54 protein-coding genes, 1 tRNA gene and 1 pseudogene (1 of these 56 cut by a window edge) are annotated in these 55,961 nt (G+C 70.1%); 35 read left to right on the forward strand and 21 right to left on the reverse strand.

What is annotated here, in order from left to right:
- Positions 1–98: 98 nt before the first annotated feature.
- Complete coding sequence (locus ACFY0D_RS01100) at positions 99–1,193, reverse strand: DUF4238 domain-containing protein (protein WP_390796353.1); 1,095 nt, start codon at positions 1,191–1,193, stop codon at positions 99–101.
- Positions 1,194–1,537: 344 nt separating this feature from the next.
- Here ACFY0D_RS01100 and cutA point away from each other — a divergent pair, with 344 nt between their 5' ends.
- Positions 1,538–1,855 carry a divalent-cation tolerance protein CutA gene (cutA, locus tag ACFY0D_RS01105; protein ID WP_390796354.1) on the forward strand — a complete coding sequence of 106 codons (318 nt, stop codon included), beginning with the start codon at positions 1,538–1,540 and terminating at the stop codon, positions 1,853–1,855.
- Here the strand turns inward: cutA and ACFY0D_RS01110 are convergent.
- Positions 1,852–3,126: a helix-turn-helix domain-containing protein gene (locus tag ACFY0D_RS01110; RefSeq protein ID WP_390796355.1), complete on the reverse strand. Its 1,275-nt coding sequence runs from the start codon at positions 3,124–3,126 to the stop codon at positions 1,852–1,854. The two genes, cutA and ACFY0D_RS01110, sit on opposite strands and share 4 nt — an antisense overlap.
- A gap of 246 nt (positions 3,127–3,372) precedes the next feature.
- On the opposite strand from ACFY0D_RS01110, the gene ACFY0D_RS01115 reads away from it, so the two are divergent.
- The 6 genes from ACFY0D_RS01115 to ACFY0D_RS01140 all read left to right on the forward strand — a co-directional run bounded on the left by ACFY0D_RS01115 (position 3,373) and on the right by ACFY0D_RS01140 (position 7,304).
- Positions 3,373–3,600 (forward strand): hypothetical protein, encoded by a 228-nt coding sequence (locus tag ACFY0D_RS01115; RefSeq protein WP_390796356.1) that lies wholly within the window; start codon positions 3,373–3,375, stop codon positions 3,598–3,600.
- 201 nt (positions 3,601–3,801) lie between these two features.
- Positions 3,802–3,933 carry a hypothetical protein gene (locus ACFY0D_RS01120; protein ID WP_258054030.1) on the forward strand — a complete coding sequence of 44 codons (132 nt, stop codon included), beginning with the start codon at positions 3,802–3,804 and terminating at the stop codon, positions 3,931–3,933.
- A 19-nt stretch (positions 3,934–3,952) separates the two neighbouring features.
- The gene (locus ACFY0D_RS01125; protein ID WP_390796357.1) at positions 3,953–5,137 is read left to right on the forward strand and encodes a cupin domain-containing protein; all 1,185 of its coding nucleotides are present in this window, start codon (positions 3,953–3,955) and stop codon (positions 5,135–5,137) included.
- Positions 5,134–6,027: an aldo/keto reductase gene (locus tag ACFY0D_RS01130; protein WP_390796358.1), complete on the forward strand. Its 894-nt coding sequence runs from the start codon at positions 5,134–5,136 to the stop codon at positions 6,025–6,027. The genes ACFY0D_RS01125 and ACFY0D_RS01130 overlap by 4 nt, the downstream gene beginning before the upstream one ends.
- Positions 6,008–6,838 (forward strand): hypothetical protein, encoded by an 831-nt coding sequence (locus ACFY0D_RS01135; protein WP_390796359.1) that lies wholly within the window; start codon positions 6,008–6,010, stop codon positions 6,836–6,838. Before ACFY0D_RS01130 ends, ACFY0D_RS01135 begins: the two co-directional genes overlap by 20 nt.
- A gap of 28 nt (positions 6,839–6,866) precedes the next feature.
- Positions 6,867–7,304: an NUDIX domain-containing protein gene (locus ACFY0D_RS01140; RefSeq protein WP_390796360.1), complete on the forward strand. Its 438-nt coding sequence runs from the start codon at positions 6,867–6,869 to the stop codon at positions 7,302–7,304.
- A gap of 68 nt (positions 7,305–7,372) precedes the next feature.
- Here the strand turns inward: ACFY0D_RS01140 and ACFY0D_RS01145 are convergent, their stop codons facing one another.
- From ACFY0D_RS01145 to ACFY0D_RS01165, 5 genes are all read right to left on the reverse strand, one after another.
- A complete protein-coding gene (locus ACFY0D_RS01145) occupies positions 7,373–7,504 on the reverse strand; it encodes a hypothetical protein (protein WP_390796361.1) in 132 nt (43 codons plus the stop codon).
- Between the two features lie 606 nt (positions 7,505–8,110).
- Complete coding sequence (locus tag ACFY0D_RS01150) at positions 8,111–9,811, reverse strand: relaxase/mobilization nuclease domain-containing protein (protein WP_390796362.1); 1,701 nt, start codon at positions 9,809–9,811, stop codon at positions 8,111–8,113.
- Positions 9,808–10,404 (reverse strand): plasmid mobilization relaxosome protein MobC, encoded by a 597-nt coding sequence (locus tag ACFY0D_RS01155; protein WP_390796363.1) that lies wholly within the window; start codon positions 10,402–10,404, stop codon positions 9,808–9,810. Before ACFY0D_RS01155 ends, ACFY0D_RS01150 begins: the two co-directional genes overlap by 4 nt.
- 57 nt (positions 10,405–10,461) lie before the next feature.
- Positions 10,462–11,415, reverse strand: a complete 954-nt coding sequence (locus ACFY0D_RS01160) for a DUF2637 domain-containing protein (protein ID WP_390796364.1) — start codon at positions 11,413–11,415, stop codon at positions 10,462–10,464.
- Between the two features lie 188 nt (positions 11,416–11,603).
- Positions 11,604–13,112 (reverse strand): DnaB-like helicase N-terminal domain-containing protein, encoded by a 1,509-nt coding sequence (locus ACFY0D_RS01165; RefSeq protein WP_390796365.1) that lies wholly within the window; start codon positions 13,110–13,112, stop codon positions 11,604–11,606.
- 308 nt (positions 13,113–13,420) lie between these two features.
- Between ACFY0D_RS01165 and ACFY0D_RS01170 the strand changes: the two genes are divergently transcribed.
- The 7 genes and pseudogenes from ACFY0D_RS01170 to ACFY0D_RS01200 all read left to right on the forward strand — a co-directional run bounded on the left by ACFY0D_RS01170 (position 13,421) and on the right by ACFY0D_RS01200 (position 19,180).
- Positions 13,421–13,912 (forward strand): helix-turn-helix domain-containing protein, encoded by a 492-nt coding sequence (locus ACFY0D_RS01170; protein WP_385257912.1) that lies wholly within the window; start codon positions 13,421–13,423, stop codon positions 13,910–13,912.
- Positions 13,913–14,055: 143 nt separating this feature from the next.
- Positions 14,056–14,331, forward strand: coding sequence for an excisionase family DNA-binding protein (locus tag ACFY0D_RS01175; protein ID WP_390796366.1), 276 nt, complete (start codon positions 14,056–14,058; stop codon positions 14,329–14,331).
- The gene (locus ACFY0D_RS01180) at positions 14,331–15,482 is read left to right on the forward strand and encodes a tyrosine-type recombinase/integrase (RefSeq protein ID WP_390796367.1); all 1,152 of its coding nucleotides are present in this window, start codon (positions 14,331–14,333) and stop codon (positions 15,480–15,482) included. Before ACFY0D_RS01175 ends, ACFY0D_RS01180 begins: the two co-directional genes overlap by 1 nt.
- Before the next feature lie 22 nt (positions 15,483–15,504).
- A pseudogene (locus ACFY0D_RS01185) lies at positions 15,505–15,681 on the forward strand (IS5/IS1182 family transposase); the annotation flags it as partial.
- 85 nt (positions 15,682–15,766) lie between these two features.
- Positions 15,767–16,867, forward strand: coding sequence for an ABC-three component system protein (locus ACFY0D_RS01190; RefSeq protein ID WP_390796368.1), 1,101 nt, complete (start codon positions 15,767–15,769; stop codon positions 16,865–16,867).
- Between the two features lie 29 nt (positions 16,868–16,896).
- Positions 16,897–17,325, forward strand: coding sequence for an ABC-three component system middle component 2 (locus ACFY0D_RS01195; protein WP_390796569.1), 429 nt, complete (start codon positions 16,897–16,899; stop codon positions 17,323–17,325).
- Positions 17,318–19,180 (forward strand): hypothetical protein, encoded by a 1,863-nt coding sequence (locus ACFY0D_RS01200; protein ID WP_390796369.1) that lies wholly within the window; start codon positions 17,318–17,320, stop codon positions 19,178–19,180. The genes ACFY0D_RS01195 and ACFY0D_RS01200 overlap by 8 nt, the downstream gene beginning before the upstream one ends.
- A 347-nt stretch (positions 19,181–19,527) precedes the next feature.
- Here ACFY0D_RS01200 and ACFY0D_RS01205 read toward each other — a convergent pair whose 3' ends face one another.
- The 4 genes from ACFY0D_RS01205 to ACFY0D_RS01220 form a co-directional block, all read right to left on the reverse strand.
- Entirely contained in the window at positions 19,528–20,433 is a 906-nt protein-coding gene (locus ACFY0D_RS01205; protein WP_388890899.1) for a hypothetical protein, read from the reverse strand.
- Positions 20,434–20,868: 435 nt separating this feature from the next.
- On the reverse strand, positions 20,869–21,366 hold the full coding sequence (locus tag ACFY0D_RS01210; protein WP_376009221.1) for a restriction endonuclease: 498 nt from the start codon (positions 21,364–21,366) through the stop codon (positions 20,869–20,871).
- 203 nt (positions 21,367–21,569) lie between these two features.
- Positions 21,570–21,872, reverse strand: a complete 303-nt coding sequence (locus tag ACFY0D_RS01215; RefSeq protein WP_388890896.1) for a hypothetical protein — start codon at positions 21,870–21,872, stop codon at positions 21,570–21,572.
- 450 nt (positions 21,873–22,322) lie between these two features.
- Positions 22,323–22,396: transfer RNA gene (locus ACFY0D_RS01220), tRNA-Gly, on the reverse strand.
- A 460-nt stretch (positions 22,397–22,856) separates the two neighbouring features.
- Here ACFY0D_RS01220 and dcd point away from each other — a divergent pair.
- Both dcd and ACFY0D_RS01230 read left to right on the forward strand, forming a co-directional pair.
- Positions 22,857–23,444: a dCTP deaminase gene (gene dcd, locus ACFY0D_RS01225; RefSeq protein ID WP_030009868.1), complete on the forward strand. Its 588-nt coding sequence runs from the start codon at positions 22,857–22,859 to the stop codon at positions 23,442–23,444.
- Entirely contained in the window at positions 23,441–23,938 is a 498-nt protein-coding gene (locus tag ACFY0D_RS01230; RefSeq protein ID WP_030009869.1) for a phosphoribosyltransferase, read from the forward strand. The genes dcd and ACFY0D_RS01230 overlap by 4 nt, the downstream gene beginning before the upstream one ends.
- 81 nt (positions 23,939–24,019) lie before the next feature.
- On the opposite strand, the gene ACFY0D_RS01235 is transcribed toward ACFY0D_RS01230, so the two are convergent.
- Positions 24,020–24,937, reverse strand: a complete 918-nt coding sequence (locus ACFY0D_RS01235; RefSeq protein ID WP_390796370.1) for a Yip1 family protein — start codon at positions 24,935–24,937, stop codon at positions 24,020–24,022.
- A gap of 291 nt (positions 24,938–25,228) precedes the next feature.
- On the opposite strand from ACFY0D_RS01235, the gene ACFY0D_RS01240 reads away from it, so the two are divergent.
- Complete coding sequence (locus ACFY0D_RS01240; RefSeq protein ID WP_390796371.1) at positions 25,229–26,029, forward strand: hypothetical protein; 801 nt, start codon at positions 25,229–25,231, stop codon at positions 26,027–26,029.
- Between the two features lie 82 nt (positions 26,030–26,111).
- Here the strand turns inward: ACFY0D_RS01240 and ACFY0D_RS01245 are convergent, their stop codons facing one another.
- On the reverse strand, positions 26,112–28,676 hold the full coding sequence (locus ACFY0D_RS01245; protein ID WP_390796372.1) for a heterodisulfide reductase-related iron-sulfur binding cluster: 2,565 nt from the start codon (positions 28,674–28,676) through the stop codon (positions 26,112–26,114).
- Positions 28,677–28,786: 110 nt separating this feature from the next.
- Positions 28,787–29,320: a sugar transferase gene (locus ACFY0D_RS01250; protein WP_390796373.1), complete on the reverse strand. Its 534-nt coding sequence runs from the start codon at positions 29,318–29,320 to the stop codon at positions 28,787–28,789.
- Positions 29,321–29,594: 274 nt separating this feature from the next.
- Here ACFY0D_RS01250 and dnaK point away from each other — a divergent pair, with 274 nt between their 5' ends.
- From dnaK to ACFY0D_RS01270, 4 genes are read left to right on the forward strand one after another with little or no spacing between them, the layout of a single operon-like run.
- Positions 29,595–31,439: a molecular chaperone DnaK gene (gene dnaK, locus ACFY0D_RS01255; protein ID WP_390796374.1), complete on the forward strand. Its 1,845-nt coding sequence runs from the start codon at positions 29,595–29,597 to the stop codon at positions 31,437–31,439.
- Complete coding sequence (grpE, locus tag ACFY0D_RS01260) at positions 31,439–32,089, forward strand: nucleotide exchange factor GrpE (RefSeq protein WP_301368620.1); 651 nt, start codon at positions 31,439–31,441, stop codon at positions 32,087–32,089. The genes dnaK and grpE overlap by 1 nt, the downstream gene beginning before the upstream one ends.
- A gap of 39 nt (positions 32,090–32,128) precedes the next feature.
- Positions 32,129–33,310: a molecular chaperone DnaJ gene (gene dnaJ / locus ACFY0D_RS01265; protein ID WP_301368618.1), complete on the forward strand. Its 1,182-nt coding sequence runs from the start codon at positions 32,129–32,131 to the stop codon at positions 33,308–33,310.
- 1 nt (position 33,311) lies between these two features.
- Complete coding sequence (locus ACFY0D_RS01270) at positions 33,312–33,785, forward strand: heat shock protein transcriptional repressor HspR (protein ID WP_327263604.1); 474 nt, start codon at positions 33,312–33,314, stop codon at positions 33,783–33,785.
- A gap of 101 nt (positions 33,786–33,886) precedes the next feature.
- Here ACFY0D_RS01270 and ACFY0D_RS01275 read toward each other — a convergent pair whose 3' ends face one another.
- Complete coding sequence (locus ACFY0D_RS01275) at positions 33,887–34,963, reverse strand: helix-turn-helix transcriptional regulator (protein ID WP_390796375.1); 1,077 nt, start codon at positions 34,961–34,963, stop codon at positions 33,887–33,889.
- Positions 34,964–35,319: 356 nt separating this feature from the next.
- Between ACFY0D_RS01275 and ACFY0D_RS01280 the strand changes: the two genes are divergently transcribed.
- Positions 35,320–35,634: a hypothetical protein gene (locus tag ACFY0D_RS01280; RefSeq protein WP_030383724.1), complete on the forward strand. Its 315-nt coding sequence runs from the start codon at positions 35,320–35,322 to the stop codon at positions 35,632–35,634.
- Positions 35,635–35,768: 134 nt separating this feature from the next.
- On the opposite strand, the gene ACFY0D_RS01285 is transcribed toward ACFY0D_RS01280, so the two are convergent.
- Positions 35,769–36,221 (reverse strand): pyridoxamine 5'-phosphate oxidase family protein, encoded by a 453-nt coding sequence (locus ACFY0D_RS01285; RefSeq protein ID WP_390796376.1) that lies wholly within the window; start codon positions 36,219–36,221, stop codon positions 35,769–35,771.
- 123 nt (positions 36,222–36,344) lie between these two features.
- Here ACFY0D_RS01285 and clpB point away from each other — a divergent pair, with 123 nt between their 5' ends.
- Positions 36,345–38,945: an ATP-dependent chaperone ClpB gene (gene clpB, locus ACFY0D_RS01290; RefSeq protein ID WP_390796377.1), complete on the forward strand. Its 2,601-nt coding sequence runs from the start codon at positions 36,345–36,347 to the stop codon at positions 38,943–38,945.
- 422 nt (positions 38,946–39,367) lie between these two features.
- Entirely contained in the window at positions 39,368–39,919 is a 552-nt protein-coding gene (locus tag ACFY0D_RS01295; protein WP_390796378.1) for a YbjN domain-containing protein, read from the forward strand.
- Positions 39,920–39,922: 3 nt separating this feature from the next.
- On the opposite strand, the gene ACFY0D_RS01300 is transcribed toward ACFY0D_RS01295, so the two are convergent.
- On the reverse strand, positions 39,923–41,113 hold the full coding sequence (locus ACFY0D_RS01300; protein WP_390796379.1) for a glycosyltransferase family 39 protein: 1,191 nt from the start codon (positions 41,111–41,113) through the stop codon (positions 39,923–39,925).
- A gap of 160 nt (positions 41,114–41,273) precedes the next feature.
- The gene (locus tag ACFY0D_RS01305; RefSeq protein ID WP_390796380.1) at positions 41,274–42,464 is read right to left on the reverse strand and encodes a pyridoxal phosphate-dependent aminotransferase; all 1,191 of its coding nucleotides are present in this window, start codon (positions 42,462–42,464) and stop codon (positions 41,274–41,276) included.
- Positions 42,465–43,144: 680 nt separating this feature from the next.
- On the opposite strand from ACFY0D_RS01305, the gene ACFY0D_RS01310 reads away from it, so the two are divergent.
- The 11 genes from ACFY0D_RS01310 (at position 43,145) to ACFY0D_RS01360 (ending at position 54,029) form a co-directional block, all read left to right on the forward strand.
- A complete protein-coding gene (locus ACFY0D_RS01310) occupies positions 43,145–43,693 on the forward strand; it encodes a DUF2617 family protein (protein WP_390796381.1) in 549 nt (182 codons plus the stop codon).
- A gap of 115 nt (positions 43,694–43,808) precedes the next feature.
- A complete protein-coding gene (locus tag ACFY0D_RS01315) occupies positions 43,809–45,452 on the forward strand; it encodes a polyamine aminopropyltransferase (RefSeq protein WP_390796382.1) in 1,644 nt (547 codons plus the stop codon).
- A gap of 33 nt (positions 45,453–45,485) precedes the next feature.
- Positions 45,486–46,322, forward strand: a complete 837-nt coding sequence (locus ACFY0D_RS01320; protein WP_390796383.1) for an SRPBCC family protein — start codon at positions 45,486–45,488, stop codon at positions 46,320–46,322.
- A gap of 33 nt (positions 46,323–46,355) precedes the next feature.
- Positions 46,356–47,144 carry an aldose 1-epimerase gene (locus ACFY0D_RS01325; RefSeq protein WP_390796384.1) on the forward strand — a complete coding sequence of 263 codons (789 nt, stop codon included), beginning with the start codon at positions 46,356–46,358 and terminating at the stop codon, positions 47,142–47,144.
- 33 nt (positions 47,145–47,177) lie between these two features.
- Positions 47,178–47,717: an orotate phosphoribosyltransferase gene (gene pyrE / locus ACFY0D_RS01330; RefSeq protein ID WP_390796385.1), complete on the forward strand. Its 540-nt coding sequence runs from the start codon at positions 47,178–47,180 to the stop codon at positions 47,715–47,717.
- A 410-nt stretch (positions 47,718–48,127) separates the two neighbouring features.
- Positions 48,128–49,150 (forward strand): class II fructose-bisphosphate aldolase, encoded by a 1,023-nt coding sequence (fbaA, locus tag ACFY0D_RS01335; protein WP_030012792.1) that lies wholly within the window; start codon positions 48,128–48,130, stop codon positions 49,148–49,150.
- A 192-nt stretch (positions 49,151–49,342) separates the two neighbouring features.
- Entirely contained in the window at positions 49,343–50,086 is a 744-nt protein-coding gene (locus tag ACFY0D_RS01340) for a ScbR family autoregulator-binding transcription factor (protein ID WP_390796386.1), read from the forward strand.
- 243 nt (positions 50,087–50,329) lie between these two features.
- Entirely contained in the window at positions 50,330–50,743 is a 414-nt protein-coding gene (locus tag ACFY0D_RS01345) for a DUF3151 domain-containing protein (RefSeq protein ID WP_390796387.1), read from the forward strand.
- 165 nt (positions 50,744–50,908) lie between these two features.
- Positions 50,909–51,763, forward strand: coding sequence for a tryptophan 2,3-dioxygenase family protein (locus ACFY0D_RS01350; protein WP_189743794.1), 855 nt, complete (start codon positions 50,909–50,911; stop codon positions 51,761–51,763).
- On the forward strand, positions 51,756–52,979 hold the full coding sequence (gene kynU, locus ACFY0D_RS01355; RefSeq protein WP_390796388.1) for a kynureninase: 1,224 nt from the start codon (positions 51,756–51,758) through the stop codon (positions 52,977–52,979). The genes ACFY0D_RS01350 and kynU overlap by 8 nt, the downstream gene beginning before the upstream one ends.
- Before the next feature lie 171 nt (positions 52,980–53,150).
- Positions 53,151–54,029 (forward strand): alpha/beta hydrolase, encoded by an 879-nt coding sequence (locus ACFY0D_RS01360; RefSeq protein WP_390796389.1) that lies wholly within the window; start codon positions 53,151–53,153, stop codon positions 54,027–54,029.
- Between the two features lie 38 nt (positions 54,030–54,067).
- On the opposite strand, the gene ACFY0D_RS01365 is transcribed toward ACFY0D_RS01360, so the two are convergent.
- The 3 genes in view from ACFY0D_RS01365 to ACFY0D_RS01375 are tightly spaced (at most 44 nt apart) and all read right to left on the reverse strand, a layout consistent with a single transcriptional unit that may run on beyond the window.
- Positions 54,068–54,361, reverse strand: a complete 294-nt coding sequence (locus ACFY0D_RS01365; RefSeq protein ID WP_390796390.1) for a hypothetical protein — start codon at positions 54,359–54,361, stop codon at positions 54,068–54,070.
- 4 nt (positions 54,362–54,365) lie between these two features.
- The gene (locus ACFY0D_RS01370; RefSeq protein ID WP_390796570.1) at positions 54,366–55,328 is read right to left on the reverse strand and encodes an MASE1 domain-containing protein; all 963 of its coding nucleotides are present in this window, start codon (positions 55,326–55,328) and stop codon (positions 54,366–54,368) included.
- Positions 55,329–55,372: 44 nt separating this feature from the next.
- Positions 55,373–55,961, reverse strand: the 3' portion of a protein-coding gene (locus ACFY0D_RS01375) for a PP2C family protein-serine/threonine phosphatase (protein WP_390796391.1). 248 nt of this gene lie beyond the right edge of the window; the window shows 589 of its 837 coding nt (coding positions 249–837); its start codon lies off the right edge, out of view; its stop codon occupies positions 55,373–55,375.

The following is a 55,961-nucleotide window of genomic DNA, read 5'->3' on the forward strand; positions in this document are numbered from 1 at the left end:
TGCGCGGAAGTGCCCGCCCGGCGGCTGGTACGAGGGCCGAGCTCTGGAGACGAGCGTTGGCCGGACGGTTGCTGATGCAGTAGCTGATGCAGTGGTTCTCAGTTGCGACCGAACAACTCGGGTCGGAGATGGGTCGGAGCCGCGCCGGCAACACGTGCATGCTCGGGGTGGACACCGCCGACGCGATGGAGCGGGCCGACCTCGGGGAGAGGATCGGCGAGGAGGTGCCGATCATCGGGGTGTGCGAAGGCCATGAAGTACGCCTGGGCCAGAATGCTTTTGTTGACCTCGTTCGCCGCCTCGTGGCTCTCCTCCGGAGATATCCGCAGGTGTGAGGGTCTGGCAGCGGCAGGGTGACCAAAGACCAGCAGGGTGCGTCGCCCCACAGGCATGACCACCTCATCGGCTCTGGCCAGTCCACGGTTCCGGGTGCTCTGGACCTGGATGAGGGACATGGGCTGCTGGATTTTTCGTTGTCCCCGGCGCCGGCGGCTGCGGGTCCGCCGTCGCGCCTGCGGGATCACAGGGCTAGGGGTATCTTCCTCGTCGTCGAAGGTGACGATGGGCTCGTCGCAGGTAAGCAGCGACCCGTGGGTCAACTCGATCACGGTCAGCGGCCTGCAGAGCAGGTGATCGGAGAGAGGTTCCGCCAACTTGCCCAGAAGTCTCACGTGGTCGTTGGGGTGACTGGTCACCTCAAGGGTCCTGAAGTCCCGGAGCATGTTCCGGTACGCGGCGATCTTTCGGCGTCCGGCGCCGACGGGGTCGTTCAGTTGCATGATGCGGACGTAGAAGTCCGACATCAGCTCGATCTCGCGGCGCGTGCGGAGCCCTCGGACGTACTGGAAGGCCACGAAGATGCAGAGGTCTGTCCTGTCCTCGGGCGTGATCGGTCGCCCCCAGGTAACGGACGAGGTCACGCGGCGCAGCGCACTCGCCGCGCGGTCTTCGACTTTTTGCAACATCAGCTCCATACGCCCGTCAGGCTCACCGTGGACGTTCTGGAACGTATAGAAATCTCGGATGGCCAGATCGCTCTCCTTGCGTAGCCCCGGAACAGGAGACCGGCGGTCTCGGACCCACAGTTGGTTCTGGGAGTTGGCGAACCTCCTGAGATAGAAAGCGGGCACTGTGTGGTGCCGCGCACCTACCTGCTGGCTCGGATCGGCGTTCTCCGGATCCCACGCGTCCATGCCATGAGCGTCGCATGGGGCACTGACATTGGGATGACGCACCTGGCGGCGGCAATCGTGTCAGGCCGTCGCGGAGGTGGCGGACGGCCGTCGAGGGCTTGGGTCGCCTTCAAGACGGGCTGGCGGCGATGGGGAGTGAACAGTTGCGAACCGGCAAGGGATCCCTACCCCGCCTTCGCCGACACGGAGGGCGCCGGGGACGCGGTCTTGGTCGTGCAGATAGTGCTACCCAAGTCAGACAGGCCGGGTGCGGACCGCGCGTATCCGCTGACCGTGACGTTGAAGTTCAGGCGGTCCACATCGTTCCTTCCCAGGCGCGTGGCGACGGCGGGTACGTTGCCCCCATGGCTGACTTCTTGATCGTGATCACGACCGTGGACAATCAGGACGCCGCGCGGAAGCTGTCGCGCTCTGCGGTGGAGGCGAATCTGGCCGCTTCCGGGCAGGTGACCGGACCCATCGAGACGACGTACCGGCACCTCGGAGAGGTTTCCGAGGGGACCGAGTTCCAGGTGACCTTCCGTACGGCCGGCGATCGGCGCGAAGCGCTGGAGAAGCACTTGGTGGACAACCACCCCTACGACTCGCCCGAGGTCATCGCCTTCACCATCGACGCCGGCCGAGCCGAGTACCTGGACTGGATCACGCGGGCCACCCGCTAGCCCTTGGCCCGTTCCAGCAGTGCACCGACCGGGGCGATGGACCGGTGGGGCTCCAGTCGCTTGACCATCAGGCGGGCCCGCACCATCGGCCGGATCGACGCGAGTCCCTCGGAGAGGTCGAACACCCGGGTCGTGATCGCGGTCGCGTGCTCGATCTCGCCGGCGTCCAGGTAGGCCGCCGCGAGCCACGACAAGTAGAGCGCCTTGTCGCGGGACCGGGAGTCGTCGTACCGGCCCAAGGCGTCCTCCAGCGCTGGGATCGCCCGCAGGGGCCGGTGCAGCTCCGACCAGCACCTGCCCGTCATGATCGCGATCTCGTCGCGGTCCACCCAGTACGCCCAGTCGGGGCCCGGCTCGTCGCCGGGCTCGTGGATCGCCTCCTCGGCGAGGCCCAGGGCGTAGTCCGCTTCCCGGGCGTTCCCCGAGGTCGCGTGCTGCCAGGCCAGTCGGTCGGCCAGCAGCGCACGCACGACGGGCGCCGTCCCCGAACCCAGCGCCTCGTACGCGGCCGTAGCGAACCGGATCCCGGAGTCGCCGCCCACGGTCCATTCCAGGTAGGCCAGGAAGGCCAGTGAGTTGCCTTCCAGGGAGCTGTCCTCGGCCGTGCGTGAGGCGGCCAAGGCGGTCATGTAGTGCCCGCGGGCCTCCTCGTACTGGCCCGCGTCGTACGCTGCCCAGCCTGCGAGTTGGGCCTGTTCGGCGATGATCCCGCGCAGGCCCCTGCCGGTCGCCTCGCTGTAGACCCCCTCGTCGGCCAGACGGGTCGTGGTCGCCAGCTCGCGGACGTACATCTGGTACGTGTCGCCACCGCCCACGAAGTCGTCGAGGCGCCGGAGCCGGGCGGTGCGCTGGCTCAACTGCCGTGGAACGTCTGCCCCGATCCTCCGTCCTGACGAGAGCAGGGAAGAGGGCTGTATGACGGCGATCCCGGCGCCGGCCGAAGCCGTCATGAATCCGCGGCGGTCGAACACTTCGTTCTCCTGGTCAGTCTGGTCCTTCTGCTCCTGTCGGCGAAGGCGCCGTGCGAGAGCCACGGCCCGGCGGAGCTCCTCCTCCGGTACGCCGAACTCCGCGGCCAGCAGCGCCCGTGAAGCCGGGTCCGGCAGCCGCTCGTGGGTCTCCCACCTGGAGACCGCGCCCTGCTCCAGTGGATACCCCCGCCGCGCGGAGAGATCGGCCGCCAGACCCTCCTGTGTGCGTCCGCCGGCCATGCGCAGGCGCCGCAGCAGCGGCCCGATCGGCTCCACACCGTCGCCCTCGTTCGTGGTCATCATCGCCATCCCCCGACCGTCGGCAGAGCCCTGATCCCAGCCTGGCCATAAAACCTGGCCATGTCCCCGGAATGGCCATGCCTTCTGGCCCATCCATCCAAACGCGTACGGCAGTTGACTGGTCACAGCCGCCCGGGAAGGGCGGCCTCCCCCTCGCAGCGGGCCGCAGGGCCGTACCCCATGTCGCACCTGCGGCCCGCTGCGTCCCCCGGAGCGAAGAGCCAGCCCGAGCCCAAGGAGAGAGCCGTGGCCCCTCAGATCCGTCCGCGCCAGCGTCAGACCGTGCCCGGCTGGGTCAGCGAAGGAACGCCCGTCTTCGACCCGCTGGAAAACCGGCGGGGCATCGTCCAGTTCATCGGCGAGCACGAAGACCCGGCCACCCGTGTCTCGTACGCGAACGCGGTCTTCGCCCGGCCCGAGGGCGGCGGCTCGGAGTGGATCGTCAAGGACCCCTCCAGCCTGGAGCGGGGCTGAACCGCAGGGCCCTGCGGGGATGGCGCCAGCAGCTCGCGGTCCTGATCTACATCGCAGCCACCTGCGTCCTGGTGGTCACTCTCGCCCTCGCCGGCGATACGGGGCGCTGACCCCACGGGTGCACGCGCAGCACCATCCCCGCCCCCAGATTTCCCGCAGGAACCCCTGCGGGCGACATCAAGGATCAGGAAGGAGTACGGGATGAACGAGAACGCTCCCACCGAGCAGGCCAGTGGTCTGCTGATCGGTGTCCGCCGGATCAACGCGGCGCGGTCGCGCGCCGAAGAGGCTTCGGACAACACCGGTGGCAAGTCGGACATGAACGACACCTGATCGACCGAGGAGACCCACGGTGATTGATTCCGCATCGTGGGCGCAGCGTCTGGGCGGGGACACGTTCCTCGCCCAGACGTGTTTCCGCGCCCACGCAGTGATCCGTTCAGCCAGCACCGCCGTTCCCACCCTGCTGACCTGGGACGACATCAACGAGATCGTCGCCGCGCACCGGCTGGAGCCGCCCCGCATGCGACTCTCCCGCGCGGGGGAGGCCGTCCCCGCAACGGCGTACTCCGTCCTGCGCACGAACCGGCGCGGGGTGTCCTGGTACCAGCCGCAGCCGACGGAGTTCCACGCGCGCCTGGCCGCGGGTGCGTCCCTCGTCATCGACGCGATCGACCAGATCCACCCGCCCGTCCGCGAGGCCGCCGCCGGCCTCGAACGGTTCTTCCGGACCCCCGTCCAGGCCAACGCGTACGCTTCCTGGACGGCCGAAGAGGGCTTCGGTACTCACTGGGACGACCACGACGTCGTGGTCCTCCAACTCGAAGGCTCCAAGCGCTGGAAGATCTACGGCCCCACCCGGCAGGCCCCCGCCTGGCGCGACGTCGAAGCTCCCGAGGCCCCGACGGGCGAGCCGATCGCGGACATCGTCCTGACGGCCGGCGACCTGCTCTACCTGCCGCGCGGCTGGTGGCACGCGGTGAGCGCCGACCAGGGCACCGCCTCGCTCCACCTCACCTTCGGGCTGGCCACGCAGACCGGTGCCGAGTTCCTCGGATGGCTGTGCGACGACCTCCGGACCAGCGCAACCGTCCGCTCCGACGTCCCTCGCTTCAGCAGGCTCGAAGAGCGGGCGGACTACCTGGGCACCGTACGCAAGGAGGTGCTGGCCGCTCTGGAGGACCCGGCGATTCTGGACCGGTGGGAGAGGTCGCTGGACACCACACACCCGGGCCATCCGCGCCTTTCCCTGCCGCACCTGGCGACCGTGCCGCCCGAGCCCGGGATCACCGTCCAGGTCACCGTGCCCCGCGCCCGGGTGGACCAGGACGCCGAGGCGGTGACCTTCTCCGGCGCCGGGCGCGAGTGGACCTTCGCACTGCCCGCCGCACCGTTGCTGCACCGTCTGGCCGGCGGGCAGCCGGTCACGCTCGGGGACCTCGCCACCACCTCCGGCCTCACCGTCGCCCAGAGTGCCGAGATCGTCTCGGCCCTGGTCGGCGGACAGGCAGCCGCCGTGATCGGGGCGACCAGGTGACCGCCGCCCTCGGACTCGGGACGTACCGGGTGCGCGCTGTCGAGGAGCCAGCGCGCACCGCTTGCTCCGACGGGCTGGTGTGGCTGGACACCGCGCCCAACTACGCCACTGCCCACCAGACACTCGGCCCGGTCATCACCGACCACCCCCGCGCCATGATCGCGACGAAGACCGGGTTCTTCACGCGGCAGGAAGGCGAGGCCGCGGTGGCGGCCGGAGTCCTCACGCCCGAGGAAGCCGCCGTCGGCCACAACCTCCACCCAGGCTTCACCCGCTGGCAGACCGGTCGCTCCCTCGCGGCCCTGGGCCGCGCCGACATCGTGTTCGTCCACAACCCCGAGCACGCCGACCAGGACCGTGCGGTGCTGCACGCGCGGCTGCGCGGTGCGTTCGCCGTGCTGGAGGAGTACGCCACCGAAGGCCGCATAGCCGGGTACGGAGTGGCCACCTGGTCAGGCTTCCAGCACGAGGCATTCACCGTCCCCGAACTCCTCGCCCTGGCCAAGGAAGCTGCCGGATCGGGTGAACACCACCTCGGCGCGATCCAGCAGCCGGTCAGCCTCGTCATGGTCCGCCCGATCGCGCTCGCCCTCGGTGGGCGGGGTCCGCTCGTCCAGGCTCGCGCCGCCGGCCTGCTCACCTTCGGCTCCTCACCCCTGCACGGCGGTGAACTCCTCGACTTGGCCACACCCGAACTCGCCGAGTTCATCCGACCCGGCACCAGCACGGCCGCCGCCTGTCTCCTGGCTGCGGCGTCCTGCCCGAGCCTGGACGTGGTACTGCTGTCCGCCAGTACGCCGCAGCACTGGAAGGCCGCCAAGGAGGCCATTGCCTCGCCGCTCGAACCGGACCAGCTCAGGAGGGTCACCGATGTACTCGCCAAAGGATGAGACCACCAGGGCCCGCATGGAGGACGCCCTCGCCACCGCATCCTCACATCTGGCCACCGCTCCGACGGGTCCGCTGTCCTGGGGATGGCTCGGCCGGACCGTCGGCTCCCGCACAGAGAACGGCCACTGGCTCCGCGTCCACTGCGGTGAAGCTGCCAAGACCCCCATCACCCGGAACGAGGGCATCGCGCTCGCCGAGGAACGGGTCTCGGACAAGGTGTCCCGCCCCCACCTCCACGACCTGTACCGGTGGGGGCGCGGGGAGTACGTCTTCGAGGCCGAGCTGATCGACTACGTCGCCCAGCCCGTCATCTCCCCGGAAACTCCCGACCTCACCGAGGACCCAGGTCTCCCGGACTCCTGGTGGGCGACGCTGCGGGAGAGCCTGGACGCCCTCAGCGCTGCCGAGCCGCCCCGCGAGACCATCCGGCAGTCCTGGGCGGACCGCGTGTTCCCCGAGTTCCTCGGCATCCCCGCGCCGACCATCACCGAACGCGTCACCGGCCACGCCGATCTCCAGTGGGCCAACCTCACCCACGACCCCCTCGTCATCCTCGACTGGGAACGCTGGGGCGCCGTCCCTGTCGGCTACGACCCGGCCATGCTCTACGTCAACAGCCTCCGCGTCCCCGCCGTCGCCACACGCATCCGCACCGAGTTCGCCGACGTCCTGGACACACCCGCCGGCCGGATCGGCGAACAGATCGCCCTCGCCGAAATGCTCCAGGCCGTCGGCCGCGGCTGGTACAGGGAGCTGGCTCCACTGTTGCGCCAGCGCGCGGAGGAAGTGACGGGCATCCTTCCTCGCTGAGCGTCAACAGCCAAGGAGACAGACCGACATGATTGAACGAGTCCGAGCCGTCCTCGTCACCGCCGACGACACGATGCTGGTCATCCGCCGCACCAAGCCCGTAACCCCCGTGTACTGGGTGCTGCCCGGCGGCGGGGTCGAGGAGAGCGACGAGTCCCGGGAGGCCGCTCTCCACCGGGAGATCCACGAGGAGATCGCGGGGAAAGCCGACATCGTCCGCCTCCTGCACACGATGGAGTCCGACACCGAGCGTCAGCTCTTCTACCTCGCCCGCATCACGACGTGGTCCTTCGAGGACCGCACCGGCCCCGAGTTCAGCGCAGAGGGCCGTGGCGAGTACGCGCTGGAGGAGATCCCGCTGACCGTGCAGGGGCTCGACGGCATCGACCTCAAGCCTGAGGAGATCGCCCGCGTCCTGCGGGGCGCCATCGACGCCGGCACGCTCGGAGCTGGGGTCGTGGCCTAGCCGTACGCCATGCGGACATGCCACCGGGGCCAACGCGGAATCGCGTTGGCCCCGGTGGGTGGTGTTGGTCAGAAGGTGTACGCGGTGAAGCGGCGAGGGGGCTCGGTCATGCGGCCAAGCAGCTGGTCCAGCTGGGCCCTTTCGGCCTCATCCATGAGCTCGACGGCATTGCCGAGGGTCTTCTTCGTGAGTTGATCCATGAACGGCACGAGGACCGCTGGAGGGCTTCCGGGGCGTCCTCCGTCGTCCGCAGGTACTCCATGTAGCGAGTGTGCTGCGCGGCGAACTCTTCGAACTCGTCGCGGGTGGCGTGCAAGGCGGTGGTCTGCTCCTCCTTGGTGAAGGGGCGGCCGTCTATGTGGGACCAGGTTTTGGTGTCGCGCCGGTATTTGAAGTCCGAGTCGCAGAGGAGGGCGACGACGGCGGGTTGGATATCGGTTTCAGGCATGCGAGTGCTCCTCGAAAGTGTGCGGGAAGGGCGTTGTTTCAAGTGTCTGGAGATTCCCCGGTTTGGCTGACCGGGGATCGTCGGCTATGTTGCGCCGCGCGCTCCGGTCAGCGGTGACGGAAGCGGTGTGCAGCCTGGGCGGTCGGGCGCCCTGTGCCGAGAGGTCAGGTGGGAGCAGCGGGGTGAGCCTGGGTGCTCGTGCCGCGCTTCGGGCACGATGATTCCGGGTCGGAATTTGGTTTGGGCATACGGGGATTCCTTGCGGGGCGATTGCTGGTGGTGCCTTCACTGCTCCGCAGGATCCGGGAATTCGATAATCCTGGATCGTCGGATATAAGCGGCGCCGCGATGGGTCGGCTCAGCGACGGCGGGCGTTGTCGCTGGCGGCCTTGACGGTCGTCCGCGTGGTGGACGGCGGGGCCTGGACGCTGCGGGTGCGCGCGATGCCGGAAGGCGCGCTGCTGGGGTCGGCGGGAAGCTGCGCAAGGTGCCGGAGCCGCCAGACGAGGACGTCGCTGATAGAGGTGGCACTGCCCAACTCCCGCCGCTGGGTGGCTTCGGAGAGCAGGTCGGCGGGGCTGTGGCCTGCGGCCTGGGCGTCGGCGAGGGTGGCCGCCAGGGCGGGCCACCCGGGTTCGGCCAGGATCTGTTCCGCCAGGTCGGGGACGGCGTGGCGCAGGGCCGCTGCTTGCCGGTCTTGCAGGGGCCGGGACATGCGTCGACCCCGCTGCTGGAGGAGGGCCATGGGCTGGGACGCGGCGGCTTCGTAGGCGGCCCGGAGGCGGTCGGCTGCCTGGAGGGCGGCGACGGCCTGCTGGGCGTGGTTCTTCTTGGCGTGCCAGGCGGACGCCGCTACGGCGAGGAAGAACGCCATCTCGATCAGCATCGCGCCCGTGGCACCGTCCTCGCCCCGCCCCAGGGCCGGACCGCTGTGCACGAGATCGCGGGCAGCTTGGCGCAGGGCCTGGTCCTGGCCGCGTTCGGCGCGCACGTGGGAGCGGGCCGCCCGCTCGAAGGCCGTGGCCGCTTGCCGCAGCTGGGTGCGGGTGTGGGCGGCGGAAGTCTTGGCGAGGGCGTCGAGGACTTCGCCGGCGGCGGCGAGCTGGGCGGCCACGATCCCGTCGGCACCGTGATCGATGAGGAGCACGGCCTGCCAGACGGCTCCCGTGGCGCGGCGGCGGGCGGATGCGGGGCGGCTTGGCTGGGCGGGCGTCGGCTGGGTCGGTGCACCGGTCCAGCGTTCGCGGAGGCGGGGCAGGGAGAGGTCGGGCGCGAGCTTGGACCCCGAGTAGTGGACGGGCGCCCCGCCCTTGTTGCGGTCCTCGGGCAGGGCGACGGTGTAGCCGAGGGTGTCACCGGAGGGGGCGATCCGGCGCTTGACGAGGAGGCCGGCGGAGGCGAGGCGGTCGAAGAACTCCGGCTCCGAGCCGGTACCCGCGGCGGCGCGGCGGACGGTCTCGCGCAGTTCCTCGCGGGCGGTACGGTCCCGGCCCTGTCGCTGGGCTTTGTGGCGTTCGGCGCTGGTGGGGCGCTTGGCTGCGGTCCCGTCCCCGGGCGCCACGCGGTGCAGGTCATAGGCGACCTCGATGCGACGGCATTCCGACTGGGCGCGCTTGCCGGAGCGGTGGTGGTCGGGCTTGCGGCCGTCTTCGCGTACGAGGGTGGCGATGAGGTGGATGTGGTCGTCGGCGTGGCGGATGGCCGCCCAGCGGCAGCCCGCACCGTCGCCAGGGTCGATGCCGGTGGCGGCGATGACGCGGCGGGCGATGTCCGCCCACTCGGCGTCGGTGAGCGTGCGGTCGCCGGGGGCGCTTCTGACGGAGGCGTGCCAGACGTGCTTGTCCGGTCGGGTGCTCGCAGGGAGCAGGTGGAGGGGTTCGTCGAGGAGCTGCTGGAGATCCTCCTCGGTGGCGCCGAGGTCGCGGCCGGGGTCAGGGGCGAGGCCGTCGAAGGAGGCGACCAGGTGAGGGTCGACGTGCTCTTCGGTCCGGCCGGCGCCAAAGAGGTAGGCGAGCAGACCGGCGGTGTCGCCGCCCTGCTTGTGGATGGAGGGGATCAAGCGGTCTGGGTTCCTTCGGGGTTGATCATGCGGGTCGTCACCTGGCGGATGTCCTGGACGGCGCGGCGGACGGCGGCGATGGTGTCGTCGAGTCCTTGGGGGGCGCTGCCCAGGTGCAGGGCTTTGGCCGTCTGGTTGAGGTTGTTGTTCGCGATGCCGAGCTGGCGGCGCAGTGCGAACAGGGTGGTGAGGACGTCCTGCTCGGTGGCGATGACGGCAGCGGTGCGGTTCAGGTCGCGGGCAGCGGCGAGTGTGCTGTGCGCGAGGAAGCCGGCCAGGGTCATGCCGACGGTCGCTGCGCCGGCGGAGGCGAGCGCGAGCTCTGGCTCGCTGAGGCGGACGCTTCGTGCGAGGCGCTGCTCGCTGGCTCGGGGCCGGGGCTTGCCCCGGCGCTTGGGAGGCTGCGGTCCGCCCTCGGCCGCCGCCTTTCCGTCCCGTGCCCCCTGGCGCGGGACGGAGCCCGCCACCCCCGGGGCGGGCTCCGGTTCGGACGCGCCCCCGACGGGGGAGTGTCCGAACCTCCAACTTGCTGCGCCTGAAGCTGCGATGGTCTCCTCCGGATTGTGGGGCGAAGGATCCTGCTGGTCATGCATGTGGTGCTCCTGTGTGGGGTGAGTCGGTGCGGGGCGGGGTGTCGCGAATACGGCTGATCAGGACGTGGTCTCGCTGGTCCCGTCGAGTTCGGCCTGCAGAATGCGCTGGGCGTCCTGCGCTCGGACCCGGCTGATGGAGAAGCCCTTGGTCCGGACGGCCGCCTCGATGTGGCGGCGGGAGGCTCGGCCCTTCGGCCCCAGCTTGGCCGTGCGGCCGATGTCGAGAACCTCCTCCATCGACGCTTTGGGTAGCGGACCGTCGGCCTGCTTGGCCGACTTCGTGGGTGAGGCCACCTCCTTGCTGCCGCTCACCACTTCGTCCGTGGGCGCCGTGCTCATTGCTGGGCGGAGGGCGGGGCGGTCCCGAGTGGGTGCGGTGACGAGCGCCTCGGGCGCTGGTGTGGCGCTTCGATCAGGCTGGGCGTGGTTGTGGCTGGCCACAGTCTTCGGATCTACCGAATGAGGCTCCTCGGCCTTCGCCACCGTGGCGTTCGACTCAGGGGCGGGCGTGGCGACGAGGCGGTGGATCTGCCGCATGAGCACGCCGAAGGCGAGTAGGGCAGCCGTCGGCGGGACGGCGGCGACCACGTAGTCGAGGACGGGGACCGGGGCGTCCCCGGTGCCGCTGACCCCGGCCACGTTGAGCACGATGGAGCCGACCGAGCCGGTGGCGGTCAGTGCGATGGCCCAGCCGTCCGGTTCCCGACGAAGACCGGCGTGCAGCATCAGGAGTTCGCCGATGACGACGAAGGCGTCCAAGGTCGCTGGCCACGCCCACTGTCGGATGGGGGAGGTGGCCAGGCCATGGGCTCCGGCGACCTCGGCCAGGTGCGCGTACGAGAGCCAGAACCCGGCGGCGGTCAGGACGATGATCACGGCGCTGGCCGCGGCGAGGACGTAGCGCCCGACCGCCTCCGTAGAGGCGTTCCGGGGTGTGGGGTTGGTGCTCAGAAGGGTGCTCCAAGTGGGTCTTGTGGAGGCGATCACGGCGTTCACGGGGGAGGCGTACACGCGAGCCCCCTTCTAAAGGGGGGCTCGCGCGTGAACGCTCTGGCACGTGTACGGCGTGTACGGGTGCGTGATCGTCTGACCTGCGGTTTTGTGTGAAGCGTGTACGTCGGCGAGACCGTGTGGACGGGGGCGTGCCCCAAGGGCGCGTGTACGCCTCCGTGCACGGTTCGCGGACCTCGGCGGCAGCGCTACGAGACGGCGCTGATGTGCCTGGCGGAGGCGCGGTAGCGGGCCTGCTGGCCGCCTCCGCTGCCGCCTGCGGCGCCCTCGGCCTTGACCGCGAGTCCGGTCTTCACCATGCGGTCCAGGGTGCGTCGGGCCTTCTCGGTGGCGGCGCGGTCGGGGTTGTTCTCGCCGCTCTCGATGCGGGCGAGTTCGCGGACGGTCAGTCCGTCGGGGCGCCCCCGGAGGATCTCGACGGGATCCAGCGCGGGATCGACCATGCTGGTGCCGCGCTCGTGGTCGTGGATGACCTGGAGCGGGCCGATCTCTCCCGTGGGCGTCTTGAGGTGGTGGAGCGTGACGGCGAGGTCGCCGGCCTCTCCGCCCACGTACAGGACGCTGCCCGCGCCGGAGACGATGTGCGTGGAGCCGTAGACCCGGTCGAGCGTGGGCTTCTGGGCGCGCGGTGTGCCCTCGCCGGCCTTGCGCTGGTGGTGCAGCTCGATGACCTCGACTCCGTCGCGCATGGCCCGCTGGCGGGCGTTGTTGTAGGCGACGCCGAGGGCGTCGTCGACCAGGGTGCTCACCGCGTCCTTCAGGCTGTCGATCACGATCGTGTCGGCCCCGTGGGCCTTGGCGAGGTCGAGCAGGAGGTCGGGCTCCTTGTCGAGCGTCGCGGGCAGCGGGCCCTGCCAGACGGCCAGTCCGTCACGCAGCCTCGCCTCGTGCTCGGGCTGGATACGGCGGGCCAGGGCGCGGGCGATCTGCTTGTACCGGTCCAGTGCCAGGTAGAGCACCCGCTTTCCCGGTGCGACCGGCATGCCCAGGACGCTGTCGGCCAGGCCCAGGCGGGCGAAGACCACCTGGTGCGCGAGGGTCGTCTTGCCGACGCCGGGAGCGCCGACGAGCATCAGACTCTCCCCGGAGGCCCAGGCCGTCTGTTCGCGGGTACCCCACAGCGGGTCGGTGTCGGCACCGGATTCGGTGACGAAACTCCACCCGTCGGTGATGAACCGGGACAGCCGCCCCTGCCCCGACGCCAAGGCGCGCTCGCCCTCGGCGCGGACCTCGGCCGCGACCTCGCTGCGGATCGCATCGGGGTCGGCACCCGGCTCCATGGTCCGCTGCACGGTGCGCATGCCGGAGGCGCGCAGGCGCCGCAGGTCCGCTTTCCTCCGTACGATCCCTGCGTAGTGGACCGCCCCGCTGACTGAGGGAGTGGCGTCGGCGAGACGGTGGATGTAGGGCACGCCGCCGACGCGGTCCAGGTCGCCCTGCTCGCACAGCCGGTCGCTGAGCACGATCGGGTCGGTCGGCTTGTCCTCGCCCCGCAGGGCCAGGATCGCCCGCCACACCGTCTCGTGCGCAGGGCGGTAGAAGTCCGGCCCCTCAAGGAGGTTGCGGACCGCGTCGACGATGTCGGCGCTGAACATGCAGGAGCCCAGGACGGCGGCCTCCGCGTCCGCGTCGTACGGCGGCATGGCGGTCATGTCCATCGCGGCGAGGTGTGGCGGGTTCGGCAGGGGGTCGTCCATACTGGACAAGAAGCTCCTCTACGTGCGGGCCACATGGGACGGCAATCCCGGCCTCGCAGGTCAGTCGTTCAGGGATGGGCGGCGTGAGGTTTGCGCTTTGGGCCCCTCGGTGTTGGACCACCGGGGGGCTTTTTGCATGTCTGGGTACGGGCTCGCGGACTCCAGGGGATCGCTGCGGTCTTCTGGGGGTGATCGAACTGTACCACACATTATGCGGTTGGCAGAGGTCTATGCGAACCGCAGAAGATGATGTATGGTTTTGGCATGCCGCAAAACCGTGGCCGACACAGCGACAGAAGGGAGGGGTGATGCCGCAGGACGAGAGCGACGCCCCCGAGGGGGTGCTGCTCAGTGGCGAGGAGAACGCCGCCGTGCGGATCAAGCTGGAACGGGAGAAGCGCGGTTGGAGCACCACCGCGTTGTCCGACCTGCTCAACGAGGCGGGCTTCGACATGAACCCGTCCGCGGTCTGGCGCATCGAGAACCGCAAGCGCCGGATCAACCTCGACGAGGCCATCGGCTTCGCCGAGATCTTCGGCGTCCCGCTCAGCAACTTCGTCGGGCCGCCGAGCCTGGCGGCGATGGGCCGCGCCATGGAGCTCATCGACAACGTCGTCGCCACCTACCGGGCCTCCTTCCGCGCCGGCGCCCAAGCCACCCAGGCGCGGGACGACCTCGCGGCCTACCTGGCCGACCATCCCGAGATCGCCACCGAGGCCGACGCGATGGTCTCCAACGCCATCGCCGCCGAGGCGATGAAGATCAACACGGAGCGGTACGGACAGCCTCCCGGCGCGTAGCCGCACCCCACCTCACCCCGCTGCCCTGGGCCTGCAAACCCCCAGCTCGCAGCCGCAGTACCGCCCATCCCATCCTTGAACGACACACGGCCGGCTCAGGGGGTTGCCGCCCCCGCCAGCCCGGCCAGAAACCGGAGCACTGCTTGCGCCACCAGGCGATATCCCACACCTCCACCCAGCGCCCGCGCACCGCGAAGGAGGTGACCACCCCCGACACCTTCCTCACCGTGGAGCAGGCCGCCGAACGCCTCGGCACCGGCGTGCGCTTCATCCGGCGCCTCATCCAGGAACGCCGCATCGGCTACGCCAAGTTCGGCAAGCACGTCCGCATCGCCGACAGCGTTCTCGCCGCGTACATCGACGCGAGCACCGTCCCCACCCTCCGCGACGCCCGTTCCCGCTTCGGGAAGGCGGCCTGATGGCGGCCCGCAAGCCGCAGCGGCGGCGCGAATTCGGCACCACCCGCCAGCTCCCGTCCGGCCGTTGGCAGGCGCGCTACTGGGCCCCCGACGGCAGCCGCCGCACGGCCCCGGAGACCTTTGCGACGAAGACCGACGCGCAGGACTGGCTCACCCTCACCAAGGCGGACATCCAGCGCAACCACTGGACCGACCCCGACGTGGGCAAGGTCAACTTCGAGGCGTACGCGCTGAAGTGGGTGGACGAGCGGGGCCTGGCTGCGACCACGGACGAGCTGTACCGCCGGCTTCTGCGCCTCCACGTCCTCCCCGGCTTCGGTGACCTCGACCTGGACGAGATCACCCCGCCGGTCGTGCGGACCTGGCGGGCCGAGCGCTTGGCCGCCACCGGCTCCACGACCGTCGCCAAGTCCTACCGGCTGCTGAAGGCCATCATGGAGACGGCTGCCGACGACGAGCTGATCCGCCGCAACCCGTGCCGCATCAGAGGCGCGGGGAGCGAGCAGGCCAAGGAGCGCCCGACCGCGACCGTCGCCCAGGTCGACGCACTCGCCGAAGCCATGGGCCCGCGCTGGCGGCTGATGGTCTACTTCTGCGCCTACGGCCCGATGCGCCCGGAGGAGCAGGCGGCCCTGCGCCGGACCTCGGTCACCCTGGATCCCCTCGCCGTACGGATCACGGAGGCGGCCCCGGAGCTGAACACCGGCCGCCGCGTCGAGGGCGACACCAAGTCCGCGGCGGGTGTCCGGACGATCCACCTGCCGGCCTTCCTCTACATGGAGGTCAAGCGGCACCTGGACTGGTTCGCGGAGAAGGCGCCCGACGGCCTGCTGTTCGTGGGGGAGAAGGGAGCACCGTTCCGGCGCACGTCCTTCGGCCGCAAGTGGGCCAGGGCCCGCGCGAAGGTCGGACTGCCGAAGGACTTCCGCTTCTACGACCTGCGCCACACGGGCCACACCCTGTCGACGCAGTCGGGCGCGACGCTGAAGGACACGATGGTCCGTGCCGGTCAGTCCTCGGAGAAGGCCGCGATGATCTACCAGCACTCCGACGACGAACGTCAGCAGGAGGTCGCCGGAGGCATCGACGCGCGGGTCCGCGCGGCCCGCCAGAAGGAGGTACCCCAGCAGCGATCAGTCCGCCTCGCCTGATTGCCGTCGCTAAGACTCATCCCTGCCGTCTTGGACAGCCCCGCTCTCCGTGCTGATCCCCGCGTGCCTTCGGATAGCTCGTGACAGTGTGAGGGGCGGGGTGCGGACGCAGTCCGCGGCGGCCGGCCCCTGGAGCCTTCCGATGGAGGACTGGGCACTGCTGGTTGCTGCTTCCTGGCGAACGAACCTGACCATGCAATAGTGCGCACCACTGTTCGGGGCTGGATGCGGCTGCGTCCCGGTGATATCTGTTGAGATCGCCAAGCGCAGCAAGGGGGGATGGCGTGACGAGCCAGCATGACAGTCAGCCGGGGGGCGAAGAGCAGCGGGCACTGACAGTGCTGCCGCCTAGGCTGAGCATGCCGAGGATGGCGACGCCGAAGCAGACGGTCACCTTCTTGTACGACCCCGACGAGTTCGAGGAGTTCGTGAAGGAATGGGTGCCGACACAGGAGGCGAAGTACGACCTCGTCGAACGGCAGGGAGGGGCGGGGGACCACGGCATCGACGTGGCAGGCTTCCTGACGCAGGCGAAGCTGGAGGGGGAATGGCACAACTACCAGTGCAAGCAATACAAGCGGGATCTCTCCTGGACCACTGCTGCCCAGGAGATGCGGAAGATGTTTGTGGCCGCCGCGGCCGGCCACTTCACGGTCCCGACGCGCTACGTCTTCGTTGCTCTCACCTTCGCTGCCAGCCTCAAGCGCCTCATCTCGAAGCCGTCCGAATGCCGGGAAAAGTTCCTTGAGGATTTGTCCACGACCAAGGACAAGCTCGTAACCAAACTCGACGCTGACGAGCGCCGGAAGGTCGAGGGGCTGGCGAAAGGTACTGACTTCGGCATGTTCTCGTGCATCGATCTTGATCAGCTGCTCGAGGAGCATATGACCACGCCTCACTGGCTCGGCCGTTTCCCGCAGGCTCCGCCGACGAACGGGCCGATGAAGCTGTCTCCTCCTGAGCTGCCCCGGCACGACGAGGCGCGGTATGTACAGCGCCTAGTCGATGTCTACCGGGAGCGGTTCCCTGACAAGATAAACAGTTTGGAGCAGGTTGACGACGTGGCGGAGGCCAAGGGCCACCTTCTGCGACAGCGGGTGGCCTTCTTCGCCGCCGAGTCCGTGCGCGTGTTCGCGCGGGACTCGACCACACCAGACTACTTCGACCAGGTTAAAGAGGATATCTACACGATTGTCGTGGAGGAGGCGGAGCGGGCCCACCCGAACGGCTGGGAACGACACGCAGCTGTCACTATCTGCGCGGGCACCGTCGAAGTCACCGAGACGATCCTCAAGCCCTACGTGGGACCGGAAGTCCGCAAGGGAGTTTGTCACCACCTGGCGAACGACAACCGCCTTATCTGGTGCGGGGAGGGAGAACAGTGACCCCGCTCAACAGCCCACTCGAGGTTGGCGTGCGCGCACTTGTCCTCCTAGCCGAGAGCCACCCCCAGCCCTTGGACCTCGCCCAGCTCGTTGCGCTGGACTACCTCGTCCTCCATAGCGGAGAGTTCGATGGCCCGCGCAGCCTCCACCCCGACCTGCCCGCTCGGGAAGGTGAACTTGGGAGGAAGCGAGAACTCCTCGAACAGGGTCTTCTTGTGCTGATCCGGGCCGGGCTGGCCGACATGGTCAGCAGCGAGAGCGGCCTCATGTACGCGGCTACCGAAACCGGCTGCACTTTTATCGAAGTGCTGGAGGCCCCTTACGTCGCATCTCTGCGCGAACGTGCCGAGTGGGCACTCCACCACTACTCCTCCCCGGCGCACGCCCGCATTGTGACCCACCAGATCATCAACCGTGCCGCAACAGGCTCCGCATCCGAAGGGGCTGGCCATGGCTGACCTGCGTTTGACACATCTCACCTACGCCTCCGCGACCAGGCCGCTCGCCACAGTGGACTTCGACCCGTCCCTCACCGTCATCTACGGCGCCTCGGACACTGGCAAATCGTTCGTTGCGGAGTCCATCGAGTACATGCTCGGCGGCAGCAAGCTCGACTTCGTCTCCGAAGCCGATGGATACAGCCAGATCCTCCTCGGCCTCGAGCTTGACGACGGAACCCCGCTCACTTTGCTGCGTGTCCCGGACAGCAACACCATCCACGTGCACTGGGCTGATATGCGGGAACTGGTCACCCGTCCCTCCGATTTTGATGTCACGGCCAAGCACACGGCGCGCAGCAAGAACAGCCTCTCCCAGTTCCTCCTCGGCAATCTCGGATGGGACGACCTGCGCATCCGCACGAGCGACGCCGGCGGCACCCGCGAGCTGCGCCTGAGCGACCTGGTCCACCTCTCGGTCGTTCCTGAGAACCGCATGGTCGACAAACGCTCCCCAGTCCTGCACTCCTCCTCGGCCAACGGGAAATCCGCGGCAGCCTCCGTCATGCGGCTGCTGCTCACGGGAGAAGGCGACGCCGAGATCACCACCGGCATGAACGCTGGCCAGCGCCGTGTCAACAAAGGGCAGGTCAGTCTCCTCGACCGGATCATCGTCGACCTGCAGACCAAGCTCAGCACCTCTGAGAACGTCCAGGAACTACGCGACCGGCACCGGCGCCTGCAGACAGCTATCGACGGCTACTCCCGCGCAGTCGAGACCATCACCCAACAGCACTTGAACTCCGTGGCCGAACGGATGTCGGTCACGGAGGAGCTGGCCGGGATGGAAGCGCGCCTCGCCGAGGTCGGGGACCTCATGTCCCGGTTCACCCTGCTGGAGAAGCAGTACCGCTCCGACATCGAGCGGCTCGTCATGGTCACTGAGGCCGGCAACCTCCTGGGGTTCTTCAAGGTCGGCACCTGCGTCTTCTGTGGTGCCGAGCCCGAACATCAGCACCCCGACCACAGCGAGCGCGAGACGACCCAGTTGCATATCGCAGTGGAGACGGAGATGGCCAAGACCACCTCTCTCCTCGATGACCTTCGGCCGACCATGCGCGACTTGCGTAGTCAGCTCGAAGAGCTCAGCAGTCTCAGAGAGGAGCTGAAGGCATCCGCTGCTCGCCTCGACGCTGACATCTCTGTCACCCGGGAACGGCTCACCCCCCTGCGCGAGGACATGGACCAGCATCTTGAGGTCCGCTCGGCCATCGAACGCGACTTGGACCTGCATCAGCGGATCGAGGAACTGGAAGAGCGCCGGTCGCAGTTGGACGGCGAAGCCGCAACTCCCTCCCACCGGCCGGCCGACTACATTCCGAACCGCGTGCTCTCCGCCTTTGATCAGGTCCTCCAGCAGACGCTGGAGGCGTGGAAGGTGCCCTCCGTCGAGTACGCGGAGTACGACCAGTACCAAATGGAGGTCAGGGCAGGTAACCGACTGCGGGCCTCCCGGGGCAAGGGCGTCCGCTCCGTTCTGCACTCCGCATTTACCACGGCCCTGGCCCACTACTGCCGTGAGCACGACCGGCCGCACCCCGGGCTCGTCGTCCTTGACTCGCCCGTCGTTACCTACCGCGGCCCCCACAGCGACCCCCAGGGCGATGCCCCAGGTGACGACGTACCGATGACGTCGACCGTCGTCGATCACTTCTACCGGAACATGCTCACCTTCCCAGGACAGGTCATCATCTTCGAGAACGGTGACCCACCCCACGACGTTATTGCCCAAGCCCGCACCCACCGGTTCGGCCTTCAAGAAGGCGACCGTGCTGGCTTCTTCCCGTCAGGGCCGGAGAGGCGGTCAGGTTCGTGAGCGGCTGAGGTCACGAGCTGCGGGTCCACTGGCGCCTTCTGCAGGTGGAAATGTTGTCGTGAGTTTGGACCTGAGTAAGGACGAGACATTCCTCGACTGGATCTTCTGCTGGTACCTCGGCAGGGTGTAACTGACCACCCAGCTGGTCGTGTCCCTGGAGGCCACCTAACCCACGCGGTCCGCCTCCGTCCCTCTCTCGCCGTGCGAGGGAGAGACGCTGGACGGTAGGTCCAGGACCTTAGAACGGCCGCCCGGTGACCGGTCGGGCCTCTGTGACTCGCGTTCCGACAGACGGCGTTCGCCAGGTGGCTCTGGAGGCGGCTGCGTGCTTTTGGGCGGGCTCGTGGCTATGGGGCTCCGCTGCCGTGCTGCCTGAAGGCCGCGTAAGCCTGGCCGATCGCGTGGAGCTTTCCGGTAAACAGAGCTCCGAGAAATGAGCCGAGTCCGAAGACTGCGAGGGCGAGGGGGATGGCGGCCATGAGATCCGCTCCACCCAGGGTCCCGGTCATAAACACCCCAAGTGCAGCAAGGCCGGCGCCGACGAAGACCTTCCGTACCCCGCGGAGGTCCGGCACCTCCGGTCCCGGCTCTGCTGGCAGTGCTTCTGCGTCCAGCAATGCTCCGTACGCAGACTGGGCCTGCCGCACGGCCACGCTCAACGCCATCGCACCGAGGGCACGTGCCGTAGCCTCCCGGTCTTCGACCAGGCCGTCAAGCTTGTCCGCGAACGCCGTCCGGACCTTCTGACCATGCTCCTTGAGACGGCTCCGGTCCCCTGCGTACCCGGGGATTCCGGCCGCCGACTTGGAGCTGTCCGTCACAGCCGTCATGAGTGCGGAGGTCTTTTCGTGGGCGGAGGCAAGGGCCTCGGATCGCTGCCTCCCGGCCGGAGCTCCCACGACGGCGGCAAGTGCAGGCAACACTTCGAGTGCTTCCGTCACGACCTCTTCGCCTTCTCTGACGTACCCCTTCGACATCATGTCCCAGCGGTCTCTGGAGCCGCGCAGGCTCGCAGCCACGAAGACCACACACACAACACCAACGCCGAAGAACTCGAGCTGCTTCTTCTCCTCGCGCGTGAATCCATCGTCCGTGGCCGCAACCGCTGCAGCCTCCTGCGCTGTGGGGGTGGTCTTCGCGGCCTCGGCCCGATTCTCCTTGCCGAAGTACAGCAGGGCAGCCACCAGCACGATCCCCACGTATCCGATAACGACCGCTGCCACGATCGCCCCACTCACGATGCTGCCGATCACGGTCGTAAATGACTTCCAGGGCGAACGGAGTGGCCGGATGTAGACCGCCTGAATGTCATCCCACGGCACGGAATCGCTGCACCCAAGCTCGGTGGCAGCGTTCCGTCCTCTGTCGATGCGTTCTTGGGCGGCTGCGGTGTAGCGGGCACGAACGCGGTCACGGTAACCGGGCCGGGTTGCGGTTGCCGGCGGTAACGGAAGCGTCTGTGGGGCCGCGGTTACAGTCGGCACGGTCAAGGTCGTGGTCCTCTCTCGGGGGCACTCAGGGCACGCCAGCGTCTGAGCCGCCGGTTCCGTTCGCCAAGGAACGTTCGAACGACCGTGACGACGCGCTGCGCACCTTGCCGTGCCGGACTGGCTGAGGCGGTGTTGCAGGGAGCTGTCTGGCCTACCTCGGGCATGGGCCGGAGCCTCCCGCGTGGTGGTTCGGGCGCATCACGCGAGCGAACTCGGCTTCCGTGGTGGTGGGACGGCGCGGAGGAGTTCCCACAGGGGCCGCGAGCCGCTGGCCCATTGGGCGAGGAGGTGGCGGTCGACGAGGTGGAGGCGCTGGGACTTGGCGAAGTCGAGGGCGGGCCGGGAGAAGCGGCCGTTGGTGAGCATGACCAGCACGTCACCGTTGTGCACCTGGCGGCCGGTGCCGTTCAGGACGTAGAGGTCGGGTGCACCAACCGCGGATCCGGACCAGCCGTCCTTCCGGTGCTTGCACTGGATGACCCAGCGCCTGCCTTGGGGGTCGGTGGCCTTCACGTCTGCCCCCTTGTCGCCACCCCTGCCAACCTGCTGCGCGTCCTGACACCCGTCCCGGCGCAGCAGGTCTCGCACGGCGTATTCAAACTGGGTGTAGTGAAGGCCGTCCAAGTGCTCCACTACATACCGGAGCCCCTGGGCTCGAGCGGCCTCCCTACGGGCACGCTCCTTCTGCAGGTACATCCCCACGGCAATCGCGCTCGCTAGAGCTGCGACCGGGAGTGCGAGGACCCAGAGGTGATCGGCCAACCAGGCCTGCACCGCCAAGAGGAAGCCGGATGCCCAAACACCGACCAGGCCGAGCACTAAGAAGAACTGGAAGTCGGAACCCTGCTGCCTACGTGGCCGACTGCCTCGGTTTGGTCGACGTCGAGCGGGACGGCGAGTCACCGGTCGCTCCCTGCGCTGGGGAAGACAATCGGATACGAGACCGTCGGCTGCGGCAGCGGCACCTGCTGGTTCTCCCAGGCCGGCCACTTGATCGGGTAGACCACCGTCGACTGCGGCCTGGGTAACTCCTGACCCGAGCCTGTTCCGGCCCCCGTGGAGGTTGTTCCGTTCCCGAAGACGATCACTCCGGCGACGATCAGGCCGAGCGTCGCGGTCTCCCGCCGGGCCCCGGCAGGTAGCCGGACGTGGCCTTTGACCCGAGTGCCGTCTGCTCGGAAGTAGTCATTGATCCAGGGCACAGCTGTATCCCCCCACCAGTCGCGATGCGCCTCCCTGCGCACCGGATCCATGAAAGCACTCGCCACTGACAACGCGTCACCTACTTGTCACCACTCGTGATCATCTGCCGAGTCGGGGCGAGCCTGCCTGCGCTTCGGCGGGCAGTACCTTCGGCGACATTCGGAGGTGTAGGGGGAGCGTTGCGCGGTCGCCAACTCGGCCGTGCGGGCGGCGTGGTTGAGGGCTGCCTTCAGGGTTGCGAACGGGCGAATCTGGACGCTTGTGTGGCGCGGGTCACATGAAATGCGTCTCGCGATCCGAGGCGGTTCCGCGTCCGAGTGGTGCAGGTGGTGCGCGAAAGGCCCCCGGAGCAGGGCATTCCTGCGAGTTGGGGCACGCGGAGGGCACGGAAGGGCCTAAGAGGTCTAGACAACAAACAAGCCCCAGGTCGCTGACCTGGGGCCTTGTCATGGAGCGGATGACGGGAATCGAACCCGCGCTATAAGCTTGGGAAGCTCATGTTCTACCATTAAACTACATCCGCACAGCGGGCCAGTTGCCTGGATCCCTGGTTTTGCTCACTCTACCTCATGATCGACCCCCGGTGAATTTGCCGCGGGGTCGTTGTCGTGTGTGGCGTACACCGGGGCGTGTGGGCGCGGGAGTTGGGGCGTACCGTGTGGGTGCGGAGCGGCGGCTGGAGTGGGTGCCGATCATCCCCTAATGTGGCGATTCGTCGTAGTACGGCTCGTTGGGGAAAGGGACTCGATGGAGCACACCGTCGTCCGTTGTGCCGAAGGGCACGTTTTCAGTACCGCCTCCTTCCCGCTGCAGCACCTCGGTGCCGGCCGGATCGGGCCCGGGCGGCTGCTGCGGTGTCCGCGGTGTGCGCGGTTGCGGCACGCCGTGCCCGTGGGTGGCGCGAAGCGGTAGTCGCCGGGGTGGGCGCGCGGGTCGTCGCTCTCGATTGGGGGTGGCCCGCGCGCTCTGCGTATCCTCGGGACGTGCTTCTCTCTGACAAAGACATCCGGGCCGAGATCGACAGCGGACGGGTTCGCATCGACCCGTTCGAGGAATCGATGGTGCAGCCCTCCAGCATCGATGTACGTCTCGACCGGTTTTTCCGGGTGTTCGAGAACCACCGCTACGCCCACATCGATCCGGCGATCGAGCAGGCGGACCTGACCCGGATGGTCGAGCCGGAGGGTGACGAGGCGTTCATCCTCCACCCCGGTGAGTTCGTCCTCGCCTCGACGTACGAGGTCATTTCGCTGCCCGACGACATCGCCTCCAGACTGGAGGGGAAGTCCAGCCTGGGCCGCCTCGGCCTGGTGACGCATTCGACCGCCGGGTTCATCGACCCCGGGTTCTCGGGTCACGTGACCCTGGAGCTGTCGAACCTCGCCACCCTGCCGATCAAGCTCTGGCCGGGCATGAAGATCGGGCAGCTGTGCATGTTCCGGCTCAGCTCGCCCGCCGAGTTCCCGTACGGCAGCGAGCGCTACGGGTCCAGGTACCAGGGGCAGCGCGGGCCGACCGCCTCGCGCTCCTTCCAGAACTTCCACCGTACCCAGGTGAGGCACGAGGCATGAGCGACGTACGCGAGAACCTGACCTACGACGGTTTCGGGCGCGCCGTGCGCGAGCTGGCGCAGACGATCGCCGACGACGGCTACGAGCCCGACATCATCCTGAGCATCGCCCGCGGCGGGGTGTTCGTCGCCGGCGGCCTGGCGTACGCGCTCGACTGCAAGAACATCCACCTGGTGAACGTGGAGTTCTACACCGGCGTCGGCACCACGCTGGAGATGCCGGTCATGCTGGCCCCCGTGCCCGAGGCGATCGACTTCACCGACAAGAAGGTCCTCATCGCCGATGACGTGGCCGACACCGGCAAGACGCTGAAGCTCGTCCACGACTTCTGCCTGGGCCACGTCGCCGAGGTGCGCTCCGCCGTCGTCTACGAGAAGTCCCACTCCCTCGTGAAGTGCGAGTACGTGTGGAAGAAGACCGACGAGTGGATCAACTTCCCCTGGTCCGTCGAGCCGCCCGTCGTCAAGCGTGAGGGCCAGGTCCTCGACGCCTAGCCGAGACGGCATGCAGAGGGCCCGCCGCGCGGACAGTGCGCGGCGGGCCCTTTCGTGTGCGTGTGCGTGTGCGGGGCCGGGCTAGATCGTGCCCAGCTTGATGATCGACAGCAGGGCGACCAGCTGGATCGAGGACGCGCCCAGGGCCTTCGCCCACGGCAGGTCGTGCGACTTGCTGATCAGCGAGGTGAACAGGGCTCCGGCCGCCACCCACGTGGCCCAGCCCAGGACCTGTACGACCATGTTGTCGCCGCCGAGGAACACGGCGAACAGCAGGCGCGGCGCGTCCGTGATGGACATGACCAGCATCGACAGGCCCACCGTCGGCTGCCATGAGCCGTCGCCGCCCAGCTGGCGGGCCAGGGTGTGCGTGACCGCGCCCAGGATCAGGCCGCAGATGACGAAGGCCACGCCGGCGGACAGGACGATCGGGACGGCCTTCGGCACGGTCGCGTTGATGACGTCCTCGCGGGCGTCGTCGAGGCCGAAGACCGCGAGCAGCCCGTAGAGGAAGGTCACGATCAGCGCGGGACCCCAGACGGCGTAGTCACGCATCTGCAGGAAGGTCTGCCCCGGCCGCGTCACGATGGCGCGGAGCAGTTCCTTCCACGGCAGCCGCGGCCCGGACGGCACCGCCGAGGCCGCACCCGCCTGGTAGGTCGCGCCCTGGCCGTACGGGTCCTCGCCGACGGCGAAGACCTGGGTGTGCCCCGGGTTGTCGTTGTAGCCCCCGCCCCCGCCGTGGCCGCCGTGGCCGTACGGGGGCTGCTGCGCGTGCGGCTGCTGCTGCCCGTACGGGTCGAAGTACTCCGGCTCGCCGTGACCTCCCGCGCCCGGCTGCGGCCACTGCTGCTGCGGTGGCGGGCCGCCGACGGGAGGGTAGGGCGGCTGGCCGTACGGCGGCGGTTGCTGCTGCTGACCGTACGACTGCTGCTGCTGCGGGGGTTGTTGCGGAGAGCGGTTGTTGTCCCTGCCGCGTCCGATCCTGAATCCAGCCACGTGATCGAACGTACCTGGTCCGGCGAGCATCGGTGGACGGGCAGCCGGAACAGCCACCCTTTGCGGCTGACCTGTGACATCCCTTAGGGGATCCCGGAGGGGCTGTCCCCACCCCGTGTCCGATCATGCGACGTGTCCGGTTTACAGGGCTGTGTGGTGGTCTGCCGCCTTCCGTTACATTCCCGACGGGATAACCACATATCGGGTCCGTAGCTTCGTACTCGTCGCCACCACGCAGGACGAACGAGTACGAACGAGCACGAGATACGAGACACGAGAAGAGCTCACACCATGCGCAACACCCGCCGAACCACCCTCCGCAGTGCCGCCGTCGTCGCCGGCACGGCCACCGTCCTGGCCCTCCCGGCCGGGTCCGCCTTCGCGGCCTCGCCGGCCGTACCGGAGCCCCGGCCGTCCGTCGTGCCGGCCCCGAGCGTCCGCGCGTACGTCACGACCGTGAAGCTGGCGGACGGGTCCATCGCCAAGGTCTACAAGATCGGCGGCAGTCACTTCGAGGCGGACGTCTTCGCGGGCCCCACGAAGCTGGACACGCTGGTCGGCAAGGACGGCGCCGCCTCGTACGGGCAGAACAACGGACTGCACGTCGTGCTCCAGCCGAACGGCACCGTCACCTCCTGGATGGACGGCGCGCCGAAGCCGCAGCCGAAGCCCGAGCCGAAGCCCGAGCCGAAGCCCGCGCCCAAGAGGGAGATCAGGAAGGAGAGCTCGGTGCGGATCGGCATGCCCGACGGGCGGATCGCCAAGCTCGTGGACGGCCCGAACGGCAAGCGCGCCGAGATCTCCACGCCGAAGGGCCGCGCCCTCGCCACGATCGACCTGCGGCGTCCGAGCGTCCACCACGACGGCTGGACGTACCAGCTGGTCCAGGACGGCACGCGCGTGAAGTTCGTCGTCATCGACGGCAAGGGCGGCGGGAACAGCTGGGCGTACGACTTCGACGGCAGGCTGATCGAGAAGTGCACGGTCGACCCGGCGGGGCCCGGCGCCCCGAGGCTGGTCGCCTCGGGCGGCGGCCCGGCCGCGGCGGGTGCGAGCGGGCTGGGCTTCGCCATGCTGAGCGGCCAGGGCTGAGCCCCTCCCGCCCCCGTACGACGGAACGGCCGGTCCCCCGGGTGGGGGACCGGCCGTTCCGGTGCTGCGGGTGTCCTGCGTCCTACTTGGTCTCGGCCTCGGGCTTCGCCTCGGCCGCCTCGGATGCTTCGGCCGCTGCCTCCGGCTCGGCCTCTTCCGCGGCTTCCGGCTCCGCTTCCGGCTTGGCCTCGGCGTCCGCCTCCGGCTTCGCCTCGGCGTCGGCGTCCGACTCCGGCTCGGCCGCGGTTTCCGCCTCAGCCGCTGCCTTGGCCTCTGCTTCCGCCTTCGCTTCGGCCGCCGCCTTGGCTTCCGCCTCGGCCGCCGCCTTCGCCTTGGCTTCCGCCTCCGCCGCGGCCTTCGCGGCAGCGGCTTCCGCCTCGGCCGCGGCTTCCGCCTCGGCCTCCGCCGCGAGCGCGGCCAGCTCGGCCTCCGTCGGGCCCGGGGTCTTCACCGAGTCGAGCAGCAGCTGCGCCACGTCGACGACCTGGACGTGTTCCTTGGCCTGGCCGTCGTTCTTCTTGCCGTTCACCGAGTCGGTGAGCATCACGAGGCAGAAGGGGCAGGCGGTGGAGACGATGTCCGGGTTCAGGGACAGGGCCTCGTCGACGCGCTCGTTGTTGATGCGCTTGCCGATCCGCTCCTCCATCCACATCCGCGCGCCACCGGCGCCACAGCAGAAGCCCCGCTCCTTGTGGCGATGCATCTCCTGCTGACGCAGGCCCGGCACGGCCGACATGATCTCGCGCGGCGGCGTGTAGACCTTGTTGTGCCGGCCCAGGTAGCACGGGTCGTGGTACGTGATCAGGCCGTCGACCGGCGTGACCGGCGTGAGGCGGCCCTCGTCGATCAGGTGCTGGAGCAGCTGCGTGTGGTGGATGACCTCGTACTCGCCGCCCAGCTGCGGGTACTCGTTCGCGATGGTGTTGAAGCAGTGCGGGCAGGTCGAGACGATCCGCTTCGCCGACTTCGGCTTACGGGTCGAAGGATCTTCGTCGTCTTCACCGAATGCCATGTTCAGCATGGCCACGTTCTCCTGGCCCAGCTGCTGGAACAGCGGCTCGTTGCCCAGGCGGCGCGGCGAGTCACCGGTGCACTTCTCGTCGCCGCCCATGATCGCGAACTTGACGCCCGCGATGTTCAGCAGCTCCGCGAAGGCCTTCGTGGTCTTCTTGGCCCGGTCCTCCAGGGCGCCGGCGCAGCCGACCCAGTAGAGGTAGTCGAACTCGGAGAGGTCCTCCGCGTCCTTGCCGATGATCGGGACCTCGAAGTCCACCTCCTTGGTCCACTCGACGCGCTGCTTCTTCGCCAGGCCCCAGGGGTTGCCCTTCTTCTCCAGGTTCTTGAGCATCGTGCCCGCCTCCGACGGGAACGCGCTCTCGATCATCACCTGGTAGCGGCGCATGTCGACGATGTGGTCGATGTGCTCGATGTCGACCGGGCACTGCTCCACGCACGCACCGCAGGTGGTGCAGGACCACAGCACGTCCGGGTCGATGACGCCGTTCTCCTCGGCGGTGCCGATCAGCGGGCGCTCGGCCTCCGCGAGAGCGGCGGCCGGGACACCGGCGAGCTGCTCCGCCGTGGCCTTCTCGTTGCCCTCCATGTCCTTGCCGCCACCGGCGAGCAGGTACGGGGCCTTGGCGTGCGCGTGGTCGCGCAGCGACATGATGAGCAGCTTGGGGGACAGCGGCTTGCCCGTGTTCCAGGCCGGGCACTGCGACTGGCAGCGACCGCACTCGGTGCACGTGGAGAAGTCGAGGATGCCCTTCCAGGAGAACTGCTCGACCTGGGAGACGCCGAAGCTGTCGTCCTCGCCCGGGTCCTCGAAGTCGATCTCCTTGCCGCCCGAGGTCATCGGCTGCAGGGCGCCGAGGGCGGTGGAGCCGTCCGCGTTCCGCTTGAACCAGATGTTCGGGAAACCGAGGAAGCGGTGCCAGGCGACACCCATGTTGGTGTTGAGCGAGACCACGATCATCCAGATCAGCGAGGTGCCGATCTTGATCATCGCGGTGAAGTAGATGGCGTTCTGCAGCGCGCTGGCCGAGAGCCCCTTGAACGCCAGGACCAGCGGGTACGAGACGAAGTACGCCGGCTCGTAGCTGTCCACGTGGTGGATCGCGCCCTCAAGGCCGCGCAGGCACAGGATCGCGAGGCCGATGGTCAGGATGATGTACTCGACGAAGTACGCCTGCCAGGCCTTCGAGCCGGTGAAGCGCGACTTGCGGCCGGCCCGGGAGGGCAGGCTGAGCAGCCGGATCGCCATCAGGACCACGATGCCGAGGACGGTCATCAGGCCGATGAACTCGATGTAGAGCTCGAACGGCAGGAAGCCGCCGACGATCGGCAGCACCCAGTCGGCCTGGAAGAGCTGGCCGTAGGCCTGCGCCAGGGTCGGCGGCAGCGTCAGGAAGCCGATCGCGACGAACCAGTGCGCGAAGCCGACGATGCCCCAGCGGTTCATGCGGCTGTGGCCGAGGAACTCGCGGACGAGGGTGAGCGTTCGGGCCTTCGGGTCATCCGTGCGGCTGCCTGCCGGCACGGGCTGGCCGAGCTTCACGAAGCGGTAGATCTGCGCCACGGCTCGTGCGAGCAGCGCGACGCCGACCACGGTCAGGACCAGCGACACGATGATCGCGGCGAGTTGCATGGAAGGGCTCCTCGGGCGGCACTTACTAAGCGGTAACTTATGAAGTCAAGGCTTGAGGTTACCCATTCCCGACGCCGCAATGTAGCCGAGCGTGCGGTGATCTGTGTCGCTCAGGCGACCCTTTGCCGGTACACCGCGCGCGGGGTCTGCGCCAGGATCGCGAGGTCCATCCCGAGCCAGTGGTTCTCCACATAATGCCGGTCGAGCAGGGCCATCTCCTCCCAGGGGAGGTCCGAACGCGCGCTGACCTGCCACAATCCGGTCATTCCGGGGCGTACGAGGAGCCGCTCGGGGCGGTCCGTGCGAGCCTCCGGGCGCGGCCCGACCAGCGACATCTCGCCGCGGAGCACGTTCAGCAGCTGCGGGAGGCCGTCGAGGGCGCAGTGGTCCAGGGCCGCGCCGATCCGGCCGGCCCCGTCGTCGGTGCGCAGCCGCCAGGTCCGGAAGGGCCGCCCGGCCAGGCCCGCCGCCGGCTCCCGTACGAAGGGGCGCCCGCCCTGGGTCGCGTAGAGCAGGGCGGTGATCGCCGTGAGCGGCAGGCCGAGCACTGCGAGCAGCATCACTGCCCCGAGGAGGTCGAACACCCGCTTCGCCGGCGGGGTGGCGGGGACCCGGACCCGCGGGGCGGTGAGTGTGAGGGGCATGCCAGCACGCTGCCGCATGCCTCCGGCGGTCTTGCGGTGCCGCGCGGCTGCCGTGACCCGTTCGGCTGTAGTGACCCGTTCGGCTGCAGTGCCGCTGCCGCTGCGGGGGCCGGTCCCCGGGCCCCCGCGCCTCAGGCGCCGGCGGGGCCGTTTCCCAAGGTTGCGCGTAAGGGGCAGCTAAAGGTTGAGTCGACTCGACTCAGCTCTGTTGACGCAAGCGCAGCGATACGGCATGGTTGAGTCTGTTCCACTCAAGTCAGCTGGAGGAATTGAAATGGCACGTGCGGTCGGCATCGACCTGGGCACCACTAACTCCGTCGTCAGCGTTCTGGAAGGCGGCGAGCCCACCGTCATCACCAACGCCGAGGGCGCCAGGACCACGCCGTCCGTCGTCGCCTTCGCCAAGAACGGCGAGGTCCTCGTCGGCGAGGTGGCCAAGCGCCAGGCGGTCACGAACGTGGACCGGACCATCCGCTCCGTCAAGCGCCACATGGGCACTGACTGGAAGATCAACCTGGATGGCAAGGACTTCAACCCGCAGCAGATGAGCGCCTTCATCCTGCAGAAGCTGAAGCGCGACGCCGAGGCGTACCTGGGCGAGAAGGTCACGGACGCGGTCATCACCGTCCCGGCCTACTTCAACGACTCCGAGCGTCAGGCGACGAAGGAGGCCGGCGAGATCGCGGGCCTGAACGTCCTGCGCATCGTCAACGAGCCCACGGCCGCCGCCCTGGCCTACGGCCTCGACAAGGACGACCAGACCATTCTCGTCTTCGACCTCGGTGGCGGCACCTTCGACGTGTCGCTCCTGGAGATCGGCGACGGCGTCGTCGAGGTGAAGGCCACCAACGGTGACAACCACCTCGGTGGCGACGACTGGGACCAGCGCGTCGTCGACTACCTGGTGAAGCAGTTCGCCAACGGCCACGGCGTCGACCTGTCCAAGGACAAGATGGCGCTCCAGCGTCTGCGCGAGGCCGCCGAGAAGGCGAAGATCGAGCTGTCCTCCTCCACGGAGACCACGATCAACCTGCCCTACATCACGGCTTCCGCCGAGGGCCCGCTGCACCTGGACGAGAAGCTCACGCGCGCCCAGTTCCAGCAGCTGACCGCGGACCTGCTCGACCGCTGCAAGACCCCGTTCCACAACGTCATCAAGGACGCCGGCATCGCGCTGTCCGAGATCGACCACGTGGTCCTGGTCGGCGGCTCCACCCGTATGCCGGCCGTCGCCGAGCTCGTCAAGGAGCTCACCGGCGGTCAGGACGCCAACAAGGGCGTCAACCCGGACGAGGTCGTCGCCATCGGCGCCACCCTCCAGGCCGGTGTGCTCAAGGGTGAGGTCAAGGACGTCCTGCTCCTCGACGTGACCCCGCTGTCCCTCGGCATCGAGACCAAGGGCGGCATCATGACCAAGCTGATCGAGCGCAACACCACGATCCCGACGAAGCGCTCCGAGATCTTCACGACGGCCGAGGACAACCAGCCGTCCGTGCAGATCCAGGTCTACCAGGGCGAGCGCGAGATCGCGGCGTACAACAAGAAGCTCGGCATGTTCGAGCTGACGGGCCTGCCCCCGGCCCCGCGTGGCGTCCCGCAGATCGAGGTCTCCTTCGACATCGACGCGAACGGCATCATGCACGTCACGGCCAAGGACCTTGGCACGGGCAAGGAGCAGAAGATGACCGTCACCGGCGGCTCCTCGCTCGGCAAGGACGAGGTCGACCGCATGCGCCAGGAGGCGGAGCAGTACGCGGACGAGGACCTGCGCCGCAAGGAGGCGGCCGAGTCCCGCAACCAGGGCGAGCAGCTCGTCTACCAGACGGAGAAGTTCGTCAAGGACAACGAGGACAAGGTCCCGGCCGACGTCAAGACCGAGGTCGAGGCCGCCGTCGCCGAGCTGAAGGAGACGCTCAAGGGCGAGGACACGGCCGAGATCCGCACCGCGACGGAGAAGCTCGCCGCGGTCAGCCAGAAGCTCGGCCAGGCCATCTACGCCGACGCGCAGGCCGCCCAGGCCGCCGGCGGCGCCGGTGACGCGGGCCAGGCCAAGGCCGACGACGACGTCGTCGACGCCGAGATCGTCGACGACGAGAAGCCGAAGGGCGGCGCTGCCTGATGTCGGAGGAGACCCCGGGTTTCGACGAGAAGCCCGAAGTCCCCGACGCCGGTCAGAACGACGCTGAGCCGAAGGCCGCCGACTCCGCCAAGGAGGAGGCGGCCCCGGCCGGGGACGCAAGCCAGGACGTGGCGCTGCTGGCGCAGCTGGACCAGGCCCGCACCGCGCTCTCCGAGCGCACCGCGGACCTCCAGCGGCTCCAGGCCGAGTACCAGAACTACCGCCGCCGGGTGGAGCGGGACCGGATCACCGTCAAGGAGATCGCGGTCGCGTCCCTCCTGACGGAGCTGCTCCCGACCCTGGACGACATCGGCCGGGCGCGGGAGCATGGCGAGCTGGTCGGCGGCTTCAAGTCGGTGGCCGAATCGCTGGAGACCGTCGCCGCCAAGATGGGCCTGCAGCAGTTCGGCAAGGAGGGCGAGCCCTTCGACCCGACGATCCACGAGGCCCTGATGCACTCGTACGCGCCGGACATCACCGAGGACACCTGCGTGGCGATCCTGCAGCCGGGGTACCGGATCGGCGAGCGTACGATCCGTCCCGCACGGGTCGCGGTGGCCGAGCCCCAGCCGGGCGCGGCCCCGAAGTCCGAGTCCACGGAGGGCGAAGCGCCGGACGGCTTGGACGCGGATGCCCCCGACAAGGGCTGATGCAGCACACGTAGAAGCACGGGAGGAGGGACACCGGGGATGAGCACGAAGGACTTCGTCGAGAAGGACTACTACAAGGTCCTCGGTGTCCCGAAGGACGCCACCGAGGCCGAGATCAAGAAGGCGTACCGGAAGCTCGCCCGCGAGTTCCACCCGGACGCCAACAAGGGCGACGCCTCGGCCGAGGAGCGCTTCAAGGAGATCTCCGAGGCGAACGACATCCTCGGCGACGCCAAGAAGCGCAAGGAGTACGACGAGGCGCGCGCCCTGTTCGGCAACGGTGGCTTCCGCCCCGGGCCGGGCGGCGGCGGCTCGTTCAACTTCGACCTCGGCGACCTCTTCGGGGGTCAGCAGCAGGGCGCCGGCCAGGCCGGCGGCTTCGGCGGCGGCCTGGGCGACGTCTTCGGCGGCCTCTTCAACCGCGGCGCCGGCCCCGGTGCGGGCACCCGTACCCAGCCGCGCCGCGGCCAGGACATCGAGTCGGAGGTCACCCTCTCCTTCACGGAGGCGGTGGACGGGGCCACGGTCCCGCTCCGGATGTCCTCCCAGGCCCCCTGCAAGGCCTGTTCGGGCACCGGCGACAAGAACGGCACCCCCCGGGTGTGCCCGACCTGTGTCGGCACCGGCCAGGTCTCGCGGGGCAGCGGCGGTGGCTTCTCGCTGACCGACCCCTGCGCGGACTGCAAGGGCCGCGGTCTGATCGCGGAAACCCCCTGCGAGGTCTGCAAGGGCAGCGGGCGCGCCCGCAGCTCCCGCACCATGCAGGTCCGGATCCCGGCGGGCGTCTCCGACGGCCAGCGGATCCGGCTGCGCGGCAAGGGTGCGCCGGGCGAGCGCGGCGGTCCCGGCGGTGACCTGTACGTGGTCGTGCACGTCGGTTCCCACCCGGTGTTCGGCCGCAAGGACGACAACCTGACGGTGACCGTGCCCGTGACGTTCGCGGAGGCGGCGCTGGGGGCCGAGATCAAGGTCCCGACCCTGAACGGCCCCTCGGTGACGCTGAAGCTGCCGCCGGGCACCCCCAACGGGCGCACCATGCGAGCCCGCGGCAAGGGTGCGGTCCGCAAGGACGGCACCCGCGGCGACCTGCTGGTCACGGTGGAGGTCGCGGTCCCGACCGAGCTGTCCGACAAGGCCCGCGAGGCCCTGGAGATGTACCGCGAGGCGACGGAGTCGCAGGACCCGCGCTCCGCGCTGTTCGAGTCCGCGAAGGGAGCATGACATGGACGGCCGCCGACGACAGTCCTCCCGTCTGGGAAGTGGTGCCTACCAACTCACCGACGAGACCCCGGTCTATGTGATCTCGGTGGCCGCCCAGCTCTCCGGTCTGCATCCGCAGACCCTCCGCCAGTACGACCGTCTCGGCCTGGTCTCCCCGGACCGTACGGCCGGCCGCGGCCGGCGCTACTCGGCCCGTGACATCGAACTGCTCCGTACGGTGCAGGCGCTGTCGCAGGACGAGGGCATCAACCTGGCGGGCATCAAGCGCATCATCGAACTGGAGAACCAGGTCGCCGCGCTCCAGCAGCGCGTGGCCGAGCTCTCCGCGGCCGTGGACGGCGCGGCGGCCACGCTGCAGGCCCGCGAGGCCCAGGTGCACGCCTCGTACCGGCGCGACCTGGTCCCGTACCAGCCTCCGCAGCCGGGCAGTGCCCTGGTGGTCTGGCGCCCCAGCCCCAAGCGGCCGATGGACTGATCCGGGCCCGCTCCCGGTCCCTTTGCGTCGCACGCCCTCAGGCCCCGCCCCTTCCAGGGCGGGGCCTGAGGGCTGTCGGGGCCGCGGCGCCCGCGGCGCCTTCAGAGACCGTCCTGGTCCCGGTCGTGGTCCTCGTGGTCCGGATGCCCGTCGGAGTCCTGCTCCGGGCCGGACGGGCGGCCCAGGATGCCGGCCTGGGCGATGAGGTAGCCGAGCTGCGCGCGGCTGCCGCTGCCGAGAGTGGTGGCGAGCTTGGCGATGTGCGCCCGGCAGGTACGGACGTTCATGCCGAGGCGGCGCGCGATGGCTTCGTCGACGTGGCCCTCGATCAGGAGCTGGGCGATGGTCCGCTGCACGCCCGAGATCCCGCCGGGGGTGCTGCGGTACGTCACTTCCTCCTGGAGGGGAACGGCGCGGTGCCACAGCTGCTCGAACACCTTGATGAGGTAGTCGACCAGGCCCGGGTGGCGCAGCTCCAGGGCGACCCGGCGGTCGTCGCTCACCGGGATGAAGGCCACCGTGCGGTCGAAGATGATCAGGCGTTCGATCAGCTCCTCCAGGGTGCGGATCTCCACCTTGCCCGTCGAGATCCGCTCCACGTAGGCGAGCGTGCCCTGGCTGTGCCGTGCGGTGTGCTGGTACAGGGTCCGTATGCTGACCCCGCGGTCGATCAGCGGCTGGTCGCGCTCCAGGGCCTGGGTGAGGGCCAGGGAGGGCCGGGCGCCGCCCGGCTGGACCGTCAGCACCTCGGTATGGCATTCGGCCGTCGCGAGGTTCAGGGCGGCGTTGATCTGTTCGAAACCCTCCAGCACCGTGATGGCGTGGGTGTTGGCCGGGCTCTGTGCACTGATGGCCAGGAAAGGCTCGAAAGTGTCGGTGAGATCTACAGCGCTGCGCCGGCGGTCCTGGATCTCGCGTTCAATCGGATGGAGCCGTTGAGCCAAAGCTACGGACGGGGGAACCGGACGGAGCTGGTTCGCGTCATCCGGGTCGGGCTGCAGGAGAGCGAATTCAAGCAGGCAGGGGGCGTTCTGGATCTCGCCCCGGGCGATCCGGCCGGTGCTCAGTGCGGTCGCGTAGAGCCGTGTCCCCTCGGCGCACATGGACGTCACAGGGTGGGGATGTGTCGCCTTTGTCTCGTTTCGCGTCAAATCTCCACCCCCCAGGGTCCTGAACATGCAAGAACATGATGCATCGTCCCTGTGGCATTGACGTGCCTGAATGAGCCATCGTCTGTCACGCGGGGGAGAGGATTCCATCAAGTGAGGACGAAGCCGACCATGTACAAGAGAATGCTTCGCTCGGTGCTTGCCATAGTTTTCTCCGCCGTTGCGGTTTTTGGGGCAGTCAGCGCCGTCGAAAGTGACGCGGGGAGCGCTAGGGACGGTCAGGGCACGAGCCTGACGAGCACGGACGACACCGGCTGGACCACGGCGCCCGCGGGTAAGTACGCGGACACCGGCTGGACCAGCGGCCTGCTGGGCGGAAACGGCGGGGATACGGGTTGGACCGAGGCGCCTGTGACGGTGTCCGCATGACCCCCGACGATCGCGGCTTCCGCCGCGAGATGGCCTCCGCCTACCGTTCGGGCTGGCAGTTCATCGATCTCGCCACGGCCATCCCCCACCCTGGCGACTCGTTGATGGTCACCCTGTTCGGCCAACCGATCGTCGTCGTGCGCGAGGAGGACGAGGACGTACGTGCCTACCGGTGCCTGCGCCGCCCGCGGGGCGCGCCGCAGCCCGTCCGCTGCGAGGTGCGCTACGGAATGGTCTTCGTCAATCTCGATCAGCGTGACCACCAGCTCTTCGAACCCGATATCACCACCGCCACCCCCCGCAGTGCCTGAAGCGATTCCCCCGTCGTTCCAGATCGCTCAGGCGCTACCCCCACACAACGGCGCCATCGTGGACCTGACCACGATGGCGCCGTTGTGATGTCCACGTCCAGTGCGTGAACCGGACAAGATGAAGAATCAACGGCTTACGCGCGCCCCATGGCCCGGTCCAGGGTGATCTCCATGACGACCCGGTCGGGATTGGGCGACGGAGTGCGCCCGTAGCGCTCCGCGTAGCGCGCCACCGCGTCGGCGACCGACGCCTCGTCCGTGCGGATCACCGCGCGGCCCTCCAGCGTGGCCCAGCGGCGCCCTTCCATCTGGCAGACCGCGACCCGCGCGCCCACCGGCGTGCCGTCCGGCCGCTCGGCCTGTGCCTGCGCCTGCGCCTGTGCCTCCTGCGCCGCCAGGATGTTGCGCACCTTCTTGCTGTGCCGGTTGCTGATCACCCGGGCCAGGCCGGCCTCCGGGTCGTACGTCACCCCCACCGGCACCACGTGCGGCGTGCCGTCGGGACGCGGGGTGGTCAGGGTGCAGACGTGCCGCTCCCGCCAGAAGGCGAGGTACTCGGGCGTCGGGTTGAGTACGTCATGAGACATGGCCCGAAGGGTACGGGGCAACGGTGTCCCCACTTGCCTTGAGTGGAATAGACTCAACTTTGCATACGCTGACCCTGTCAGTGTTGTTGTGGGAGCTACCCCTCGGGGAGAGGAGAAGTCGCAGTGGACGCCGAACTGACCAACAAGAGCCGCGACGCGCTGAAAGCGGCCACCAGCAGGGCCGTCAAGGACGGTCATGCGGACCTGACCCCCGCGCACCTGCTGCTGGCCCTCCTCGCAGGCGAGGACAACGAGAACGTCATCGACCTGCTGGTCGCCACCGACGCCGACCAGGCCGCCGTGCGGGCCGGGGCCGAGCGGCTGCTCGCCGCCCTGCCCAGCGTCACCGGCTCCACCGTCGCGCCCCCGCAGCCCACCCGCGACCTGCTCGCCGTACTCGCCGAGGCGGACGCGGAGGCCGGCAGGCTCGGCGACGACTACCTCTCCACCGAACACCTCCTCATCGCCCTCGCCGCCAAGGGCGGCGCGGCCGGCGAGGTCCTTTCCACCCAGGGTGCGACGGCGAAGAAGCTGCTCGACGCCTTCGAGAACGCACGAGGAGGACGGCGGGTGACCACCCCCGATCCCGAGGGCCAGTACAAGGCCCTGGAGAAGTTCGGCACCGACTTCACGGCAGCGGCGCGTGAGGGCAAGCTCGACCCGGTCATCGGCCGTGACCAGGAGATCCGGCGCGTCGTCCAGGTGCTCTCGCGCCGGACGAAGAACAACCCCGTGCTCATCGGCGAACCCGGCGTAGGCAAGACCGCCGTCGTCGAGGGCCTGGCCCAGCGCATCGTCAAGGGCGACGTCCCCGAGTCCCTGAAGAACAAGCGCCTCGTCTCCCTGGACCTCGGCGCGATGGTCGCCGGAGCCAAGTACCGCGGAGAGTTCGAGGAGCGGCTGAAGACCGTACTGGCCGAGATCAAGTCGAGCGACGGCCAGATCATCACCTTCATCGACGAGCTGCACACGGTCGTCGGCGCGGGCGCCGGCGGCGACTCCGCCATGGACGCGGGCAACATGCTCAAGCCCATGCTGGCCCGCGGCGAGCTGCGGATGGTCGGCGCGACCACGCTCGACGAGTACCGCGAGCGGATCGAGAAGGACCCGGCGCTGGAGCGGCGCTTCCAGCAGGTGCTGGTCGCCGAGCCGTCCGTCGAGGACACGATCGCGATCCTGCGCGGGCTCAAGGGCCGCTACGAGGCCCACCACAAGGTCGTCATCAACGACAGCGCGCTGGTGGCCGCCGCGACCCTCTCCGACCGGTACATCACCTCCCGCTTCCTCCCCGACAAGGCCATCGACCTCGTCGACGAGGCCGCGTCCCGGCTGCGCATGGAGATCGACTCCTCCCCGCTGGAGATCGACGAGCTCCAGCGTTCCGTGGACCGCCTGCGGATGGAGGAGCTGGCCCTGAAGAACGAGTCCGACCCGGCCTCGATCGAACGCCTGGAGAAGATCCGCAAGGACCTCGCGGACCGGGAGGAGGAGCTGCGCGGGCTGACCGCCCGCTGGGAGAAGGAGAAGCAGTCCCTCAACCGGGTCGGTGAGCTCAAGGAGCGCCTGGACGACCTGCGCGGGCAGGCCGAGCGCGCCCAGCGCGACGGCGACTTCGACACCGCCTCCAAGCTGCTCTACGGGGAGATCCCGACCCTGGAGCGCGAGCTGGCGGAGGCCACCGAGGAGGAGGCCGAGGCCTCCAAGACCGGACACTCCAAGGACTCGATGGTCAAGGACGAGGTCGGCCCCGACGACATCGCCGACGTGGTGGGCGCCTGGACCGGCATCCCGGCCGGCCGGCTGCTGGAGGGCGAGACCCAGAAGCTGCTGCGCATGGAGGACGAGCTGGGCCGCCGCCTGATCGGGCAGGGCGAGGCCGTACGGGCCGTCTCCGACGCCGTGCGCCGCACCCGGGCCGGCATCGCCGACCCGGACCGCCCGACCGGCTCCTTCCTCTTCCTCGGCCCGACGGGCGTGGGCAAGACGGAGCTGGCCAAGGCGCTCGCGGACTTCCTCTTCGACGACGAGCGGGCCATGGTCCGCATCGACATGTCGGAGTACGGCGAGAAGCACAGTGTGGCCCGTCTCGTCGGTGCCCCGCCCGGCTACGTCGGCTACGAGGAGGGCGGCCAGCTCACCGAGGCCGTGCGCCGCCGCCCGTACAGCGTGGTGCTCCTCGACGAGGTGGAGAAGGCCCACCCCGAGGTCTTCGACGTCCTGCTCCAGGTCCTGGACGACGGCCGGCTCACGGACGGCCAGGGCCGGACCGTGGACTTCCGCAACGCCATCCTGATCCTGACCTCGAACCTGGGCAGCCAGTTCCTGGTGGATCCGCTGACCCCGCCGGAGCAGAAGGAGCAGCAGGTCCTGGACGTGGTGCGAGCCTCCTTCAAGCCGGAGTTCCTCAACCGCCTGGACGACCTGGTGGTCTTCTCCGCGCTGACCCAGGACGAGCTCGCGCACATCGCGCAGCTCCAGATCGGCCGCCTGGCCCGGCGCCTGGCCGACCGCAGGCTGACCCTGGACGTCACGCCCGAGGCCCTGGCCTGGCTGGCCGAGAAGGGCAACGACCCGGCGTACGGCGCCCGGCCGCTGCGCCGCCTGATCCAGACGGCGATCGGCGACCGGCTGGCGAAGGAGATCCTCTCCGGCGAGGTCCGGGACGGCGACACCGTACGGGTCGACGTCGCGGGCGAGGACCTGCTGGTCGGCAAGGCCCTCTGAGCGGGGCGGCCGGCGTCGGGACACCCTCGGGACGCCGCCTCGGGACGCCGCCTCGGGACGCCGCCTCGGGACGCCGTCGGCCGCCTCAGGAGGCGTCGAAGCGGACCTTCTCGGTCGTCCCGACTCAGGGGTGATCCGCAGCCGCAGCCCGGCCGCCCGGCCGGGCTGCGGCCCGTCGTGGGCGAGGGCGAAGCACCGCTCGCTCTCCGGGTCGTGGTTCTCCGGCCGGGGACCGGGGCAGGCGACCTGCTCCGGTGCCTTCGGGAAGGACGCGACCCACGCCTGGCACGGCCATGCGCCCCCTTACCTGGTTCTTACTCGCTTCTTACTCGTTCTGCCCGGAGCGGATCGTACGTGCGGGGCTGGACACAAGGTGGGCGCGATGGGGGAGGATGCAGGTATCCGCACGAAGGGAAAACACGGTGAGCATCGACCCGGCCTCGATTCCGAACTTCGGAGGGCAGCAGCCCGATCCGCAGGCCACAGGACCGGCGGGCCCCGTCGTCCCCGACCAGGATCTGGTCAAGCAGCTGCTGGAGCAGATGGAGCTCAAGTACGTCGTCGACGACGAGGGTGACCTCGCGGCGCCGTGGGAAGAGTTCCGCACGTACTTCATGTTCCGCGGCGAGGACGAGCAGCAGGTCTTCTCGGTGCGGACCTTCTACGACCGTCCGCACAAGATCGACGAGAAGCCCCAGCTTCTCGAGTCGATCGACGACTGGAACCGCCGCACCCTGTGGCCGAAGGTCTACAGCCACACCCACGACGACGGCTCGGTCCGCCTGATCGGTGAGGCGCAGATGCTGATCGGCACCGGCGTCAACCTGGAGCACTTCGTGTCCTCCACGGTCAGCTGGGTCCGCGCGTCCATCGAGTTCGACAAGTGGCTCGTCGAGCAGCTCGGCCTGGAGCAGGACATCGACTCCACCGACGGCGACGGCGACGACGACAGCAACGGCGACACCAACAGCTAGCCGTTACAGCGGTACACGGGCGATCAGCAGCAGATACAGCCCGTAGCCGTAACCGAGCCCGGCCACCACCGCGGTCACCATGACCGCGGTGCGGGGCCGGGCTCTCGCCATGACGGCGGCCAGCGGCAGGAGCAGCGGGAAGGCCGGCAGCAGGAAGCGCGGCTTGGACTCGAAGAAACCGGCCCCGCCGAAGCCGATGACCAGCAGGACCGCGGTGTACGCGAGCAGCGGCAGCGGGGTGCGGTCCAGTAGCAGCAGTACCGCCAGCAGCCCGGCCGCGGCCAGCAGGACCACCGTCACGGTGGTGGCGAGCGGCACGTGCCCGCCGGTCAGCACCCGCTCGGCGGAGCGCAGCGCCCCGACGCCGAAATCGAAGCGGGAGCCCCAGCCGCGCTGCACGGCGAAGTAGCCGCCGAAGGGGTCGCTCACCTTCACCCCGACGGCCAGGACGTACGCCGTCCAGCCCGCCGGAGCCACCAGCCCGGCCAGCCACACCTCGGGTGCCCGGGATCTTCGTACGGCGATCGCGTACAGGGCCATGGCCGAGACGGCGGCCGCGACGGCCAGCCCGGTGGGCCGGGTCAGCCCGGCCAGTACGGCGAGTCCGGCGGCCCACAGCCAGCGCTCGCGCAGCAGGGCGTACAGCGCCCAGGCGGCGAAGGCGGCCAGCAGGGCCTCGGTGTAGGCGAGGGTGAGCACCACCGCGTGCGGGAGCGCCGCCCACAGCCCCACGAGCAGCAGCCCGGCGCGCGGGCCGATCACCCGCTCCCCGACCCGGTAGATCCCGAGTGCGGCCACGGCGGCGGAGACCCACGCGACGAGGAGCGCGGCGGGGACCATCCCGCCGGGCAGTATCCCGGAGACGAGCCGTATCAGGGTGGGGTAGAGCGGGAAGAAGGCGTAGTCGCTCTGGACGGGCCCGGTCCCGGTGACGGCCTCGGGCCACATCAGGGTCCGCCCGTAGCCGTGGGCCGCGATCCGGAGGTACCAGTCCGAGTCCCAGGACCTGCCGAGCACCTTCAGCGGATCCCGCCCGGCCCACCAGGCCCCTAGGCCGAGCACCAGCACCCCGGCCCCGCGCACGGCGGCGAACACCCCGAGCGCGAGCACGGTGGCCGGTGCGGCCGACCGCACGGCCCGGACCGCGCGCATCTCCAGCGGCGACGCGGACACGGCCGCTCTGCCCGTTGCCATGAATCCCGACTCTCCAGCTCGCGGTGGGTCCGCTCACCCGGCGGTGAGGGCTTCGGGCACTTGCACGACGCACAGCTTCACACCGGCCCTACAACCCCGCAAGGACGCGGGGTTGCCGGAGTGGGAACGGCCCGTCCGAAAGAGCTCGCCGGTGCGGCCCTCAGAGCCGGCGCAGCCGCTCGGCGGCCTCGCGCAGGACGTCCTCGCGCTTGCAGAAGGCCCAGCGGACCTGGGTCCTGCCCGCGGCCTTGTCGTCGTAGAAGACCTGGTTCGGGATCGCGACCACGCCGCAGCGTTCCGGGAGGGCGCGGCAGAAGGCGAGGCCGTCCTTCTCGCCGAGGGGGGTGATGTCGGTGGTGATGAAGTACGTGCCCTGCGGGCGGAAGACCTCGAAGCCGGCCGCCGCGAGGCCGTCGGCGAGGATGTCGCGCTTGGCGGCCAGGTCGGCGCGGAAGGTGTCGTAGTAGCTGTCGGGCAGGGCGAGGGCCTCGGCGATCGCGTACTGGAAGGGGCCCGAGGAGACGTAGGTGAGGAACTGCTTCGCCGAGCGGACCGCCGTGATCAGCTCCGGGGGCGCCGTGACCCAGCCGACCTTCCAGCCCGTGAACGAGAAGGTCTTCCCGGCCGAGGAGATGGTGACCGTGCGCTCGCGCATGCCCGGGAGGCTCGCCAGGGGGGTGTGGATTCCCTCGAAGACCAGGTGCTCGTACACCTCGTCCGTGACGACCAGCAGGTCGCGCTCGACCGCCAGCTCGGCGATCGCCGAGAGCTCGGCCGGGGTCAGGACGGTGCCCGTCGGGTTGTGCGGGGTGTTCAGGAGCAGCAGGCGGGTGCGCGGGGTGACGGCGGCGCGCAGTTCGTCCAGGTCGAGGGCGAAGGCTCCGGCGTGCGGGCGCAGGGTGACGGGGACGCGTACCGCGCCGGCCATGGCGATGCAGGCCGCGTACGAGTCGTAGTACGGCTCCAGGGCGATGACCTCGTCGCCCGGCTCCAGGAGGGCGAGGAGGGCGGCGGCAATGGCCTCCGTGGCGCCCGCCGTGACGAGGACCTCGGTGTCGGGGTCGAGGCCGAAACCGTAGAAACGCTGCTGGTGCGCGGCGATCGCGGTGCGCAGCTCCGGGACGCCCGGGCCCGGCGGGTACTGGTTGCCGCGTCCCGTGAGGACCGCACGGGAGGCCGCCTCGGCGATCTGCGCCGGGCCGTCGGTGTCGGGGAAACCCTGGCCGAGGTTGATCGAACCGGTTCGTGTGGCCAGCGCCGACATCTCCGCGAAGATCGTCGTGCCGAAGGCCGCCAGGCGGCGGTTCAGGAAGGGGCGGTCGCTGCTCACGGGGGTGCTCATGGTCGTCATCCTGAGGGCAACCTCTGGACTTCCTCAAGTGTGCTTTGGGCCGTGCGGCACGGGGGCATCCCCCCTTCACGCGGGACGCGGGGATCCCGCTCCCCCGGGAAGACCGGGGTGTGAGAGAGGTGGCGGACATGGGGTTCGTCTTCGTTGTGATCCTGCTCTTCGTCGCGGCGTACTTCCTTACGAAGCTGGTCCGGTCGGCCACGCGGCGGGGCTCGTCCCGGCGCGGTGGCCGGCGCAGCCACGGCAGCTGGTGGACGGGTGACGGCGGCTCCTCGGGGGGCGGCTGCGGATCCTCCTCGTCGTGCGGGGGATCGTCCTCCTCGTGCGGTGGGGGCGGCGGGTGCGGTTCCAGCTGACGCGGGACCGTGCGTACCGCGTTTGACGAGGGCGTTCGGCGGTCCGATTGCCGTGGGACGCCCTCTTGTTCGCCGATGCATGACGACGCGCGGGACGCAACCTGTTGAACACGTGAACTGCGGAGCCCCCGGGGGGATGTAAACCCCGTCAAGTTGGGTAAAAACGCTGTGAGTGCCGTGCCTTTCATGATTCCCTCGGTTGAGTAGACCAGTCCTCGGACCTCCCTGGACTTCCTGTGGACCCGTGCCGGTGTCCCCCCACCCGTGCTTGCTACCGCTGGCGGGCCCCGGCCCATCTCCCTCGCGCGTTTGCGGAGCCGACTCATGCTCACGACCCTCCAGACCTCATACACCGACACGCGTGCCGCCGATCTCGCCTGGGCCCTGGGTCGGGACCGGTTGCCCGCCCTGGCCGTACTGAACCTCGAACTTTCGGGGGCGAAGGTGGAGTTGCGCCTGCTCGGCGCGTCCCACCAGGTGCTTCTGGAGGAGGGGGAGGTGCTCTGCTCGGAGACCGTCGCCTGTATGCCCGGCAGCAGTACGCCGCTGCCGCTCGGCGTGGCCAAGCGGGTGGGCGACTGGGAGTACGAGTTCGCCGCGCGGGTCGAGACCCTCTCCCGCGGCTCCTTCGCCGGGCGGGCCCAGGAGTTGCTCGCACTGGTGGCCGACCACCCGAACGGACTAGCGGGGACCTTTCCCGGAAGTCCGCACGCCTTCACCGCCATGCTCGCGCAGCGCTACGAGGGCCAGGTGCGCTGGCGGACCTGGCACGCGTACCCGCAGGAGGGCCAGCTGGTGGCCACCCGGACGCGGGTGGGCGTACGGATCGGGGCACCCGCGGCGGCGGCCGTGGAATCACCCGCGCTGCTGTAGCGGGCGCCGGGGCGCGATTATCCCGCCATGGTTACGCCAACTGGCCGGATCAGTACGCCACTTGCACCCATGTGGGTGACCGGATGCAGCGAAGCGGTGACGTACGGTTCGCTTCATGATCGACCGTTCCGTCCCGCGCCGGGTGCTCCCGGCTCCGGAGCCTCGGGGCGCCGCGACCGTCCCGGCCGCCCTGCCCGTACGGCCCCGGACCGGCCGACTCCTGGTCCTGGCCACCGTATTCATCTGCGCCGCCTGCGGGCTCGTGTACGAGCTGGAGCTGCTCGCCCTCGGCACCTACCTCATCGGCGACTCCGTCACCCAGGCGTCGGTCGTGCTGTCCGTCATGGTCTTCGCCATGGGCGTCGGCTCCCTGCTCGCCAAGAGCTTCCGCCACCGGCCCGCCTTCGGTTTCGGCGCCATCGAGGCCGGGCTGGCCCTCCTCGGCGGGCTGTCGGCCATAGCGCTGTACGCGAGTTTCGCCTGGCTGGGGGAGTCCCGCCCCGCGCTCGTCGCCTTCTCCTTCGCCATCGGGGTGCTCATCGGCGCGGAGATCCCGCTGCTGATGGTCCTCATCCAGCGCATCCGCAGACAGGACGCGGGCGGGGCCGTCGCCGACCTGTTCGCCGCCGACTACGTGGGCGCCCTCGTCGGCGGCCTCGCCTTCCCCTTCCTGCTGCTCCCGGTGCTCGGCCAGCTCACCGGCGCCATGGTCACCGGCACCGTCAACGTGATCGTCGGCGGCGGGCTGGTCCTGTGGCTGTTCCGCCGGGACCTGAGCAGGCGCTGCCGCTGGCTGCTGATCGGCGCGAACGTGACCGTCCTGGCCGTGCTCGCCTCCGCGACCGTCCTCGCCGACGACTTCGAGCGGACCGCCCGGCGCGCCGTCTACGGCGGGGAGGTGCGGGTCGCCGTCCAGACCGGGGTGCAGGAGCTGGTGCTCACCGGGCCGCGGACCGGTTCCCCGCGCTCCCTCGACCTTTACCTGGACGGGCGGCTGCGGGTCAGCGGCTACGACGAGTACCGCTACCACGAGGCCCTGGTCCACCCCGCGATGACCGGCCCGCACACCCGTGTCCTGGTCCTCGGCGGCGGCGACGGGCTGGCCGCGCGCGAGGTGCTCCGCTACCGGGACGTCTCCTCCGTCACCGTCGTCGAACTCGACCCCGGGGTGGTCCGCCTGGCCCGCACCGATCCGATGCTCTCCGCGCTCAACGCCCGGGTGTACGAGGACCCTCGCCTCGCCGTCGTCACGCAGGACGCCTTCCGGTGGCTGCGGGGGCCGGCCGCCGGCGACCGCTTCGACGTCATCGTCTCCGACCTCCCCGACCCGGGCATCACCCCCAGCACGAAGCTGTACTCGCAGGAGTTCTACGGGCTGGCCGCACGGGCCCTGCGCCCCGGCGGCCGCATCGCCGTGCACGCCGGACCGCTGGCCACGCGCCCGCGTGCGTACTGGACCGTCGACTCCACCCTCCGCGCGGCCGGCCTGCGCACCGCCCCCTACAGTGCGGGCGGCCGCCTCACGGGCTTCGCCGCCGGACCCGACCGCACCCCTCACGGCGTGACCGACGCACCGCCGCAGGACTGGGGCTTCGTCCTGGCCGCCAGGGACGCGGACCCGCCCCTGCGGGTGGACCGCGACACGCCCGCGCTGCGCTCGCTGTCGACCCTCTCCCTGCAGGACGCCGCACGCGACGCGGAACGCACCCGGGTGCCCGGACTGCCGCCGTCGACGCTGCCGCACCCGCGGTATTCGTGACCCGGTGCGGGTCTCGTCGGTAGGCTCGACCACATGGAGCATCAGGTGTTCGTCCCGGTACCGGCAGACGATCTCCGCGCCGTGCTGCGCGACCCCGCCCGGGTGGCCCGGTGCGTGCCGGGACTCCAGCAGGATGCCGACACCGATGCCGGGCCGGTCTCGGGCCGGCTCAAGGTCCGGGTCGGCGGGAGCACCGTGACCTACCGGGGCGCCCTGGCCGTCACCGAGCGCGACTCCGCGCACTTCACCTTCGAGGGTGAGGGCACGGAGGTCCGGGGCAGCGGGACCGTGAAGTTCGCCCTCGACCTGCGGCTGACCCCCGTCCCGGACGGGACCCGGCTCGACTTCACCGCCGAGGTCACCGCCGACGGGCGCGCCGCCGCCTTCCCGCCGGAGGCCGCGGCCACCGCCGTACGGCGGCTGCTGGACCGGGCGGCCGGACAGCTGACCCTCGGCTCCGCACCCGACGCCGTGAGCGACCCGGTGGCCGAAGCCGAGGAAGCGGAGGGCGGCGTAGGCGGAGAGGACGGAGCGGGTCCCGGGGCCGGCGAGGACGACGTCACCGAGGTCACCGCCTCCCTCTTCGAGACCGACGTACCGCCGCCGTCCCTGGACCCCTTCCTCGCCGGTCGGTTCGAGGGCCCCGACGGAGCTCCCCGGCCCCCGGCCGAGGCCGCCCACGCCCGCCGCACCATGATCGGCCGCAGCGCGGAGGAGGTGGACCACGCGCCGCCGCGCGGGCGGTACGCCCCGGTCCCCGCGCCCGCCTCCGGCGGCGCCGGTGACAGCCTGCGCTGGATCGCCCCGGCCGCCGCCTTCGCCCTGGCCTCGGCGGTCGTCATCGGCCGAGCCCTGCGGCGCCGTCGCTGATCAGCCGGCCCGGGCCGCATTAGGGTCGACCGCATGAGTACGCAACTGAGCGCCGGCGGCGCCGAGGTGACGGTCGACCAGGAGAACGGCTGCCGGATCAGCAGCCTGCGCATCGACGGAACGGAACTGCTGCGCCAGGGGCCGAGGTTCGGGGCCTTCCCGATGGTCCCCTGGTGCGGCCGGACGGCGAACGGGCAGTTCCGCGACGGCGCGACCGTCCATCAGATGCCGCTCAACCACCCGCCGCACGCACTCCACGGCTTCGGCCGCGACGCGCCCTGGCGCCCGGCCGGCGCCACCGCCACCGAGGCCGCCTTCGCGTACGACCTCACCGACCCGTGGCCGTACCCCGGCCGGGTGACCCAGGTCGTCACGCTCGCCGAGGACTCGCTGACCCTCACCATGGGCGTCGAGACGTACGGGGACTCCTTCCCGGCCCAGGTCGGCTGGCACCCGTGGTTCCTGCGCAACCTCGGCACCGGCGGGCCGGACGCGGAGGTCTCCTTCGAGCCCGCGTGGCAGGAGGAGCGCGGCGCCGACCACATCCCCAACGGCAACCGCATCGACCCGAAGCCCCGCCCCTGGGACGACTGCTTCGGCATGCCGCACGGCGTCGACGTCACCCTCACCTGGCCCGGCGCCCTCGAACTGCGGGTCACCAGCAGGGCCGAATGGGTGGTCATCTACGACGAGGAGCCCGAGGCCGTCTGCGTGGAGCCCCAGTCGGGTCCGCCGAACGGACTGAACACCCTCCCGCGCCTGGTCACCCCGGTGGATCCGCTGGAGGTCTCCACCACCTGGACATGGCGTCGGCTCGGCTAGGCCCTCTTCTCGCCCCCCTCTAAGCTCAGAGGCATGAGTGACGTACGCGATGCGCTTCTGCAGCAGATCAAGGACAAGGCCGTCGTGCACGGCAAGGTGACCCTCTCCTCCGGTCGCGAGGCCGACTACTACATCGACCTCCGCCGGATCACCCTCGACGGTGAGGCGGCCCCGCTGGTCGGCCAGGTCATGCTCGACCTCACGGCCGAGCTCGACTTCGACTGCGTCGGCGGTCTGACCCTGGGCGCCGACCCGGTCGCGACCTCGATGCTGCACGCCTCCGCGGCGCGCGGTGAGCGCCTGGACGCCTTCGTCGTCCGCAAGGCGCAGAAGGCCCACGGCATGCAGCGCCGTATCGAGGGCACCGACGTGAAGGGCAAGCGCTGCCTGGTGGTCGAGGACACCTCGACCACCGGCGGGTCCCCGCTGACCGCCGTCGAGGCGGTCCGCGAGGCCGGCGGCGAGGTCGTCGCCGTCGCCACGATCGTCGACCGCGGTGCGGCCGACGCGATCGCCGCGGCCGGCCTGCCCTACCTCACCGGGTACCTCCTCCAGGACCTCGGCCTGTCCTAGGCCCGGACCCGGTCCGGAACCGAGCCTGCCCCGGTCCGGGCCGGAGTCCTGTCCCGGTCGGGGACTGCACCCGGCGTGGCCCTGGATCGGCCCCGGCGTGGCCCTGGATCGGACCCGGCGTGGTCCTGGGTCAGCCCCGCTCCAGCCGCCGTCCGGCTCCTTCCGGCTTCGTCCGGCCACCGCGAGAACGGTCTACCAAGGTCCTCGGCCGCCCCTCGAACCGGTCTGACCTGCTCTTTCCCGGGCGCCCGGGGTGTTTCACGTGAAACATCCCGGGCCGTTCGCCCACCACGTGAGACCGGCAGTCTGGACCCCTGCGCTGAGTCTGGAAAGATAGGCGCGACGATGACGTCGCCCCCAGGTCAGGGCCCGCAATAAGCACACTCCCCGCACATCCAAGGAGCCGGCAGATGCCCATCGCAACCCCCGAGGTCTACAACGAGATGCTCGACCGGGCGAAGGCAGGCAAGTTCGCCTACCCGGCCATCAATGTGACCTCCTCCCAGACCCTGCACGCTGCCCTGCGCGGCTTCGCGGAGGCCGAGAGCGACGGCATCATCCAGATCTCCACCGGTGGTGCGGAGTTCCTGGGTGGCCAGCACAACAAGGACATGGTCACCGGCGCGGTCGCCCTGGCCGAGTTCGCGCACATCGTGGCCGCCAAGTACGACATCACGGTCGCCCTGCACACGGACCACTGCCCGAAGGACAAGCTGGACGGCTACGTACGTCCGCTGCTCGACATCTCCGCCGAGCGCGTGGCCCGCGGTCTGAACCCGCTCTTCCAGTCGCACATGTGGGACGGCTCCGCCGAGACCCTGGCCGACAACCTGGCCATCGGCCAGGAGCTGCTCGCCAAGGCCGTCGCCGCCAAGATCATCCTTGAGGTCGAGATCACCCCGACCGGCGGCGAGGAGGACGGCGTCAGCCACGAGATCAACGACGAGCTGTACACGACCGTCGACGACGCGATCCGCACCGCCGAGGCCCTCGGCCTGGGCGAGAAGGGCCGCTACCTGCTGGCCGCCTCCTTCGGCAACGTCCACGGCGTCTACAAGCCGGGCAACGTCGTCCTGCGCCCCGAGCTCCTCAAGGACCTCCAGGCCGGTGTCGCCGAGAAGTACGGCAAGGCCTCGCCCTTCGACTTCGTCTTCCACGGCGGCTCGGGCTCCACGGCCGAGGAGATCGCCACCGCGCTGGAGAACGGCGTCGTGAAGATGAACCTCGACACCGACACCCAGTACGCCTTCACCCGCCCGGTCGTGGACCACATGTTCAGCAACTACGCCGGTGTGCTGAAGGTCGACGGCGAGGTCGGTACGAAGTCCAAGTACGACCCCCGCACCTGGGGCAAGGCCGCCGAGGCGGGCATGGCGGCGCGCGTCGCCGAGGCCTGCGCGAACCTGCGTTCCACCGGCACCAAGCTGAAGTAGTCGCCCACAGCGAGCCGCACCGTTGGGCCCGGCCCCCGTCCCACGACGGAGGCCGGGCCCTTCGGCGTTCCCCCTGGCAGGGGTGACGGCGGCGGTGGACGGTGACCGCACGATGGTGTGAACTGCCCCCGGCAGTACGTGCTGGGGGCATGTACGGACCGATCGGTCGGGGCGGGGAGAGGGCTGGTGCACATGAGGGCCGAACGAACGCAGGTGAAGCAGGACCGCGCCGTGCGAACCCGCCGGGCGATCCTGGAAGCCGCCGCCGTCGTGTTCGAGGACCGGGGCTACGGCGCGGCCAAACTGACCGACATCGTCCGGCTCGCCAACGTCACCAAGGGTGCGCTCTACTTCCACTTCGACTCGAAGGAAGACCTGGCGCAGGCCGTGATCGACGCCCAGGTCAGCATGCACGCGCCGGTCACCCCGCAGGAGTCCAGGGCGCAGGAGTTCGTCGACGTCGGCATGGTCTTCTCGCACCGCCTGCGCCACGACGTGCTGATGCGCGGCAGCGCCCGGCTCACCCTGGAGCAACACGGCCGGGAACTGGACCGGGCGGCGCCGTACCAGGGGTGGATCGATCTGCACACCGCCCTGCTGGTGCAGGCGAAGGAGTGCGGCGAACTGCTCCCGCACGTGGACCCGTCGGGGCCCTCACGGCTGGTGGTCGGTGCCTTCGCCGGGCTCAACGTGATGTCGCAGACCCTCGGGCTCGACCTGGACCGGGAGATCTCGGCGCTCTACACGAGCATGCTGCCGAGCATGGTGGTCCCGGCCGTGGCGGCCCGGCTCGACACCGCGCCGGGCCGTGGCGCGAGGGTGCTGCACGGTCCGAACGAGGTCCCCCGGTGCGACTGCTCCGCAACGCGGCCGGCCCTGACATCGCGTCCGCCCGCGCCTCGCGAGCCGGTCGGGGCGACCGCCCCCGCGAACTGACCCGGCCCTCCCCACGCCAAGGGCCCGCATCCGCGGACGCGCCCGCCGCCGAGGGCCCGCAGGGCCCCGCAGGACGCACACGGCTGTGCGGCAACGCCAAGGACAGCGGGTCCCACGCTCCCGCACCCGGCAATGCGCCTGACGCGGCAGGGGCGTGGGGCCGCGGACCAGCGCATACGGCGGGGCGGCGACTGCGAGGGGACAGCGGGTTTTGCGGACCACCGCACCCGGCAGACTGGGGGCATGTCCATTCACCAGAACCTGCTCGGGGGCCCCGCCCCCACCCACCTGCCCGACGAGCCGGGCCGCGAGGCCATCGCCGCCGGCACCCCCGCCGTCGAGGTGGCGGCCGCGCACCCCACGTCGTCCCTCGCCTGGGCGATCCTCGCCGACGATGCCTTCGCCGCCGGCAGCACGGTCGAGTCGTACGCCTACGCCCGTACGGGCTACCACCGCGGCCTCGACGCGCTGCGCCGCGCCGGATGGAAGGGCCACGGCCCGGTCCCGTGGGAGCACGAGCCGAACCGCGGCTTCCTGCGCGCCCTGCACGCCCTGGCCCGCGCGGCCGAGGCGATCGGCGAGAAGGAGGAGTACGAGCGCTGCTCGACCTTCCTGCGCGACTCGTCCCCGACGGCGGCGGACACGCTGAGCGCCTGAGTCCGTACGGCGGGGAGTGACACGCACCGAATTGTGTGGTCTGTGTCACTCTCCGCTGGAGCGCCGGCGCGCCGGTGTCCTATGCTGCGGGCAGGGGACCGGGGCTCCACTCACCTCACGGAAGGGGCGGACCGCTACCCGGAAGCACGTGTCGAGGAGACAGCGATGTCGAAAACCCTTGATGCCTCCGGAGTCGGCGGGTCGGAAACCCCGAACCTCGACTTCGACGGCACGACCCCGTACGAGGACTACGTCCAGGCGGACGTCCTCACCCACCTCCAGCACCTGCGCTCGGACGACCCGGGCGAGATGGTCTTCCTGGTGACGACCCAGGTCATGGAGCTGTGGTTCACGGTCATCGTCCATGAGTGGGAAACCGCCGCGAAGGCCCTGCGCGAGGACCGCATCCCGGTCGCGATGGATGCGCTGAAACGTTCCCTCCGCGAACTGGAGGCCCTCAACGCCTCCTGGCGCCCGCTCGCCCAGCTCACCCCGGGGCAGTTCAACGCCTACCGCGCCGCCCTCGGCGAAGGTTCCGGTTTCCAGTCGGCGATGTACCGCCGGATGGAGTTCCTGCTCGGCGAGAAGTCCTCCTCCATGCTGGTTCCGCACCGGGGCGCCCCGCGCGTCCACGCGGAGCTGGAGAAGGCCCTGCACGAGCCCAGCCTCTACGACGAGGTGCTGCGCCTGCTCGCCCGCCGCGGCCTGCCGGTCCCGGACGCCGTCCTGAACCGCGACCTTTCGCTGCGCTACGAGCCCTCGGCCGAGGTGGAGGCCGTCTGGACGGGCCTGTACGCCGCCCCGGACGACAACGAGACCGTGGACCTGCACCGCCTCGGCGAGGTCCTCACGGATGTCGCCGAGCTCGTCTGGCGCTGGCGCAACGACCACCTGGTCGCCACCCGCCGCGCGATGGGCGCGAAGACGGGCACGGGCGGCTCGGCCGGCGTGACCTGGCTGGAGAAGCGCGCGACGAAGAACGTCTTCCCGGAGCTCTGGACGGCCCGCAGCTATGTCTGACCACTCCGACGACATAGCGGCGGACACGGTGGCGGACCTCCGCAGCCGCGCGGCCGAGCTGGACGCCGCCGACGAGCTCGCGAAGCTCCGCGAGCGCTTCACCCTCCCCGACGGGGTCGTCTACCTGGACGGCAACTCCCTCGGCGCCCTGCCGGCCGGGGTCGCGGACACCACCGCCGACGTCGTCGCCAGGCAGTGGGGCGAGCTCCTCATCCGGTCCTGGGACGAGAGCGGCTGGTGGACCGCGCCCGAGCGGATCGGCGACAAGATCGCCCCGCTCATCGGCGCGGCCCCCGGCCAGGTGGTCGTCGGTGACTCCACCAGCGTCAACCTCTTCAAGGCCCTGGTCGGCGCCGCCCGTCTCGCGGCGCCCGGCCGGACGAAGCTGCTGGTCGACGCCGCCACCTTCCCCACCGACGGCTACATCGCGGAGTCGGCGGCCCGGATGACGGGCCTGACCGTCGTCCCGGTGGACCCCTCGCACGCGGCCGAGGCCATGGACGCGGACACCGCCGTGGTCCTCCTCAACCACGTCGACTACCGCAGCGGACGGCTCCACGACCTCCCCGCGCTCACCACGGCGGCCCGCGCCGCCGGGGCGATCACGGTCTGGGACCTGTGCCACTCCGCCGGGGCCCTCCCCGTCGGCCTCGACGCGCACGCCGTCGACCTCGCGGTGGGCTGCACGTACAAGTACCTCAACGGCGGCCCCGGCGCGCCCGCGTACCTGTACATCGCCGCCCGCCACCAGGCCGGCTTCGACTCCCCGCTCCCGGGCTGGAACGGTCACGCGGATCCGTTCGCGATGACCCCGGCCTTCGAGGCGGCCGCGGGTGCGACCCGTGGGCGCGTCGGCACGCCGGACATCCTGTCCATGCTGGCCCTGGAGTCGGCGCTCGACGCCTGGGACGGGGTGTCCGTCGAAGCCGTACGGGCCAAGTCCCTCGCCCTGACCGACTTCTTCCTCGAATGCGTGGCGGCGTACGTCCCGCAGGAGCGGGTCGAGTCGGTCACCCCGGCCGAGCACGGCCGCCGCGGGAGCCAGATCTCGCTGCGGACCGAGAACGCCCGTGAGGTCATGGGGGAGCTCATCTCCCGCGGCGTCATCGGCGACTTCCGTGCACCCGACGTCCTGCGCTTCGGTTTCACCCCGCTCTACGTCGGTTTCGCCGACGCCGAGCGTGCCGCGCGGACACTGGGTCACATTTTCGGGTGACTCGGTAGCGAAACGTCACATCACCGGGCGGGCGGGGCTACGGCTCCGTCCGCCCGGTCATATCCCGGGCCCCGCACGGAAGCGCCTGTTCCAGACTGATACGGTCCCGCTCTGCCGGACCACCGGAACATCTGTCCCCGCTGTCCCACGCGTTACCGAGAGGTTGAGCCGATGACGGACCCCGCCGCAGTGGAACGGGACGCCGCGGAGGCCGCCTCGGCCTTCGCCCACCCGGCCGTGGCGCCGGACGTGACCGCCGCGTACGGGGAACACCCCGACCACGTCGTCGACTTCTACGCCCCGCGCGGCGAGACCCAGGGGCCGGCCCCGCTCGTGGTGCTGCTGCACGGGGGCGCGTGGCGGGCCCCGTACGACCGCAAGCACGTCACGCCGTTCGCGGACTTCCTGGCCCGCCGGGGTTTCGCCGTCGCCAACGTCGAGTACCGGCGGGGCAGTTCGCTGCCGCACCAGAACGCCGAGGGGCCGGTCGCCGGGCGCTGGCCGGAGACCTTCGACGATGTCGCCGCCGCGATGGACGCCCTGCCGGGGCTGGCGGCCGACGCGCTCCCGCAGGCCGATGTCCGCCGCACGGTCGTCACCGGCCACTCTGCGGGCGGCCACCTCGCGCTGTGGGCCGCGGCCCGGCACGTGCTCCCGGCCGGTTCCCCGTGGCGGCTGCCGTCCCCGCCGATGCTGCGGGGCGTGGTGGCACTGGCCCCGATCGCGGACTTCGCGGTGGCGGAGGAACTGGGCGTGTGCGGCGGCGCGAGCGCGCAGCTGCTGGGCGGGGCGGACCACTGGGACGAGCGGCTGCCGTACGCCGATCCGGCGGCGCTGCTGCCGACGGGGATCGCCACGGCGGTGGTCCAGGGCCGGGACGACATCGTGGTCCCGCAGCAGGTGGCCGAGGCCTATGTGGCGGCGGCCGCGAAGGCGGGGGAGATGGTCGGGCTCACCCTGCTGGACGCGGTCGGTCACTTCCCGCTGATCGACCCGGCGGCGGACGCGTGCGCGGTGGTTGCCGAGGAGATCTCGCAGCTGGCCTGGTAGCGCCCGGCGGCCCGGCCCCCTTGCGGCCGGGCCGGTGCTCAGCAGTCGTAGCGGTGGGCGTACGGGGTGTCCGGGCAGCTGCGGCAGACGAAGAAGTACATGCCGCCGAGGTCGCCCGGGCACGTGCCGTGCCCGAACCCGTCCACGGTGGCGGGGCCCGCCTCGGCCGGCCACGACGGGGTCGCGGTCCCCGCCTGGCGGGAGCCCCGGTCGTCCAGGGGAAGCCAACGGCCCGTGCCCGGCACGATCGCGGTGACGCTGAGCAGGTGTTCCGTGCCGGCGCCGCAGCCCGCGCAGTCGGGCCAGGCGGGCGGCTGGGCCGTGCCGGTCACAGCACTAGCGATCCGGCTTGCCCGGAGCCAGGTGTTCCACCAGTTCCGCCAGGTCCTCGCAGACCTGCTCGATCTTCAGGCGGACGTTGTTCTGCTCCGTGACCAGAGCCGCCAGCAGCAGCCCGGTCAGGGCCGCCGCGCCGTTGAGCGCCTGGAGGTTGATCATGACCTCCAGGAGGGTGTGGTCGGCGAACGGCCCGACGTGCTCGGTCGCCGCCGAGATCGTCAGGACCGAGACCAGCAGGGTGACCGGAGCGCTCCCGGCGAGCTGGAAGCGTACGGCCGCCCAGATGATCACGGGGAAGACGAGGAAGAGCAGCGAGAGGGTGCTCCGGGTGGCCACCAGGGTGACGACGACCGAGGTGACCGCCAGGACCGCCGCCTCGGCCGCGCGGTAGCCGTCCAGGGGCCGCCGGGCCCCCACGACCCTGCGCAGGACGAGGAGCAGGGGGGTCAGCACGAGCACGCCCATCGCGTCCCCGGCCCACCAGGCCGACCAGACGGGCCAGAACTGCGACAGCGGCAGGTCACCGGTGAGCACCAGCGTCCAGGTCCCGATCGTGGCGCTGATCAGCATGGGCCACAGACCGCCCAGGAAGACCAGCGCCAGGGCGTCCCGCAGCCGGTCCAGCTCGGTACGGAAACCCGCCCGGCGGAGCATGAGGTACGCGCACACGGGGGCGAGGACGTTCCCCGCGACGATGATCAGGCCGGGCAGGTCGAAGTCGGTGATCTGCTCGATGGTGAGGTACGTACCGAGCGCGATCCCCGGCCACGCCCGCAGGCCCAGCCAGAGCAGGGAGGTCACCGCGATGCCCGTCGGCAGCCACAGGGGTGTGACCTCGGCGTCGTTGACGACCACGCGCTGGTGCAGGCCGATCAGTCCGCCCAGGTAGTAGGCGACGGCGACGGCGAGGATCGGCAGCAGAGCTGCGGGCAGACGTCGCCATCCCTTGGTGCGCACCACAGCATCAGACAACAGCCCGGCGTCCCGGTGGGCCGTGACACGCGCTAGGCGGCGTCTTGCGGATCGGGCCGGGCGTCATGGCTGAGCACGAGCACGGCGGCGTCATCCGCGTGGCCCGTGGAGTCGGCCACCTTCATCACCTCGGCGGCCAGCTCGCCCGGATCGGTGCCCGCGGCCTCCCGCACCACCTTGGCCACCCGCTCCAGTCCCACCTCGATCGGGAACTTCGGACCCTCGACCACACCGTCGGTGAGCAGCACGATCGACCCCGCCTTCGTGAGCCGGCGGCGGGTCACCGCGTACCCCGCCCCGGGCATCAGGTTCAGCGGCAGGCCGCCGTCCTCCTCGGCTATGCCGTACTCGCCGTCGACGGTGGCCCAGACCGACGGGACATGGCCGGCCCGGGCGGTCTCCAGTTCCCGTGTCTCCGGATCGAAGCGGAGCAGACTGCAGGTCGCGAAGAGGTCGCGGTCCATGGAGAGCAGCACCTCGTTGGCCCGGCTCAGGACCTCGCCCGGATCGACGACGACGGCCGCCACGGCTCGCAGGCAGATCCGTACCTGCCCCATGAAGGCCGCCGCCTCCACATCGTGGCCCTGGACGTCACCGATGCAGAAGGCGAGGGCGCCCTCG

It is taken from the genome of Streptomyces sp. NPDC001502 (assembly GCF_042894785.1).
Taxonomy (GTDB): domain Bacteria; phylum Actinomycetota; class Actinomycetes; order Streptomycetales; family Streptomycetaceae; genus Streptomyces; species Streptomyces kutzneri.

Excerpts from the sequence above, each read along its gene's own strand:
- cutA (WP_390796354.1), top strand. The coding sequence starts at position 1,538 with ATGGCTGACTTCTTGATCGTGATCACGACCGTGGACAATCAGGACGCC.
- ACFY0D_RS01110 (WP_390796355.1), bottom strand. The coding sequence starts at position 3,126 with ATGACCACGAACGAGGGCGACGGTGTGGAGCCGATCGGGCCGCTGCTG.
- ACFY0D_RS01250 (WP_390796373.1), bottom strand. The coding sequence starts at position 29,320 with ATGCCCCTCACACTCACCGCCCCGCGGGTCCGGGTCCCCGCCACCCCG.
- fbaA (WP_030012792.1), top strand. The coding sequence starts at position 48,128 with ATGCCCATCGCAACCCCCGAGGTCTACAACGAGATGCTCGACCGGGCG.
- ACFY0D_RS01315 (WP_390796382.1), top strand. The coding sequence starts at position 43,809 with ATGATCGACCGTTCCGTCCCGCGCCGGGTGCTCCCGGCTCCGGAGCCT.
- ACFY0D_RS01340 (WP_390796386.1), top strand. The coding sequence starts at position 49,343 with ATGAGGGCCGAACGAACGCAGGTGAAGCAGGACCGCGCCGTGCGAACC.
- ACFY0D_RS01280 (WP_030383724.1), top strand. The coding sequence starts at position 35,320 with ATGACCCCCGACGATCGCGGCTTCCGCCGCGAGATGGCCTCCGCCTAC.
- ACFY0D_RS01120 (WP_258054030.1), top strand. The coding sequence starts at position 3,802 with ATGAACGAGAACGCTCCCACCGAGCAGGCCAGTGGTCTGCTGATCGGT.
- ACFY0D_RS01165 (WP_390796365.1), bottom strand. The coding sequence starts at position 13,112 with ATGGACGACCCCCTGCCGAACCCGCCACACCTCGCCGCGATGGACATG.
- ACFY0D_RS01240 (WP_390796371.1), top strand. The coding sequence starts at position 25,229 with ATGCGCAACACCCGCCGAACCACCCTCCGCAGTGCCGCCGTCGTCGCC.
- ACFY0D_RS01270 (WP_327263604.1), top strand. The coding sequence starts at position 33,312 with ATGGACGGCCGCCGACGACAGTCCTCCCGTCTGGGAAGTGGTGCCTAC.
- ACFY0D_RS01320 (WP_390796383.1), top strand. The coding sequence starts at position 45,486 with ATGGAGCATCAGGTGTTCGTCCCGGTACCGGCAGACGATCTCCGCGCC.
- grpE (WP_301368620.1), top strand. The coding sequence starts at position 31,439 with ATGTCGGAGGAGACCCCGGGTTTCGACGAGAAGCCCGAAGTCCCCGAC.
- ACFY0D_RS01180 (WP_390796367.1), top strand. The coding sequence starts at position 14,331 with ATGGCGGCCCGCAAGCCGCAGCGGCGGCGCGAATTCGGCACCACCCGC.
- ACFY0D_RS01325 (WP_390796384.1), top strand. The coding sequence starts at position 46,356 with ATGAGTACGCAACTGAGCGCCGGCGGCGCCGAGGTGACGGTCGACCAG.
- ACFY0D_RS01140 (WP_390796360.1), top strand. The coding sequence starts at position 6,867 with ATGATTGAACGAGTCCGAGCCGTCCTCGTCACCGCCGACGACACGATG.
- ACFY0D_RS01360 (WP_390796389.1), top strand. The coding sequence starts at position 53,151 with ATGACGGACCCCGCCGCAGTGGAACGGGACGCCGCGGAGGCCGCCTCG.
- dnaJ (WP_301368618.1), top strand. The coding sequence starts at position 32,129 with ATGAGCACGAAGGACTTCGTCGAGAAGGACTACTACAAGGTCCTCGGT.
- ACFY0D_RS01135 (WP_390796359.1), top strand. The coding sequence starts at position 6,008 with ATGTACTCGCCAAAGGATGAGACCACCAGGGCCCGCATGGAGGACGCC.
- dnaK (WP_390796374.1), top strand. The coding sequence starts at position 29,595 with ATGGCACGTGCGGTCGGCATCGACCTGGGCACCACTAACTCCGTCGTC.
- pyrE (WP_390796385.1), top strand. The coding sequence starts at position 47,178 with ATGAGTGACGTACGCGATGCGCTTCTGCAGCAGATCAAGGACAAGGCC.
- ACFY0D_RS01155 (WP_390796363.1), bottom strand. The coding sequence starts at position 10,404 with ATGCATGACCAGCAGGATCCTTCGCCCCACAATCCGGAGGAGACCATC.
- ACFY0D_RS01350 (WP_189743794.1), top strand. The coding sequence starts at position 50,909 with ATGTCGAAAACCCTTGATGCCTCCGGAGTCGGCGGGTCGGAAACCCCG.
- ACFY0D_RS01245 (WP_390796372.1), bottom strand. The coding sequence starts at position 28,676 with ATGCAACTCGCCGCGATCATCGTGTCGCTGGTCCTGACCGTGGTCGGC.
- ACFY0D_RS01230 (WP_030009869.1), top strand. The coding sequence starts at position 23,441 with ATGAGCGACGTACGCGAGAACCTGACCTACGACGGTTTCGGGCGCGCC.
- ACFY0D_RS01285 (WP_390796376.1), bottom strand. The coding sequence starts at position 36,221 with ATGTCTCATGACGTACTCAACCCGACGCCCGAGTACCTCGCCTTCTGG.
- ACFY0D_RS01310 (WP_390796381.1), top strand. The coding sequence starts at position 43,145 with ATGCTCACGACCCTCCAGACCTCATACACCGACACGCGTGCCGCCGAT.
- ACFY0D_RS01345 (WP_390796387.1), top strand. The coding sequence starts at position 50,330 with ATGTCCATTCACCAGAACCTGCTCGGGGGCCCCGCCCCCACCCACCTG.
- ACFY0D_RS01210 (WP_376009221.1), bottom strand. The coding sequence starts at position 21,366 with ATGTACCTGCAGAAGGAGCGTGCCCGTAGGGAGGCCGCTCGAGCCCAG.
- ACFY0D_RS01300 (WP_390796379.1), bottom strand. The coding sequence starts at position 41,113 with ATGGCAACGGGCAGAGCGGCCGTGTCCGCGTCGCCGCTGGAGATGCGC.
- ACFY0D_RS01145 (WP_390796361.1), bottom strand. The coding sequence starts at position 7,504 with ATGGATCAACTCACGAAGAAGACCCTCGGCAATGCCGTCGAGCTCATG.
- ACFY0D_RS01170 (WP_385257912.1), top strand. The coding sequence starts at position 13,421 with ATGCCGCAGGACGAGAGCGACGCCCCCGAGGGGGTGCTGCTCAGTGGC.
- ACFY0D_RS01275 (WP_390796375.1), bottom strand. The coding sequence starts at position 34,963 with ATGTTCAGGACCCTGGGGGGTGGAGATTTGACGCGAAACGAGACAAAG.
- ACFY0D_RS01200 (WP_390796369.1), top strand. The coding sequence starts at position 17,318 with ATGGCTGACCTGCGTTTGACACATCTCACCTACGCCTCCGCGACCAGG.
- ACFY0D_RS01100 (WP_390796353.1), bottom strand. The coding sequence starts at position 1,193 with ATGGACGCGTGGGATCCGGAGAACGCCGATCCGAGCCAGCAGGTAGGT.
- kynU (WP_390796388.1), top strand. The coding sequence starts at position 51,756 with ATGTCTGACCACTCCGACGACATAGCGGCGGACACGGTGGCGGACCTC.
- ACFY0D_RS01305 (WP_390796380.1), bottom strand. The coding sequence starts at position 42,464 with ATGACGACCATGAGCACCCCCGTGAGCAGCGACCGCCCCTTCCTGAAC.